The 57,671-nt window shown below is 43.6% G+C and carries 40 protein-coding genes (2 of these 40 only partly in view); all 40 read right to left on the minus strand.

The features are described 5' to 3' along the window. A protein-coding gene (gene neuB, locus V6668_RS27280) for an N-acetylneuraminate synthase (RefSeq protein ID WP_338707154.1) crosses the window boundary here: on the minus strand, positions 1–490 show its 5' portion. It extends 539 nt beyond the left edge of the window; the window shows 490 of its 1,029 coding nt (coding positions 1–490); the start codon lies at positions 488–490; the stop codon falls past the left edge of the window. Between the two features lie 50 nt (positions 491–540). Beyond that, complete coding sequence (locus tag V6668_RS27285; protein ID WP_192135044.1) at positions 541–1,242, minus strand: cytidylyltransferase domain-containing protein; 702 nt, start codon at positions 1,240–1,242, stop codon at positions 541–543. Next, on the minus strand, positions 1,239–2,258 hold the full coding sequence (locus V6668_RS27290) for a UDP-N-acetylglucosamine 4,6-dehydratase family protein (protein WP_192135042.1): 1,020 nt from the start codon (positions 2,256–2,258) through the stop codon (positions 1,239–1,241). Before V6668_RS27290 ends, V6668_RS27285 begins: the two co-directional genes overlap by 4 nt. Before the next feature lie 395 nt (positions 2,259–2,653). Continuing rightward, positions 2,654–2,926 carry a hypothetical protein gene (locus V6668_RS27295; RefSeq protein ID WP_338707155.1) on the minus strand — a complete coding sequence of 91 codons (273 nt, stop codon included), beginning with the start codon at positions 2,924–2,926 and terminating at the stop codon, positions 2,654–2,656. A gap of 156 nt (positions 2,927–3,082) precedes the next feature. Continuing rightward, positions 3,083–3,340, minus strand: a complete 258-nt coding sequence (locus tag V6668_RS27300) for an IS3 family transposase (RefSeq protein ID WP_338707156.1) — start codon at positions 3,338–3,340, stop codon at positions 3,083–3,085. An 880-nt stretch (positions 3,341–4,220) separates the two neighbouring features. Further along, positions 4,221–4,556 carry a hypothetical protein gene (locus V6668_RS27305; protein ID WP_338707157.1) on the minus strand — a complete coding sequence of 112 codons (336 nt, stop codon included), beginning with the start codon at positions 4,554–4,556 and terminating at the stop codon, positions 4,221–4,223. Beyond that, complete coding sequence (fliS, locus tag V6668_RS27310; protein ID WP_338707158.1) at positions 4,549–4,944, minus strand: flagellar export chaperone FliS; 396 nt, start codon at positions 4,942–4,944, stop codon at positions 4,549–4,551. The genes V6668_RS27305 and fliS overlap by 8 nt, the downstream gene beginning before the upstream one ends. A 29-nt stretch (positions 4,945–4,973) precedes the next feature. After that, complete coding sequence (gene fliD, locus V6668_RS27315) at positions 4,974–6,530, minus strand: flagellar filament capping protein FliD (protein ID WP_338707159.1); 1,557 nt, start codon at positions 6,528–6,530, stop codon at positions 4,974–4,976. 36 nt (positions 6,531–6,566) lie between these two features. Next, entirely contained in the window at positions 6,567–6,953 is a 387-nt protein-coding gene (locus V6668_RS27320; RefSeq protein WP_338707160.1) for a flagellar protein FlaG, read from the minus strand. Between the two features lie 1,153 nt (positions 6,954–8,106). Next, positions 8,107–9,924 (minus strand): motility associated factor glycosyltransferase family protein, encoded by a 1,818-nt coding sequence (locus V6668_RS27325; RefSeq protein WP_338707161.1) that lies wholly within the window; start codon positions 9,922–9,924, stop codon positions 8,107–8,109. A 131-nt stretch (positions 9,925–10,055) separates the two neighbouring features. Continuing rightward, positions 10,056–11,723 carry a flagellin gene (locus tag V6668_RS27330; protein WP_338707162.1) on the minus strand — a complete coding sequence of 556 codons (1,668 nt, stop codon included), beginning with the start codon at positions 11,721–11,723 and terminating at the stop codon, positions 10,056–10,058. Between the two features lie 145 nt (positions 11,724–11,868). Beyond that, the gene (gene csrA, locus V6668_RS27335) at positions 11,869–12,114 is read right to left on the minus strand and encodes a carbon storage regulator CsrA (protein WP_074096614.1); all 246 of its coding nucleotides are present in this window, start codon (positions 12,112–12,114) and stop codon (positions 11,869–11,871) included. A 1-nt stretch (position 12,115) separates the two neighbouring features. After that, complete coding sequence (gene fliW / locus V6668_RS27340) at positions 12,116–12,598, minus strand: flagellar assembly protein FliW (protein WP_338707163.1); 483 nt, start codon at positions 12,596–12,598, stop codon at positions 12,116–12,118. 51 nt (positions 12,599–12,649) lie between these two features. After that, a complete protein-coding gene (locus tag V6668_RS27345; protein ID WP_076254060.1) occupies positions 12,650–13,219 on the minus strand; it encodes a DUF6470 family protein in 570 nt (189 codons plus the stop codon). Between the two features lie 19 nt (positions 13,220–13,238). Next, entirely contained in the window at positions 13,239–14,159 is a 921-nt protein-coding gene (flgL, locus tag V6668_RS27350) for a flagellar hook-associated protein FlgL (protein ID WP_338707164.1), read from the minus strand. A gap of 23 nt (positions 14,160–14,182) precedes the next feature. Beyond that, positions 14,183–15,736, minus strand: a complete 1,554-nt coding sequence (gene flgK, locus V6668_RS27355; RefSeq protein ID WP_338707165.1) for a flagellar hook-associated protein FlgK — start codon at positions 15,734–15,736, stop codon at positions 14,183–14,185. 19 nt (positions 15,737–15,755) lie between these two features. Continuing rightward, positions 15,756–16,259: a flagellar protein FlgN gene (locus V6668_RS27360; RefSeq protein WP_338707166.1), complete on the minus strand. Its 504-nt coding sequence runs from the start codon at positions 16,257–16,259 to the stop codon at positions 15,756–15,758. Positions 16,260–16,270: 11 nt separating this feature from the next. Further along, positions 16,271–16,555 carry a flagellar biosynthesis anti-sigma factor FlgM gene (flgM, locus tag V6668_RS27365; protein ID WP_047840678.1) on the minus strand — a complete coding sequence of 95 codons (285 nt, stop codon included), beginning with the start codon at positions 16,553–16,555 and terminating at the stop codon, positions 16,271–16,273. A 174-nt stretch (positions 16,556–16,729) separates the two neighbouring features. Next, complete coding sequence (locus V6668_RS27370; protein WP_076328744.1) at positions 16,730–17,137, minus strand: TIGR03826 family flagellar region protein; 408 nt, start codon at positions 17,135–17,137, stop codon at positions 16,730–16,732. A 150-nt stretch (positions 17,138–17,287) separates the two neighbouring features. Continuing rightward, positions 17,288–22,705 carry a fibronectin type III domain-containing protein gene (locus V6668_RS27375; RefSeq protein WP_338707167.1) on the minus strand — a complete coding sequence of 1,806 codons (5,418 nt, stop codon included), beginning with the start codon at positions 22,703–22,705 and terminating at the stop codon, positions 17,288–17,290. Between the two features lie 376 nt (positions 22,706–23,081). Then, positions 23,082–23,888, minus strand: coding sequence for a ComF family protein (locus V6668_RS27380; RefSeq protein ID WP_338707168.1), 807 nt, complete (start codon positions 23,886–23,888; stop codon positions 23,082–23,084). Positions 23,889–24,038: 150 nt separating this feature from the next. Next, the gene (locus V6668_RS27385; RefSeq protein ID WP_422395232.1) at positions 24,039–25,928 is read right to left on the minus strand and encodes a helicase-related protein; all 1,890 of its coding nucleotides are present in this window, start codon (positions 25,926–25,928) and stop codon (positions 24,039–24,041) included. A gap of 457 nt (positions 25,929–26,385) precedes the next feature. Continuing rightward, a complete protein-coding gene (locus tag V6668_RS27390) occupies positions 26,386–26,790 on the minus strand; it encodes a hypothetical protein (protein ID WP_143781457.1) in 405 nt (134 codons plus the stop codon). A gap of 330 nt (positions 26,791–27,120) precedes the next feature. Continuing rightward, positions 27,121–27,843, minus strand: coding sequence for a response regulator transcription factor (locus V6668_RS27395; RefSeq protein WP_026081439.1), 723 nt, complete (start codon positions 27,841–27,843; stop codon positions 27,121–27,123). A gap of 7 nt (positions 27,844–27,850) precedes the next feature. After that, a complete protein-coding gene (locus tag V6668_RS27400; protein WP_076319204.1) occupies positions 27,851–29,011 on the minus strand; it encodes a sensor histidine kinase in 1,161 nt (386 codons plus the stop codon). Positions 29,012–29,058: 47 nt separating this feature from the next. Beyond that, the gene (locus tag V6668_RS27405) at positions 29,059–31,782 is read right to left on the minus strand and encodes a stalk domain-containing protein (protein WP_076319205.1); all 2,724 of its coding nucleotides are present in this window, start codon (positions 31,780–31,782) and stop codon (positions 29,059–29,061) included. A gap of 231 nt (positions 31,783–32,013) precedes the next feature. Beyond that, the gene (locus V6668_RS27410) at positions 32,014–33,240 is read right to left on the minus strand and encodes a stalk domain-containing protein (protein WP_076319206.1); all 1,227 of its coding nucleotides are present in this window, start codon (positions 33,238–33,240) and stop codon (positions 32,014–32,016) included. A 116-nt stretch (positions 33,241–33,356) separates the two neighbouring features. Further along, the gene (locus V6668_RS27415) at positions 33,357–37,145 is read right to left on the minus strand and encodes an S-layer homology domain-containing protein (RefSeq protein WP_338707171.1); all 3,789 of its coding nucleotides are present in this window, start codon (positions 37,143–37,145) and stop codon (positions 33,357–33,359) included. 209 nt (positions 37,146–37,354) lie between these two features. Further along, a complete protein-coding gene (gene metK / locus V6668_RS27420; protein ID WP_076319208.1) occupies positions 37,355–38,557 on the minus strand; it encodes a methionine adenosyltransferase in 1,203 nt (400 codons plus the stop codon). A gap of 255 nt (positions 38,558–38,812) precedes the next feature. Next, positions 38,813–39,085 (minus strand): alpha/beta-type small acid-soluble spore protein, encoded by a 273-nt coding sequence (locus tag V6668_RS27425; protein ID WP_017691962.1) that lies wholly within the window; start codon positions 39,083–39,085, stop codon positions 38,813–38,815. A gap of 148 nt (positions 39,086–39,233) precedes the next feature. Further along, a complete protein-coding gene (locus tag V6668_RS27430; protein ID WP_036667757.1) occupies positions 39,234–39,827 on the minus strand; it encodes a hypothetical protein in 594 nt (197 codons plus the stop codon). Between the two features lie 135 nt (positions 39,828–39,962). Then, a complete protein-coding gene (locus tag V6668_RS27435; protein WP_076319210.1) occupies positions 39,963–42,593 on the minus strand; it encodes a hypothetical protein in 2,631 nt (876 codons plus the stop codon). A 514-nt stretch (positions 42,594–43,107) separates the two neighbouring features. Continuing rightward, positions 43,108–46,644 (minus strand): S-layer homology domain-containing protein, encoded by a 3,537-nt coding sequence (locus tag V6668_RS27440; protein ID WP_076319211.1) that lies wholly within the window; start codon positions 46,642–46,644, stop codon positions 43,108–43,110. A gap of 518 nt (positions 46,645–47,162) precedes the next feature. Next, positions 47,163–47,504 (minus strand): hypothetical protein, encoded by a 342-nt coding sequence (locus tag V6668_RS27445; protein ID WP_036612519.1) that lies wholly within the window; start codon positions 47,502–47,504, stop codon positions 47,163–47,165. Positions 47,505–47,710: 206 nt separating this feature from the next. After that, positions 47,711–51,604, minus strand: coding sequence for an S-layer homology domain-containing protein (locus V6668_RS27450; protein WP_076319212.1), 3,894 nt, complete (start codon positions 51,602–51,604; stop codon positions 47,711–47,713). A gap of 164 nt (positions 51,605–51,768) precedes the next feature. Continuing rightward, on the minus strand, positions 51,769–52,896 hold the full coding sequence (locus tag V6668_RS27455) for a glycosyltransferase family 4 protein (RefSeq protein WP_036667762.1): 1,128 nt from the start codon (positions 52,894–52,896) through the stop codon (positions 51,769–51,771). A gap of 415 nt (positions 52,897–53,311) precedes the next feature. Further along, positions 53,312–54,073, minus strand: coding sequence for a WecB/TagA/CpsF family glycosyltransferase (locus tag V6668_RS27460; protein ID WP_076319213.1), 762 nt, complete (start codon positions 54,071–54,073; stop codon positions 53,312–53,314). A gap of 7 nt (positions 54,074–54,080) precedes the next feature. After that, positions 54,081–55,262 carry a polysaccharide pyruvyl transferase CsaB gene (csaB, locus tag V6668_RS27465; RefSeq protein WP_076319214.1) on the minus strand — a complete coding sequence of 394 codons (1,182 nt, stop codon included), beginning with the start codon at positions 55,260–55,262 and terminating at the stop codon, positions 54,081–54,083. Continuing rightward, positions 55,238–57,259: a DUF5693 family protein gene (locus V6668_RS27470; protein ID WP_076319215.1), complete on the minus strand. Its 2,022-nt coding sequence runs from the start codon at positions 57,257–57,259 to the stop codon at positions 55,238–55,240. Before V6668_RS27470 ends, csaB begins: the two co-directional genes overlap by 25 nt. Positions 57,260–57,476: 217 nt before the next feature. After that, positions 57,477–57,671, minus strand: partial view of a phospho-sugar mutase gene (locus V6668_RS27475; protein ID WP_047840692.1) — the 3' end only. Its footprint extends 1,527 nt past the window's final position; only the last 195 of its 1,722 coding nucleotides appear in the window; the start codon falls outside the window, past its right edge; the stop codon is at positions 57,477–57,479.

A 57,671-nucleotide genomic window follows, 5' to 3' on the forward strand; every position in this document is an offset into this window, starting at 1 on the left:
TTGATTCCCTTATCTCATTCATATCAGACATACCAGTAGAAAGTATAATTGGTCGGCCATACTGATTAAGTTGCTGGAGAAAGGGAGTATTATTTAAATCGCCAGAGCTGACTTTAAAAGCATCCACTTCAATAGAATCTAAAAATTGAGCACTTTCCTCATCAAAAGGGGTTGAAAGAAAATCAATTCCTTTCTTGTCACAGTAATTTTTGATATCTATAAATTCGGAATGACTTAACTCCAATTTTTGTAGCATCTCCAATTGGCTGCCTGAAATCCCTGTGTTTTCAGCTTGGTATTCTGCCTTTTGAGCATGCCTAGTTACTAGTTTTTTGCTGTCAAACGTTTGGAACTTAACTGCGTCTGCCCCACATATCGCAGCTTGATCCACACACTGAAGCGCACGTTCCAAAGTTCCGTTGTGATTCACCCCTACTTCTGCAATAATATACACCGAACCAGCGTTAATTTTTGATAAATATTTGCCCATTCATGTATACTTCCTCTCTATCAAATTGATACATCGTTATATGAATTATATTACACTCGATTTTGCATAAGAAATTCTGCCCACTTTAAATCCATTTCATCATCAATATCTACAGATCGTTCTTTTGGCATGACATAGCCGATATTCTTTGGACCTATCATCAAGTTTTCAATCATCAGCAGATCTCTTTTAATTATATATATTGCTCCATTTAACATGTAAAGGTCAGGCAACTCCTGCCTTCTAAGGTTTTCGACTTGATCTTTCAAATAAGGTTGAATTATTCCCTGATTCCATTCCCTTAAAAGATAGGGATGGGTATCGGCTAACGTAACACTTTGTAATGAATCCGCCTTTTGGGTTATAAATAAATTATAGGCCTCACGGATATCGTAATCATTTCGTAACGGAGAGGTAGGCTGAAGCAACATAATATATTGGAAATGAAGATTCAGTTTAAGCTCATAAAAATGAACTGCATGTTGTAAAACATCAATACTCGCTGCTTGGTCAGTAGCCAGCTCCTCCGGACGAAGAAAAGGAACATCAGCCCCAGCCAACTTCGCTATGCTCGCTATTTCATTGTTATCTGTGGATACAACTACTCCATCCATACATCTGCTTTTAAGAGCAGCTTCAATGGTATATTTGATTAACGGATTTCCGCCAAGAATTCTTATATTTTTTCGAAGCAATCCTTTCGATCCCCCCCGTGCAGGGATCACTGCCAGACATTTAGCTGTTTTATTCATAGCACAACTTTTGAGAAACCTAGACCACTAGCTTCAATAAGTTCTCTAATTTCTGCTGTATAAATTTGTTTGGCTGTTTTGGAAGAATATTCTTGATGCTCTGCTTTTCTAAAACCTTCATAGTGATATTCGTTCGCCAGGAATAGAGACGGAATAATAAACATTTGTTCATTCTCTAAAGCTCTTTCCGATTCTTCCAGGGTCATAAGCTCTTCATATAATTTTTCTCCAGGTCGAATACCCGTTTCAATCATCTCACCGGAATAACTTAGAGTTCCCGCTTGTTCATATGAATCAATCAGACACTTTGCCAGATCCGTAATTTTAAGGATTGGCATTTTGAGTACAAATACCTCACCGCCTTGAGAATATTTTGCAGCATCGATGACCAATTGAGCAGCTTGTGGAATGGACATCATAAACCGCGTCATTTCCGCGTGCGTAACCGTTAGAGGTCTACCCTCAACAATCTGATTCCTGAACAAAGGAATCACCGACCCTCTCGAACCCATTACATTTCCAAAACGAACACATGCAAATATGGTTCGTTTGCTACCCTTGTAGAAACTCGCAGCCGAGATCAGTTTTTCAGACAATAGTTTGGTCGCACCCATTGTACTTGTCGGGTTTACAACTTTATCTGTACTTATAGCAATGACCTTCTCAACATTGTGCTCAATAGCTGTTTCGATTATATTTTGTACACCTATAACATTCGTTTTGATGGCTTCCATCGGATTATACTCACAAGAAGGAACATGTTTTAAGGCAGCTGCATGAAAAATAAGATCAACATCTTCCATCGCATACCCAAGCCTTTGTTTATCCCTAATATCACCAATTAAATATCTTATATTATCAAATTCTTTAAGCTCCTGTTGTAAGTCAAATTGCTTACTTTCATCTCTACTGAAAATCCGTATTGCTTTTGGACGATAGGTCAATAAACTCCGCACAATTTCGCTACCTATTGATCCAGTTCCCCCAGTAATTAATATTATTTTGTTATTAAACATACTACATAACCTCCAGTCCATTCACATGCTATTCATCATTTTCTTTTATATTGGTACTAATTTTCCTGAGCTCGTCAATCTTACAAAGTTCCATTATTAAAGATATCTATTTATTTTAGATACATTCAGACTAATTCTTATATATTAAAATGTGGTGAACATTCAATGCCATACACATGAAGCTTTTTTTATTACACCAGCAAAGTGCCCAACTTCGGCCTACAATTCATAAGCTTAAATAATCTACTTTACTATCATATATCGGTTTATAACAAGCTTCAATGAATCCTTAGAGCAAAAAAAACAACTTAGTGTATTGTGGTCAAATCTCCATTTTGTAGACATTGAAAAAGACCTTATTCGTTCGGATATCATAAAGGTAGAGACTTTCCGTTTTAAGATGCGAGAAAGAAGCTCTCCATAGAGGCGTTGCCATAACAATTCCCTCGGCTAGACATGTTGATTTGGACGCCAACCTTTGGCAGAATGCCAGGGTAAGCATGTGACGTGTACTGATCCTCGCGTGAACGATCAGTCCGGTTACGTCTTTTTTGCTTTGCAAATGCTTTGATGAAAGTACGGAGCAATAGTTCATTGTCGCTACGTTTGCCAATTTCGCAGGCCACAATTTCGTCATTTAACAGATCCTTTATGGCTGAAAGGTACACTCAGCGCTCTCCAATCCGATACTGGGTAATGTCGTTTACACATTCTAATTTAGTTTTTTCGTAAAGGTGCCTTGCTTCAACTGGTTTTCTGCTACACGCTGAGCAGGTGCACACGAACTACTGGAGCGTCGTTTACGACGAATTCGGGGGGGGGGATTAAATACCGAACGTTTGCATGATCCGAAGCATCTCTTTGTGGCTCATCCAAATCCCATGGTCCTGCCAAAGGGACAACTGAAGCTGCCGATAGCCATATTTCCCTTCATCTCGCTGATACGTTTGAAGCACCTGTCTCTTCGCCATTACATCGGGATCTATTCGTTTACATTTTAAATAGGCATACACCTCTCTCGGGGACACGCCAAACACGTAGCAGAGTTTCTGTATATCTCCGTAGGTAGCTGCCTTTTCCATGACCTGATTTCTTTCTTTCTTGTTTGCTTCCCCCTTTCAGGTTTACCAGGCACTTTTTTAGCAACCAATTCTCCCGTTTCAGGTTTTGCACATATCGGTCTTGATCCAAGTATTCTTTCCATCGATCTCGCTGGTCCATTAGTCCGAACTCGCCTTGTTCCCGGTATTTTCGCATCCAACGCTTCATTCGCCTGGGGCCATGAATCCACAAATGGTTATTAATTCTAGTTAAGTCCACCCCTCAACAGTATTCAAACGAGTCGTCTCTTTTTAACCTTCTCCAAATACGCTTTGAACTTTTGTCCCTTAATAACGATATAAAAATGCACCCCCTAGAATTTCATCGGTTAAACCATGAGGTTTTCCCAATGTCTATTCTAAGGGGTGCAATCCATATAAACTAAATATTTTTCTCGCTCTCCTCCTATTGGATGAGTGAGACAGAGTAGAATGGTTTAATAGATCAGCTACGCATTGAAAGATTTTATGATTTTTTTCAAAATGCAGCACACAGGTCTAGCTACTCTATGCCCCACAAGGCATGGTATACGCACTTTGTTCGGCACCATATTGATAATCCAATGAGTTTGTTCACAATACGCTAACCACGAACTCGTCGTTTGGATGCTTCACAAGGCTGTCAAGCCCTTTTAAACATACTATTTAATATTGGTCATTCGACAGTGAGTCCTTATTCAATAAAATATACTATATTATCTAAATCACTACAAAACGTATTTTTTTAGTATGCAGTCCCATCTCATCCTTCTCACATATCGGTGTCTATAACGATATGCAAGATTGTCCGCACCTCTTGCATAAATAGCTTAAAATGCGAGAATAACCCTTTTAGATATCTCACATTCCTCTATAATATGCTTTAGTATCTCTTAGTGTCTACAATAATACTGTCCACTGCGTAAGACGTCTCATATGCATTCTTTTGTACTTTAGCGTGCTTGCGTTGAATGAGCCAGTCCTTGGCTTCGATCTTCAAACTGTTCATGCGCATCAGAATGGTTTGATCATTATCCATAATCCTCTTAAGCCTTGCTTGTTGAGATATTGAAGCTTCACGCTGATCCTGCTTTAAAATAGAATCAATAATGTTCTGACGCTTGTCCACAAATAGTTCCAATTCATCTGAACTCACTTCATCAATCTGAAGCATAATATCTTGCGTTAGCTGCTCTAGCTCCTTAATCAAATCATCCATGAACGGCTCCAAGCTCAGATGAGGATACCATTTTGCTTGCCTGAACCCAGGTCTCTTTCAACTCTTTCAAATAACCCAAAGCTTCCTCAGCTGGCTCAGCAACCTTCTTCGTATTAGCATCAATAAGAAGATAATTAATATATTCATACAGAGCATTAAGATTCTCTGCAATATCAGAAGATCGATCCAATGTAACTGATAACTCACTAACAATAGTTTGTGCTTTACCGAGATTCAAACTAACCTTCTGATAATCCTTGGCACCCAATCCATCAATCGCTGTCCGTACAAAACGAATAGCCCCATCATACAACATTATCAACAACTGACCCGGTGAAGAGGTCTGAACGGACGACTGACGATATTGATCATATGGAGACTTAATCATATTTACACCCTTTCAATCTTTAAGTTAACTTAGCTGGAGAAGAAACTGGATAAGCTTGAAGACTGACTTTGATACTTACTCATAGCCGTTTCCATAGCCGTGAATTGTTTGTAGTAACGATTTTCAAGAGCACTCAAGCGTTTTTCCAAGGCTGTGATCTGAGTATTATAGCCTTTAAGCGTTTTACCCATGACGCTCTCTTCCTTGAATAGACTGTTAATATCACCGCTAAATTTAGTTGTACCGGCACGTTCTGCAACTTTGCTCATTGCTGTATCCATCTCTTTATACATCTTGCCAAAAATGGAGCTATCGGCACCAGCACCCGTACCTTGTAATAAATCAGAAACCTGCTGAGGATTATCAAGGATGGCTTTTTTAAACTTATCCTCATCCAAGTATATTTTTCCATTTTCATAATACTTACCGCCTGTTATTCCAATACTACTTAGTTCTCCCATTTTCTCGCCCATAATGTTTCTCAGCGTTGAAGCTAAGTTCGTAAGGATATCATCATTCTTAAGAAGACCACTTTTGGCTTTCTCTTCCCACAACTTAATGTCACTTTCTGACATAGCGCTACGTTGTTCTGTAGTTAACGGTTGGAAACTACGATACTTCTCTTCACTAACCTTGGTGTTTAACAAATCTAGCATTTTATTATAATCTTCTATAAATGACTTAACCGTTGTAAGAGCCTTATCAGGATCATTTTGTGTATTAATTGTAAAAGGTTTATCACCATTCAGTGTAATTGCACCATTATTCTCCGTAAATGAACTTGCAGTTGTTGAAAGCAAATTCATTTGCACTCCATTGTAAGTGATCACATTACTTGTAGGTGGGGGATCTAACTTCATACCATTGATTAGAACAATAGCATCCTTCGCCGCAACTTCAGTGATCACTGCAGTAGAGTTTTGTCCAAATAGATCCATTAGCGAATTATTCCCAGCGCCTGGTGCCTCAACTTTAAGGGTGCCTTTACTGCCCAGATCTTTAGAGGCAATGGTAAACTTTCCTGTAAGTTCATCAAAACTAGCTTTTACGTTTAAGTCTGTTTTACTATTGATTTTTGCAATAATAGAAGAGACTGTGTCCTGCCCCGTAAAAGTCATTTCTACGTCATTAATTTTGACCTTGTATTCTTTTGTATTATCGCTTGTACCTATACTTGTCGTTGGTTGTCCGAATTTTATGCCATTTGCTAATTCAGCTAGCGACTGTCTTGAACTATAACCTTGGCCCTTCCCATCGGTTTCTTGAGCTTTTGCAGTAGCAAGCTGTGCAACCGAGACTTCCATTTTAATACCATTAGCTGCCGCACCTGCTTCTGCTTTAACCGCATCTGTGTTGCCTGTTACAACTGCCTTTTGTGTATTAAGCGCTGTTGACTGTCTGTATGTCTGTTGTAGCTTGGTATTACGGAACTCATACATCTTACTATTTAATTCACGATAACTGTCACGTTGCCATTCCAGTGACGTCTTTTTTTGGTTCAATTTATCTAGCGGGGCCCTTTTGGCTGTCATCATTTCCTTGACCATAAGATCGATGTCCATACCAGAAAATCCGTTAATACGCATAAATTCACTCCTCGCTCGTTAAGTTACTTTGTACCTTTATACTTTCTCGTCGATCAGGATGCCCGCTATCTCCATCATCTTGGCTACCAAATCCAGTGTCTTCTCAGGCGGTATCTCGCGAAGCACTTCTCCCGTTTCCTTGTTTAGCACCTTGACCATGATATCATGTGTCTTCTCGTGGATGCTGATGTCCAGCGTGGTCTCCGGACCTTGTAGTGCTTTCACTGCTCGGTCAATATTACGGATCAGTAGTTCTTCTCCCATAGATAGATTTAATCCCTGCTTTTCTTTACTATAGGCTTCTTTCGCTGTCCTGATGTTTGCTGTGTCGGTTCCCGCTTGAGAAGCGCCTGCCGGGTGCTGCACCTCTATAGCAGGATTACTTGCAGATGAGGCAGCAGATAAGGAAAATTGAATGTTCACCCTTGAACGACCTCCAACTATTTCGCATTTATAGTATATATCGGCGTAGTACCAGGAATTTTTTAGGGTTTGAGGCAAAGTCAAATGAAATGAAGAGAGTCTCCTTGATGACCTACTTTGGAGCTTCCCTAATCCTTACTGAAATGTGGAGTGAAATTTTTGATAAACGAACTTGGTGAATGTCAGTTTAAACAAATAGGCGAAGAATTGGGTTATATAAAAGGCATGGATGAAGGAGCTTGGACAAACGTATGGCAATACGTGGTGGTATAGCCAACCGGACATTACTGATTGTCGCTCGTGGCATATCTTCTAGAACAAAGTATTCAGATTGTTTTAGTGAATTTGCATCATGTCAGCAAGACAAAAAACTTTAGGGCAACTTACAGAGAAAAAGCGACTATAAAGATGCCATGGTCATCTCAGTCCTCGTTCGAAATGAGAAATACTCGGAAGCCACTTTAACTGGATGACTGGTCTTTTCCAGAGTATGTCGATGTCTTTAAGGACTGGGTCGGTAAAGCTTTGCTCATGACGATGAGGGAGATCCCGCTTACGGTTGCTTTTGTTCCGGGCAGTCCTACCGCTAGTGGCTAAGAATGTAGCCTTTAAGTCACTCACAAGCATTATAAGGAGCGAAGCCAAAACCCCATCGTTTTGCATTATTCACAAGTGAACAACGAAGACAACTGAGACGCCGAAGAAATCGTAGCATAACGTTCCATACGGATAACGAACCTTTAAAGGAGCACAGAATCGGCCCCCCCTTAGATGTAGAACGAAGGAATGTAAGGACATAGACCCAGGTTGACATGGGAGGGTAACAGCCAAAGAACGAAATCTGAAGATCCTTCGTGCGATCACAACCACTATCTCACAGTTATGGAACCCGACTATCCTTAACTCTGTTCCCACCTAAACTTTCAAAGAAAATGTTGGTGCAAATCACCACCTCCACCTACACCCTCTTGAATTGCGCAAGGTAAAACACTATGAATCAGCGAGAAAACAAAAGCAAGGTAAAAATCACTCCATAGTGGAAATTATAGTTAACAAATGCGTTGACGTCATTTCCCCGTTAAATGAGAGCCAATAAAACCATCAGCACCCTTTTTTCTTACTGTGCAACAAATATTCGCTCAACGAATTAACCCTATTCCCCCAAACTTTCACCCACTTCTGCTAACAAAGACGTAATTTCATTCAGGGTATACACAGCAATGTCCAAGAAACCGAGATTAATATGCTGAGCTTTAATAACATTATCAGAAATAATGACGCGCTCAATATCATATAAATTCCAAACAGAATTAATCATTGCTGGCTGTAAGCAATGGCGCAGTAACCAATTATCCAGAACGATCTTAAAAAAGTCTTCTGTCCGATCAATCTTCTTTAGCGCTTCCTTTAATTCAGCTTTGGAGAAATTTTTATTTATTTTAAGACGTCTGACCTGTTTTTGCTGTTTTTCAAATTGTAGTTTAATATCTAAAAAATATTTATACTGCTCTCTCATAGCTTGCTTCATTTGCTGTATCTCAAGAGGATAGTTATCAATTTCCTGCAATATTTCCGGTACAGGTTTTATTCTGGAATTGCAATATTTCCGTCCCACTTCTGCTAAACTCAACTGCTGAGCATAGGCAATCTTTGCTCCACCTTCTGTTGCGTTAATCACATCTAGCTTCTTAGTAGCAATTTCTATCTCAAACCAAGTACGGAAAGTATTCCAAGTTTCTGTCGTAGGAACCGTACCTCCATAGTAACCCTCAGTTTCCAACTCATCAATTTTTGAAAACATACTGCTGGTCAGTTCTTTATCATCATAAATAGTTCCTCCTGCATGTGTTTCTCCAACCGATTCTCCATATGCCAGATCTTGTCCCAACAAGATAATGGGTGATGCTCCAATATGCTCAGCAATGCCAAAGGCCACATGAGCACAAGATAGACCAATACTGATAGAACTGTCGCCATTTAGTCCAAGAACATCTTTTAGCCAGATAAATTCGCCTACATTTCCCCGCATAGGTATTATTAGTTCTCCAGGGTGCTCTTCAAAAATCTCAGGATAAAGAACAAGCGGAGCAACTAGTGTGGAATGTACAGGATAAGTCTTACCTTCGTAAAAGTACGTATATGTTTCAATTCCTCGTTCAATAGAACATATAAAGTCGGGAATGATTCCTTCATCGCAAAGACGTTGAGCAATCGTGTCCACAGCAATAATGATTACGTTATCTTTTAAATCATGCAATTGTTCAAGATTTTTATTTAAAGACGGACCAGCAGCAACAACAACAGCTGGTACATCGCGCATTTTGTTCTTAAGTAGAGACACATCCTTAGAACGAGTGAGATGCTTAAGATTCATCATATGATGCTTCAACCCAATCAAACTATCCTCTACAGAGTTGCCATATAACATCGTTTTATAGTTTACAATCTCTTTTATTACTCTTATTATTGCTAAACTTGACTGAATGTCTTGTTCACGATAAAAGTGTGTAAAATAAAATTTTATAGTTTTCATGTAAAAGATAGCATTCATCGATAGAAATTTATCTAGAAATAATGATAAGTTGCTGATCTTATCGGCAAATAAAACGGCTCCAGTTGTTGTATGAAGAAAAGAAAGATCTTTCTGATTCAATGAGTAATTAAATAGTGAACCATTAGGTTCAATAATGACTAATAAAGACTCATTCCCCATCAATTCAATAACCTTATTAATTTCCTCAACAGATTGTATGCCAACAACAAAAATAAGCTCTCTTTTTAATGGATTGGGTCGATTTGAAGCATCGAAATCACTTTTCAAAGTAAAAACTTTATTCCCATCCAAAAATAATTCTTTTCCCTCACTATCCACTTCAACAGAAGATTGTTTTAGTTCATTTTCATCTGGCGCCCCAATCCAATGGTCGGGGTTAGCCGATAGAATTTCAATATTACGATTCAATAAATTCATTATCCTTGTCCCCTTATGCAAATTTCATCTTATATCTGCAATAAAACTATAACAAGAAAGCCCCACCAAGTGGGGCTTTCTCTTTAAATGATTAGGAATGCACTTAAAATAAACTTCTGCTAAAGTTTTAATTATCTCAGCAATTGCAGTACACCTTGAGGTGCCTGATTTGCTTGAGCCAACATTGCTTGAGCTGCTTGAGCCAGGATGTTGTTTTTCGTTTGGCTCATCATTTCTTTCGCCATGTCAACGTCACGGATACGGGACTCAGCAGCTGTCAAGTTCTCGGAAGCAGTTCCCAAGTTGTTAATTGTGTGCTCCAAACGGTTTTGAACAGCACCCAGCTTAGCGCGCTCGCTGGAAACCAAGGAAGTTGCTTTGTCCAAAACTGCAATTGCTTTGGAAGCATCTTCACGAGTGGAAATGTTCAAAGCTGCTTCAGCTTTGATATCGTTAGAACCGTTAGTAACGGCATTATCTTTCGTGAAACCAGCTTGTCCAGCGTTACCTGTGATACCCAGTGCTGATGCACGGACATCGTTAATTTGCAAGGACATGGATTGACCTGTATTTGCACCAATTTGGAACTTAGTTGAGAAGCCCACACCTTGTGCACCAGCACCAACGACTTGATCAATATTACCAATAGTTGCTGCATTGCTAAGTCCTACGCCTGCTGCAGGTGTAGTGCCTAGTTTGATATCTTTTCCTGTTTCCGAGATGAATTGGATTTTGTTATCCTTCGACAAGGAAGCAGTGATCTTGCTATCCAATCCAGCTGATTGCAGAGATGCATTGAGATCTTTAATCAGGCTATCCATAGCAGCTTTAGCTACATTTGCATCAGCATTAGTAGTGTCATAGGTTTTTGGAAGAGTTCCACTGTTAAGGTTGACCGTAACTTCACTTTCAGAACCAACTGTAAATTTCAACGTTGCCCCTACTGCAAAGTTTGCTGCTCCTGCTGTAAGTGAATTACCACCCTCAATTCCAGCACGTTCTACCGTTGATGGATCACCTGTATTAGTAGCAGCCGCAGCTACACCCAGAGCTCCTGCACCAGCAAACTCTATTTTACTTGTGGAACCTGAAGACTTAGCAGTAAATTCAAGTACATTGCCCGCTCCTACTTTGATGTCTACCAATTCAGACAATTTAACTCCACCAGAAGTCACATCATCCAAAGCTGTTTTCAAAGCTTTAGCATTGTCTGCTGCTACAGCACCTGTAGAACCAACGGCTACATCTGAAAGATCAAATGTGATGTCGTCAACAGTAATCTTTGCTCCGGTGAGAGTAATCGCACCCCCGGCATTTGCTACAGAAGCTGTAATTTTAGCGCTTGTGGCTTGTGTCAACTTACCACTGTCTCCAGAACCAATACCACCGTTAAGCAATTTTTGAGTATTGAACTCAGTAGTGTTACCGATACGGTTGATCTCGGAAGTCAGTTGGTTCATTTCGTCTTGCAGAGCTTGACGATCGGAATCAGTGTTTGTTCCGTTAGCGGATTGGTTAGCAATCTCACGTTGACGTTGCAGAATGGAGTGAGTTTCGTTCAAAGCACCCTCAGCTGTTTGGATCAAAGAGATACCATCTTGAGCGTTACGGGAAGCTTGATCCAAACCACGGATTTGGCCGCGCATTTTTTCGGAAATTGCCAGACCTGCAGCATCGTCACCTGCACGGTTGATACGAAGACCGGAAGACAATTTTTCGATGTTTTTATTAGTGTTACCTGTGTTGATGGACAATTGGCGGTGAGTGTTCAACGCTGGTACGTTATGGTTGATAATCATTAGAGTATTTCCTCCCTGAAAATAAATTAGTTCCACATCCATGTGGTAAACGCCGCGACATTAAGGTCGGCCGCCCTGCCGAAGCAGCGTCTAAATTATATATCGACGGAAGGTGAGCAACTGTTTATAGCAAATTGGAATATTTTTAATCTTTTTTATTTTCTGTTTTTCTTAAACGTTCCATAAACGCTTCAATATTGGCTGCGAGAGGTGTAGCAGACTCCCGATTCGCTTCCTGAATGGACGCGTATATCTCCTGCCGAAAAATATCTATATGCTTAGGTGCAGAAATACCAATTCGCACGGTATCCCCCTCTACAGCAAGTACGGTCACCTCAATATGATCCTGAATAACAATGGATTCACCCTTTTTTCGTGATAATACCAGCATGTTAGACTCCACCCTTCACTGAGTTTGCTTCTTCGTCTTCTGACCAGATTAGATGGCGCGTTTCATAGATCGACTGATGGAGTATAACTTGCTTGCCTAGACGCTTTTCCGGATTGAGCACAACAGGTGCAAGAAGGTTCATTGTGGAATGATTCGTCTGGGAATGAATTGTGACCAGCGAGTATACAGATACTTGCTCTACAATCTCCAATTCTTCCTTATCCACTTCGCTTAACTCAAAACTATAATCCGTAACAAACGTAAATGGACTTACCAATAAGAAAGACAAATCCTTTTCTCGAACAGATTGTAAATAACTAAAAGACGTGTCTTCCCATGGGATTAGCGCGAACTCAGTCTCCTCTTCAAATCCAGGTAACCCTTTTGGAAATTGATATATATCTCTCTCCTGAACCTCTACTTCTCCCCACATGCTTGTCTGAATATGAATAATAAACGCCTCCTTGGCGATGAATTTATACAAAAAGAGCCATAGAGGGCTGCGTCCGAGACCGTCTATAGCTCACATTATAACTTATAACTCCATATCTATGGCTGGTGGAGTGTATTGTACTGATGCGTACTGTTTCACATAAATGTCCAGCTTACCTCTCTGATACTCAATCTCTGGCTTATTCACGATAACGTTCATCTCAGAGACCGCGGGATCATAGCTGATATCTGGAGGTCTTGTGTTGATACGAATATCCACATTATCAAAAGAAGCAGGGGTTCTCGTCTCAGGAAAAGGTTGCGGCTTCCAGTCGGTACCCACAATATTAGCAATCGTATTTCCCGGTTTATGAATAGCCGCTAACTGATTACCCTGCTCCACACGCGAAGCTATGTTTTGCAGAAATTTCTGTTGGATCCCCGAATAAATACGAGCGTTCATATCAATCATGTTGCCACCAGTATATGCAGAGAATGCCCTGCTTTGATCAACATTCAGCTCAATTGGATGGCTTTGTACAGTCAGTTTTGCAGGTTTGGTATGAAGTTGAACCTCCGCCTTAGGTTGACGAATGGAGTACTGTCCAGGGTCAGCATCCATGTTTAATATAGATGGAGTAGTTCGAATCTGAACAACAGGAAGAGTGTTCATAACATAACTCCTCCTTATATTATCTCAGGAAGTCCACCAGAGATGGCGAGATGATTTTGGCACCTGCTGAAAGAGAAGCATTATAGATATTTTCTTGAATTTTAGATTGTAAGGATAGCTCTGCGTAATCCGCATCTTCCACCTTGGATTGCAGATCTGTCAGGTTAATACCGAGATCCTCCAAACGACCCATCATCAGGTCAACACGGTTAGTCTTTGCGCCGATTTCAGATCGAATCGACAACATTTTACCCATTCGACTATCGATGTTGTCCAGCTGATCAGATAGCTCTTTCTGATCACCTTCCATCAAAGCTTGCATGATCGTATTCATGATGACAAAAAGATTGTCTTCTTCCGTCTCTGTTCCAAATACTTCATTACCACTCACATTAATAGGCAATTGAACACTTTCACCTACAATGAAGTTAATTTTTCCTTTATCAGTAACAACAGAAGCAGCATTCGTTGTATCCAAAGTACCATCTGGATTTGCAGGGAAATCATATGGCTTCACATCATAGGTCTCACCATTGAATACATATTTGCCGTTAAGCTTACTATTGGAAATATCAATTAACTGTTCATTAAGCTGTTTTACCTCTTCATTGATACTGTCCAGCGCGGACTGAGGATTCGTTCCTGTCGAAGCTTGTACCGTCAACTCACGTAGACGCTGCACGACATTCCCCGCCTGATTCATAACAGTATCGTTAAACTCAAGCCAGGAAACTGCACTATCTACGTTTTTCTGATACTGCTCATTGGATGAAAGTTCTGCCCGATAACGAAGGGAGTATGTGATCCCTACCGGATCATCCGAAGGTTTGTTAATTTTACGGCCTGTTGCCAGTTGAGTCTGAGTATTGTTCATCTGCTGTGCATTCCGGTTCAAGTTCAAGAGCAATTGTGAACTAAGCATGTTATTCGTGATTCTCATGGTTGTTAGGTCACTCCCTTCTATTATCTGCCTACCATGCCTGTAGAGTTAATCAATTTATCGAGAAGTTGATCATATGTGGTCATGAAACGTGCAGAAGCACTGTATGCATGTTGAAACTTGATCATGTTCGCCATTTCTTCATCCAGTGATACACCACTCACAGATTGACGACGGGTATCCACTTGCTCCACCAAGAACTCCGAGTTGGATGTCTGACGAGCTGCCTCCTGGGACTGCACCCCCAGTTGTCCCACAATCGCACTGAATTGCGCACCAATCGTGGCATTACGTAAACCGTCCGCTGATTTCATCGGCGTATCTTTCAGATTCGCAAGTAAAATGGCAAGTGTATTGTTACCTTTTATTACAGTTTCAGTGCCAGAAGCATCCGTTGTGCGGAGCGAAGTAGCAATCTTATTTGGATCAGCCAAAATCTCTGCGTTTAATGAGATATTGCCAGCTGTAATAGCTGTCCCGCCATCCGCTGCTGTAAAGAACGGTAATCCTCCCGTATTTGTCCCATCCATGCTGTATCCAAGCTGATGTAGTCCGTTCAGACCTTTGACCGTAACCTTGAGATCTGTAGCTAGTGTCCGTGCTGCACCCGTGTATGTAACACCATCCAGGATAGTATTATCCGGCAAGACAGAACCCGCAGGAAGAGTAATATCAATATCACCGTTGGCAAGCGTATTAGCTAAGTCATCCATTTGTTTCTGGTAATCACTTACCAACGTGTCTCTGGACTTAATCATGCCGTGGACTTCACCATTAGTGAGCGTGCCTGCTGTATACGCGGCATTCAGAAAAGCAGGATCTACTGCAACCTGCACTGCTCCGCCTGTAACAAGTGCTTGTCCATTCATTTGAATCTGATATCCTTGTGGAGAATCCGTAACAGTAACATTCATGATTTTAGACAGCTTGTCCGTCATCAGATCACGTTGGTCACGTAAATCGTTGGCATTGTCGCCAAGAGACTCTACTTTCACAATAGCACTGTTAAGGTTCGCAATGTTACCCAGGTAACCTTGGATCTCATTACCTTTGACCGCGATGTTGCTATCCAAATCCTGACTAAGCGAACCCAGTTGGCGGCTAATCTGGTTCATCGCATCTGTCAGCGCCAGAGTCGTTTCTTTCACGATCCGACGTGCTGTAACATCCTCAGGATTCTTACTCAGATCTGACCATGATTTGTAGAAGTTATCCATAACGGTCCGAAATCCGGTGTTTGATGGTTCATTCACAATAGCTTCAAGTTTCTCAAGCGTGTCTCGTTGAATGGACCAACTCCCGAAGTTGGTATTTTCATTGCGATACTGGTCATCCAGAAATTTCTCACGCACACGTGTAATGGAGTCAAATTCTACCCCTGTACCGAGCTGTCCTGGTGTTGTACTATGCAGAAATGCAAATGGCTCCATTGGAATGGAGGCCTGCATGTTTACCTTTTGGCGTGAGTACCCTTCCGTGTTGGCATTGGCTACGTTATGACCTGTTGTGCTAAGAGCCGTCGTCTGTGTGAACAAACTGCGTTTAGCCGTTTCGATTGAATGAAATGTAGATGTCACCTGGTTTCCCCCTAATTAATCAGGCACGCGTGTCAAACAGACCGATTCGCCCTGGATTACCGTTCTTATCAGCAGGATGCTGATATGTGGCATCCTGTTCTGGTCGAGAAGCAAAGATGTCCATAGATAAGTCAATAAACATCAGCGATTGCTCGATCAACTTTTGATTCAGTTGATTGATTTCCTTTAATTCATGCAGTGTTTCCGCCAGCTTTTTCTGGACTTCAAGCAATCGCAGTTTGTCAGCCGGATCAAAAATCAGTTTGGAGATCTCCGTAATGTTCAGGTTCAGCATGGACTTGATCCCACGCTCCTGAAGCAATTCGTGAACTGCGCTCTGCCTTTCAATCTCCAATGGCTCCTGTTGTTTCATGAAACGGGATTCTTTGTTCAGAATGGCAATGAGTTCATCCACATCGTTTTTGACAATGACCTGTCTCTTGACCTCACTGAGTGCCAGCATATCGCGGTGACTTTGTTCCATTTGCTGCAAAACTGCAATCAATCTGTCCAGTGCTGCCATTACGTGATCACCTATTCCTTATCAAAAGACTTAAAATACGGCAGCAGCTTGTCAGCAAGCTTGCTACTATCTACCTGATACGTTCCCGAACTCACCTGTTCTTTCAGTTCCTGTATCCGTTGTATGCGTCCTGCATCCTGTGTACGACTTTGTTCCTCAAGCATCTTCATCGCCTCCGGAGAAATGGATACTTCGTCCTTACGGCGGCTCTTCTTGGCATCAGCCTGCTGATTGGATTCAACGTTCCTTTGATATGAATTGATTGCTCCAATTCTACTCGGTTCATTGATTTTCATTCAAAATACACTTCCTTCCATGATTAGGAGTTTATGTTGATATACGTTTTTCTTACTTTATCTTTATGTTATCGAAATGATTAGGATAATAAAAAAAACCGATAATCTTTAATAAGTTTATCGGTACGTTTCAAAACATTTGTTATAGCAAGATCTGTATTTAAGACCTCGTTCCTATGAATCGCGTAGTTTGTCGACAGCATTGTAGGTTCGTCCGCCTATATTGCCGTTATCCTTCTGACCTACATCACGAGCTGCACTAGCTAAGTCTTTCGTCAAGCGATGACGACAAGAGTCACACATATGACCTTCACGAATCAATGTTCCGCATACTTCACAAGGATACATCATATTCGGGGCATTTTCGATGGAAATCCGTCCCTCACGGATGAACTTGGTAATGGTTTTGATCGAAACTTCTGTTGCATCAGATAGTTCCTGTATATTGGTGCCTTTGTTTTCGCGCAAATAATCTACACAGATCTGATATTCCTGTTCCATTTCTTTAATACAATTCGAGCATACATCTCGAAAATTCAACGCATATAATTTACCACAGCGAGGACAATTGCCTAGATTCATCGCTAAAACGCCCCTCTCAAACTTCCATTTCCGAATAGATAATAACTATAGATTACCTTATTTTCTCTGATGAAGCCATAGTCTATTTGCAAAACAAAAGAAGGGAGCAGGATGCACATATACGCAACCCTGCTCCCAAATTTTATATCCCTAATTCAATGTTCTAATACTTAATACAGGAGACCATGCACTTGTGTTCTGATCGTTGAATGCCCGAATGCCATATTTATGCAAACTGGACGGTAACAGGTCAGAATGAATAAACGTTGTGTCATTGACAGTCGCCACAATTTGCCCATCTGCTTCAATTTCGTAAGACGAAGCACCCATAGCCGCCTCCCATGTCAGAATAACGTTTGTTTTGTCCGAAGTTCCCTTCAGCACAGATGTAGTTAATTGAGTCATTCCCGTTATGATCTCACTCCAAGCTCCCGCACCAGAAGCATTTTTGGCACGAATCCGGAAAGTATGCTCCGTATTTGGTGCAAGTCCGCTCTTCGTATAAGCTACTCCACTCACGGCAACCACCGTACCATCAATCTCCAGATCATACCCGGTAGCTCCAGTTACAGCACTCCATCTCAGCGCAATAGCCGCTGTGGTTGCAGAGTTAATACTTAAACCGGAGACACTGGCAGGTAACGTAGTTTGCGACAATATTGCTGTCCATGCACTCACATTGGTGTCGGTCAGGGCACGAATACGATATTTATGAATGGTTCCACCAAGTACTCCATTATGGACATACAAGAGATCACTTACAGTAGCAACCACTATGCCATCTGCCTCAATCTCATATTTTGTTGCACCAACAACTTCATTCCATGTCAGCGTAACTGCGGTTTCTTCAGGTACAGCTTTCAGCGTTGTTGGTACATTTAATTGGGTCGAGGCGGTTACAATCTCACTCCAGCTACCAATGCCAGCAGCATTTTTGGCACGAATGCGGAAGGTATGCTCTGTATTGGCTAGAAGTGCTGTTTTGGTATAAGCCAAAGCGGTTACTGCGACTATTTTACCGTCAATTTCCAGATCATATCCTGTTGCTCCCGTAACTGCATTCCACTTCATAGCAATGGCTACTGTTGTTGCAGAATTCATACTCAATCCGGTCACACTGCCTGGTATAGTGCTTTGAGTCAAGACCGTAGACCAAGCGCTGCTGTTCTTATCCGTTAATGCACGCACACGATAGGTGTGCGATGTTCCTGCAAGCAAATCACTATGAACATATGAGGGATCGGTTACTGTAGAAACAATTGCTCCATCTGCCTCAATTTCATAACTGGTTGCATCTTTGATATCAAGCCAATTCAAAGTAATAGCTGTTTCCTCTGATGTTGCTTTCAGAGCAGGTGTGTTTAACTGGGTTGTAACATCTGTTACATCTCCCCAAGCCCCAGCCCCAGCAGTATTCTTGGAACGAATACGGAATGTATGATCCGTATTGGCGATAAGTCCCGTTTTGGTGTAAACCACTCCACTAACAGGTACCACCGTGCCATCAATTTCAAGGTCATATCCCGTCGCTCCTGAGACTGCGTTCCACTTCAGAGCAACAGCTGTGTTCGTTACACTTGTTACCGTTAGCCCGGTCACAGAACCAGGCAACGTATTTTGTGTCAAGACCGCAGTCCAAGCTCCAACATTGGTTTCGGTCAGAGCGCGTACGCGGTATTTATGTGCTGTTCCAGCTATCAGATTATTGTGAGTATAAGTAGGCACCTTAACAGTACCCACTAAGACTCCATCCGCTTCAATCTCATATTTGGTTGCATCTTTAACTTCAGGCCATGTCAAGGTGACCGCTTGTTCCTCAGAAGAAGCCTTTAGCACAGGTGTGTTAAGTAAAGTTGTGCCATCTACAATCTCACTCCATATACTTGCACCTGCTGTATTTTTAGAACGAATACGGAACGTGTGATCCGTATTTGTCACAAGCCCACTCTTCGTATAAGCTACTCCCGTTACTGGTACAACTGTACCATCGATCTCAAGATCATATCCTGTTGCTCCCGTTACTGCCGTCCATTTCAATGCAATGGCTACGTTCGTAGCCGAGCTAATACTTAAACCAGTAACTGAAGCAGGTATCGTACTTTGCGTCACCACTGCAGTCCAGGCACCTGTATTAGAGTCCGTCAGTGCACGTACACGATATTTATGCGCCGTTCCTGGAAGCAAACTAGTGTGCACATATTTCGGTTCGCTAATTGTACCAGTAACGACTCCATCTGCTTCAATCTCATACTTGGTTGCATCTGTTACATCTGCCCATGTCAATGTAATCGCAGTGTCTTCCGAGGAAGCTTTTAGAACAGGGGTATTTAATAATGTTGTACCACTTACCTCATCACTCCATGCTCCGGCACCTGCCGCATTTTTGGAGCGAACGCGAAACGTATGATCCGTATTAGCCGCAAGTCCGGTCTTGTTGTAGCTTAATCCAGTAGCAGCTACAACTGTGCCATCAATTTCAAGTTCATAACCTGTTGCTCCGGTTACAGCATTCCATTTCAAAGCCATTGTTGTGTTCGTTACAGAGGTAATGCCCAATCCAGTAACTGAACCTGGTAGTGTATTTTGATTTAAGACAGCAGTCCAAGCCCCGTTGTTTGTATCTGCCAGTGCTCGTACACGATACTTATGCACTGTTCCTGGCTGAAGACTTGAATGCACATATTTCGGCTCATTAACTGTTGCAACAATTGAGCCATCTGCTTCAATCTCATACTTGATCGCATCTGATACATCTGCCCATGTTACTGTAATAGCAGTCTCTTCCGAGGAAGCTTTTAAAACAGGGGTATTCAACAATGTCGTACCGTCAATGATATCACTCCATACTCCGGCACCTGCCGTATTTTTGGAGCGAACCCGGAACGTATGATTCGTATTGGCTGCAAGACCTGTCTTGTTGTATGTTAATCCACTTACAGCTACTACCGTGCCATCAATCTCCAAGTCGTAACCCGTTGCTCCAATTACGGCATTCCACTTAAGCGCGATAGCGACATTGGTTGCAGAGGTTACACTCAATCCTGTGACTGAACCCGGTAAAGTATTCTGAGTGAGAAGTGCAGTCCAAGGGCTAACGTTCATCTCCGTCAGGGCTCGTACACGATACTTATGCGTTGTTCCTGGAGTCAAACTCTCGTGCGTATAGACTGGCGCCGTAACCGTAGCTACAACAATACCATCTGCCTCCACTTCATATTTGGTTGCATCAGTAACATCTGCCCAAGTTACTGTAATTGCATCTTCTTGGGAAGATGCTTTCAGAACAGGCGTATTGAGTTGAGTCATGCCACTTACTACGTCACTCCACACACCCACACCTGCAGTATTCTTGGAACGGATACGGAACGTATGGTCCGTATTCGCTGTAAGACCACTCTTCGTATATGTTAAACCAGTAACTGGAACTACCACTCCATCAATCTCCAAGTCATATCCAGAGCTACCGGTCACTGCACTCCATTTCAAGGCAATTGTGGTGTTTGTTGTGGATGTTAAACTGAGACCTGATACTATTGCAGGCAATGTACTCTGCGTCAGGATTGCTGTCCATGCACTTGTATTGGTATCCGTCAACGCACGAATGCGATACTTATGGGCTGTTCCTGGCAGCAATGCTGTATGGCTATAACTAGGTTCTTCTACTGTTGACACTACTGCTCCATCAGCCTCAATTTCATATTTCGTTGCGTCCGCTACATCATCCCATGTCAGATTGATTGCATTTTCTTCTGATGTTGCTTTCAAGATAGGTGTGTTCAACTGCGTTATTCCGCTGATCAGATCACTCCATGCCCCTGCACCAGCGGCATTCTTTGAGCGAATACGGAAGGTATGATCTGTATTTGCTGCGAGACCATTCTTCGTGTAGGTTACTCCTGTTACAGGGACAACTGTTCCATCGATCTCGAGATCATAACCTGTGGCTCCGGTTACTGCTGTCCATTTCACAGTTACAGCTGCATTGGTCGCTGCACTGACCACCAATCCATTAACGGAATCAGGCAACGTATTCTGTGATTTTACTGCCGACCATGCGCTAACGTTATTGTCACTTATAGCTCGTACACGATACTTATGGGCCGTTCCAGATTTGAGCCCTGTGTGCGTATAGATTGAATCTGATATATCTCCAACGACAACGCCATCTGCCTCAACTTCATATGACGTTGCACCATCAACTGGTGACCAGATGAGAACAACTTCTTCTTGTGAAGGGTTGGACTGAATAACGGGTGTACTCATCTGGGTGATTCCTGTAGTTACATCACTCCAGCTTCCTGCACCACCAGCATTTTTAGGTCTGATTCTAAAAGTGTACTCTGTATTAGCTACAAGGCCAGTTTTACTATAAGTGGTGCCTGTTACAGCAACATTAGTGCCATCAATCTCCAAATCATATCCTGTAGCACCCTTTACCGCAGTCCAAGCTACCGTTAATTTATTGAATGTGGCATCAGTAACCGTCAGCCCGTTGGTACGATCAGGTACTGTTAACTGACTCACCATTTTACTCCACGCACTCTCATTGTTAGCCGAGAAGGCTTTTAGCACATAGGTATGCGTTGAATTAGCTTCAAGCCCTTCATGTACATAGGAAGTTACGTTTCCTAATTCAAATGGTGTACCACCATCAATCTGCAACTGGTAGCGATCTGCAGACTCAACCGCCATCCACTGAATCGTATTCTTGCCTTCCTCTGGCGTTACGGCCAAAACAGGTTTCTCAAGCAAGGTTGTTATTGCAACCGGCTCACTCCACTCACTAGCTCCTAGTCTGTTAATTCCACGTACTCTATAGGTGTATGTAGTATTGGGTGTAAGTGAAGAACGTGTATAATTGATTCCGTAAAAAGGCCCTTTGACTACGCCATTCTCTTCAATCTCATATTGAACAGCTTGTGGAGCAGCAGACCAATTGAGATTAATAGCTACATCACTGGCATCAGCCGCCAAATTAGCTGGAACAGCAGGATTTGTAGTAATAGGCTGTGTTGTCCCCGGCTCTTTTACAAAACTGAATGATTCTGCTTTCCGTATGTAATACGGATTCAGGTTAGATACAAAATCTACTACCGCTCCTGTATCGGCATTAATCACAAGACTTAACTGTGTAGCCTCATAGCTTTGCACATATCTTGGCGTAGTCATTCCAAATTCATCAACGGTGGAATTATTCCATACTCCAACACTGGTTCCGGATTGTCTGTATTCCATAGTCGTGTAATACTCCCATACCTCAGCAAAGTCGATGATAAAGGCATTGGTAACTTTACCGGCATAAGTAGATGTATAGGAGCCAAATGAAATCTTGGTTATGTCCTCAACTGCTCCATTAATCGATTGGCTTCTCCTAAAAGAATATCCTGATGTTGAAATCTCATATGATCTCACCCAACCCAGCTTAACTGATTTTTGATTCACCTGTAATTGGCCGTTGTTGTTGGTCAACACATATTGGTAATCATTACTTGATGAGACTATCCCACTTCCTACGGCTGCATGTGCCCGGTTCCCCCCGTACACGCCAAACTGTCCGAATACCAGCATGAATACTAGTAGACGGACAGTCCATAAGTAAAATCCATTTTTTCTTTTTCCTGCGACCACTTTTGTTCTCCCCTTCAACAGATATGTTGTGCCACTCCCTATGCTGTCACCTGTGGTGAACGGCAAAACTATCTATTCTGCGCGAGAAAATCAATTCCTCTTTTTTACATGTAAAAAATTTCTTGTTACGCTTTCATTATAATTTCATCAAACAACTATATCTTAAATGGTATATATGGAAAAAAGACACACATTAACATACCAATACTTAATAAAAGAATATATTTTCCTGTCTACTATTAATCTTAGAGTATAGATCACCCACCTAAAGTGGCTGAAGAATGCTGGGCCGTCATTTATTACTTGAATTTACTTTCTAGGATCTTGCCAGTGTCAGCGTGTAAATCTCGACCGGAATCTCCATGTGGAAGCCAGCATTTAGAATAACCCGCCCACAAGCGTCCAAGGTGCTGCCTGTTGTATAGATATCATCAATCAGCAGTAACTGTATGGGTTTGGCATGCGATATGCCCATATGTGTTGGCAGATGAGATCCCTTGTATAGCTCTTCAATTAACTTCGTGCCATCCGGGTTGATGGAAAAAGCGTTCTTCATCGTTTCAATACGCTCACCGCGTGATTTGAAGCTTTGTTTGGTGGTGTTGATCTGGCGCTGCAACAGATCCACGATGGGTAGGCGGCAGGCGGTGGCGAGCCCAGCAGCCAGCCGCTCCGCCTGATTGAAGCCACGCTCGGCAAGCCGCTCGCTGCTCACCGGGACATAGGTGACCGCGTCAGGCCGCCATTGTGGCTTCGTTTGTTGAGCATGTGTGGCGGAATGAGCCACGGGGGCTGGGGGTTCTTTTGCCAAAGCAGAATTTCGTTCTTCGCTCATCGCTTGAAAGGCTTGAATCAACAGCGCGGTTAGGAGCGGCGCGTATCTTTCATGGCCTCGAAATTTGTACATTCCAATCCATTCTCTCATAAGAGCGTTGTACTGTACGGCGCTGCGGTTGGCGATAAAAGAACGGTTTTGCATGTGTGGACGAGCACAGTCCGGGCACCCAACACCCCGACCACAACGCAGGCAACGGATGGAACGGATCCATGGAATTTGCTTCACACAACGTGGGCATATGCCTGGATAAGTTGAAGACAGAATCGCTCGAGTGCCACATGTCAAACAAGTCGCTCCCGGTGGGGCGAGCAGGTGATGGAGACGCTGGGTCAGGTGTTGCGCGTGATCGGTTATGTTGCTGAGCCAGTTGAACATAGGGGGCATACCTCCAGTCTCGGGAATGTATTGTGATATGTGGATACGAACTGGGCAAAATTATGTCTTGGATGGTGGATGCAGGTAGCCTTTGCGACGAGCGATAGCGTTCATTTTCCGAATCTGGGCAACGGCCTTCACCTGTGAACGTGTCCGACGAGATGATGCAAAAACCACTCTACCCGCCGGGTCATCCATGGAACGCCCTGCTCTACCCGCCATCTGGACCAGTGACGCTTCATCAAAGAGACCATTGTCTGCATCCAATATAAAAACATCACTGCGCGGAATGGTAACGCCACGCTCCAGAATTGTTGTCGTTACGAGCAAACGAATTGTGCGTTCACGAAAGGCTGTAACTTTGCTAGCGCGATCAGGATCCTGAGATGAAGTTCCTTCGATATGGATTCCGGGAAAGGTACGACGCATCAGGTTCACAAACGCCTCAATCTGGGCAATACGTGTCACAAAGACAAATACCTGGGCGTCACGCTTCAATGAAATTTGGATGTTAGTCCTCAAGGCAGAAGGAAGATTTCGTTTCTTAATACATTCAGCAACGGTAACCATTTTTACCAATCTTGGCACGGGCAAAGGATGACGGTGGAAACGTACTGGAACTTTGGCATGATTGAGTTTCCCCCGTGCTGCTTCCCTCTGGAGCCGAGCAGGTGGTGTGGCAGATAGATAGACAAAATTCCCGTCCGGCTTACAGGAGGATGCTGCCGCGTGAGCGAGCATGGGATCGTTGTGATAGGGAAAAGCATCCAATTCGTCGATGATAACAAGATCAAACCCCTGATAAAAACGCATCAGTTGATGTGTGGTCGCAAGCGTGAGCTGAGCATCTTTCCAGCGTTCCTCACTGCCTCCGTAAAGGGTAGCGAGTGAGGTGTCCGGAAAAGCTTTGGCCAGACGCGGGGCTAGCTCCAGCACCACATCCCTGCGCGGCGTAGCGACCAGTGCTCGTCCACCGCGGTCCAATGTATGTTGGAGCAGGGGGAAAATCATCTCCGTCTTGCCGGCCCCGGTCACGGCCCACAGCAAGAACCGCCCCGGCCCATCCCCTGCGGGCGGCCGGGCCAAAAACGCAAGCGCCGCGGCTGCTGCCGCGCTCTGCGCTGCGCTAAGCCCCCACCGGGCGAGCCCGCCGCCGGTGGGGGCCAAGGCCGTGCCACGCGGTGCTTCGCCGCGTCGTGGCACGGCCCCTTGCGGTGCGCTGCGTAGCAGCAGCGCACAAGCACGGCTGCGCCCCAGCGCGAGGCAAGCCTCGCAGTAGGCGCACGCCGTCAAGCCGCAGGCAGCGCAGGGCACGCGCTGCCTGGCTTCGCTGCCACAACGGTGGCAGCGGGGCGCGCTCTGCGCGCGTCCTAGCCACGCGTGCCGACGGCGCGTGGCAGGCCCTTCGAGGGCGGCTGTGATACTCAGCCGCCCGTGCAAGCGCGCGAGCTGCGCAGCCGCGCGCCACTCCCTTGGCGGCTGGGCGGTGTCCGCCAGCAATGCCTCCGCCTCGGCCGCCAGTAATTGGCGGCCGCTGATCCGCTCAGCCAGCAGGGCCGCGTCCCGCTCCAGCTGAGCCCACTGCACGGCGGGATACGGCTCTGGCATCCCGCCTACCAACGCACCACGCGCAGCGGCACTCCCCGCTTTGCCTGCTATACCTTTTCTGGCCTCTGTTTCCCCAGAGGCCAATTCATACACATCCAGCTTCCGTGCAAGATAACTCTGCCATTCGTGCTGGCCCCACTGATCCATACCTCGCTCCATCTCAAAATGTTCAACCAACCAGGATGCCTGACTTAACGGCAACGCCGTATCTAACAGCAACCAGCGCAGCACATGTCGCCCACTTCCTTCCTCTAGCCACCAAACCACATCCACTCGAATATCGAGTGATAACATCATGTTCCACCCTTCCCCTACACGGCACATATACAAAGCAACCTTCATTTACTCTCCTCCCCCATCGTACTTTCTCCTGAACGCAAAAAAAGCACATGCCAATCCGGCTGTTCGCCGGAGCATGTGCTTCATGTCCATATTCCATCTTCGTATGATCAATCTTACTTATCACTATACCAATTGAACCTTTACATCACAAGGTTAGTTACACAACATGATTCCATCATACAATTCTGCTAATAACCAGAATCTTTCTTTAAAATTGCGAAACTTTTTCCAATCTGAATCGTCTATACTTTTAAATTAAGAGTTCTGACTTCGAAAAGTTTATTTTAATACTCTTGAACTCGTCAAAACCCAGACAATAACCATAGATTGCATAAAAACCCATTTTTAATTTAAAAGCAGACTTGGCTACAATTACAAAAAAAGACTACAGCTTCTGCTGTAATCTTTTCACTGTAGATCTGTGCAATGTTAATCCCATTTCCGTTCACATGATGATTTATTGCTCTGACTCACGCAAATCAATCAGGCGAAACGTGTGATCGGTCTGTGCTACCCGTTCAATATCAGCAGGGACAGCAGGCAGATAAGATGTCTCCATGCCTTGCCTTTGCATAAGCTTTTCAATAATCGTAATCGTTTCCGCTTCTGTACGATCAGCAACAACGGTTAATCTGAAGCTCTTACCACGGTATAATAATTCCCGGCAAAGTTCTCTTACAATGCCTTCGATCCGCCCTGCCTGATTGGAAGGGATGAGCAGGATCTGCTCGAAACCTTCAGATTCGGGACGGGAAAGATGGCGCTGGTGCATGGCATGAACGGCCATTGCCGCCAGGAAGTATATGAGCAGAATCATAGTCAGATGAGCAACCATGGCAACTGCACCTCCTCGGAAGGTCATGCTCACCCATGGCGAACATCCCTGTATACAACAAGTATATGCTGTACTTCCTGAAGGGTTACACTCGCATTTCCTATCACTCATATTCCACGCTGATCGACACCGGACGAAGAAAGACAGGCCAGGTCATTCATTCACGCCTAAGCTTGAACATATGTTCCGCACAGCCTTACGCTTTGCTCATTTGCAGTGATAAAGTCCATTAACCCGCAGACCAATCCAACATTCTGGAAAGGGCGCGAGTGAACACCAATCTATACTTCGTCAAGGTTTAATCAACCAATGGACTGACTTACCGTAAGAATACTGCTTTACGAAAAACATAAGGTATTAGAGCGTAACCCAACCATATTTGATCGAATTGATAACAGCTTGCGTACGGTCGTCCACTTCCATCTTCTGCAGAATACTGCTGACATGGTTTTTTACTGTTTTTTCACTGATGAACAGGAATTCACCAATCATTTTATTGCTCTTACCTTCTGCCATCAAGCGAAGCACTTCAGCCTCACGACGTGTGAGCGGGTTATTGTCGCCAGCGACAAATTTAACACCGGCTTCCTTCGAAGCTCCTTCACTCATTGCCCCTGTTTCATTAAGATACGTCATACGACGCAGCTGCATGATCAGTTTGCCTGTTACTTTCGGATGTATGAACGCATGTCCTTCATGCACGGAACGAATCGCATTGATCAGAGACTCTGCCTCCATATCCTTCAGCAAGTATCCGTTAGCCCCTTTACGAAGCGTCTCAAATACATAACTTTCATCATCATGAATGGACAAGATAATTACTTTGACATCAGGGAACAGCTCACGTAATTTCTCCGTTGCCTCAACCCCGTTTTCGATCGGCATGTTGATATCCATCAATACGATATCAGGTTTATCCTGATTGCAGAATTCGAGCACTTGAATACCATCGCCGCATTCACCGATGACCTCAATGTCGTCCTCCATATTTAAAATGCGTTTCAGTCCCTCACGGAACAGCTGATGATCATCAGCCAAAAGAACTTTAATCGATGCTTTACCAGTATCACGGTTTTCCATCATCCTGCTACTCCTTTCCCTTATCCACGTTTGTCGGGATATGAATCACTATTTTGGTTCCTTGATTTTCTGCGGATTCAATCTCTATTCTTCCTTCTAACAGTTCAACCCGTTCTCTCATCCCAATCAGACCGAAGTGGGTATGATCCTTGCTTTTCTTGGCAAGAAGCTCCGGTTTGAACCCAAGCCCATTGTCCTGAACGACAATTTTGACGAGCTGAGCCTGGTATGTAATTTCCACTACAACATAAGTGGGATAAGCATGCTTTGCAGCATTCGACAGACCTTCCTGCACGAGGCGGTAGATTGCAGCCTCCATGGCTGAAGATAAACGATGTTCCTTACCTCTTGTTTCAAAAAGCGACCGGATTTTCGTTTTTACCTCAAAATCCTGCACATACTTCCGAAGCGTTGGAATCAGTCCCAGATCATCCAGTGCCATAGGACGCAGATTGAAAATAACTTTTCTCATTTCTTCAAGACTGGAACGAACCTGGCCTTTCAAATCTACTATTTCGGCCTGGACCATCTTAAAATCCTGCTTAATGAGCATTCTTTCTACAATTTCCGTCCTAAGCACTAGATTGGCGAGCATCTGGGCAGGCCCGTCATGAATTTCACGAGCAATACGTTTCCGCTCTTCTTCCTGGGCCAAAATTATTTTCAAACCAATCATTTGTCGATTTTTGGCATTTTCAATGATCCGGGTCACTTGACCTAGTTCACCTGACAGGTATTCGAGTACAACACCCATCTGCGAACCGATGGTCTCGGCACGCTCCACAGAAGCTTCCACATTTTTGGCACGCTTCTGTAGGTCATCCCGACGGGCCTTCAGATACATTTCCTTCTCACGATAAATCATCAGATCCAGCTGCAGCTGTGTTGCTTTCTCATATGCCTGCTTGATATCATGCTCGGAATAACGGACAAAGTCGCGGCTAACCTCAGTCAGCCGGATCCGGGAACGGCGGTAGTTCAGCTCCAACTGATCTACTTTCTCGATCGTTTCCGCCGTCTCCTTCAACACCGACTTCAACTCCTCGTTGAGTGTTTTCAGCTCATCGCGAGTCGAGTCCATGATTTCGAACATTTGATATTTGCTGTTTTCCATGACTTGTATGGCGTTTTTAATGACGCGGTCTATGGCATCGGCTTGTAAATCCACGTTTGTTCGACTCCATTTCTATCGTTTCCGGTATATATCATACCATATCACGATGAGATGGTAACGGTCTTCGTTTTCTGTTCCCATTTTACAGTGAGACCAAGTTGCTCGGAAACGAGTCTGAGCGGGACTAAAGTCCTACCACCCGTTACGTATGGTGCAACAGTTGCGCTCTGTCTTTTACCATTCAGAATGAATTCTTTCTGCCCTACAACCAGATCAATCAGCTTGCCACCACGTAATACCGTGATCCGCTGATTTTTGCTATCCCAGCTTGCCTGACCACCAAAAGCGTCCAAAACATGTTTGATTGGCACATACGTTGTACCATTTTTCAGGACCGGTGCTGCATCAATCACTTTTTTCGTTCCGTTCACCGTCATCGATTTCTGTCCAAGCACAAGCGAAGCTGTACCCGTAGGCAATCCGACTTCACTGGACTTGGAAGGCATCGTGAATGCGATATTGTCAAAAGCAACCGTACCTGATTTCGCACGCTCATCCTGACCTTCTTCCACGTTCACCACATAGACCCGCTTCAGCTTCGCCGGATAGGCGATGTTCAGTCCGTTTAGGTCCACGCTCAGCTTCTTCCACCCGTTCCAGTCAATCGCCTTGGCGAGATCGGCATATACCGTTTTGCCATTGGCATCTGTGAATTCGGCACGTAACCAGTTCAGGCTCTTATCTCCCATAACATCCATCGACATCGACGTAGCCGCTGCAGATACCTCTCTGCCAGTAGAACCATTCAGTTGTGCATAAGCGTACATTTTGCCTGTTCCAGCAGTCATATCATAACCGAGTTGCAGTACATTGGAGCCGGCTTTTTCACCAGTTCCTGCTGTGACTGTTGCCGTACCAGTTACACCCGCTGCGTTCGTTGTGAAGTTAATCGGATAATTCACGTTTTCGAAGTTCTCCCAGATCGTTTCACTTGCAGAAGCCGAGAGTACTACGACTGTGCTGTAACCATCATAACGACCAATCGCATATCCTACTTGTGCACCAGAATTAACGGAAGATACCGTTAATTGGTCAGCAGTAACTTTACCTTTGAACCCGATAAATTCCCATGTCAGCGAGTCTGCCGGAACCGTCACACTTTGTCCGCTCTTCGTTGTTGCCGTTACAGGAATGGACATCGTTGTGCCTGCTTGGAGCGAACCGAGACCCGATCCTGCTGTCAGGGAAGCCAATTCACTTCCACCCAATACCGATACTTTAATCGAGGATGAAGCTCCATTGCTCGTTGCCGTCAGCGTTGCTGTGCCTGGCTTCACGCCTTTGATTGTACCGTTGCTGACACTCACGATGCTGTTGTTGCTGGACTTCCAGGACATGCTGATATCGCCTGTTGCGATCGGGTTGTAGTAGGTGTCATATCCTTTGGCTGTGTACTTGCCCTCTTGACCCACCAGCAACGTTTGGCTACCACTCACGGCAAAGCCCTTCAGTTTACCTACAGGAGCCGTAGAGAACACACCTAGCGTGTTTACAACCTGACGTTGCTCGGTGCCATACTCTGTGTTGAACGTCAGACCAGCGGTTTGCTCACCCAACGGACGTGTTACCATGGTTGTGGAGCCGCCTCCATCCAGGTTCATGCCTTTCCAGACACCCACACTGGTCATAAAGGATTGCAGTTCCGTCAGCGACATCCCGCTGCTGTTACTGTTTTTCTCCGCTGCGATGATGTAGACATACCGACCATCCTGGGAGTATCCTACTGCCGTTCTGGCACGAATGCCACCAATGCCGGAAGATGCGATATCACGGGAAAAGGAAGCTGCCTTTCCACCGTTCACCAAAATGGTATGACCGCCAATCATCATCTCCAGGTTACTAGGATCAACCGATTGCCCGGTTGTTTTGGCTTTTAGCTTGTAATCCGCATCCAAGGTTTGCCCAACGGATAGATGGCTCATGATCCATGTCGCCGCTGTTCCATGCGCACGCAAAATGTACCCATCCTTCGGCACCGTCATGTTTAACGCTTTTTTATCCGAGATTTGGGTAATTACTCCGTTCTGCACGAGAACCTCTGTTGGCGTTGTGGAAGGATCATTTGGTCGTTTGCTCGATGTCCATGCCGGTGTATAAATATACATCGAGTTGGCATGACTATACTTCACCGCACCCGACTCTACCGTATAATCCTCTTTATTTATCCCACGCAAAGCAAAAGTTGAACCATCCTGTGCCTTCACTGTTCCGTCAAAGGAATACTCGTCGATCATCGGTTTACCATCCTTGGTCACCGTCAGGGCATACATGCCTGACAGCTCAGAAGGTGTGGAGACCAGCACGCCATCGGAGACCTGTCCACCAATGGGTGCGAGCTCGCCGGATACATTGAAGTAATCGCCATTTACAGCAGCTACTGCACCGTTTTCCTTGGCCATGGCACCTGTGCTCTGTTTACTGTTCAGATTACCGCCCTTGCCTGTCATTACATCCAGCTTCACATACGGGTTCTGCAGATCCACCTGGACTACATCCGCCAGTACGTTGACCTTGGAACCGGAACGTGTTGTTGTATATCTGTATTTCATGAGCTTCGCACCCGAAGTCAGAATTTCTTCACTCAACTTGCTTGTATTTGTAGATGCTGCTGCGGCCACCGATTTCCACGAAGTGCCTGACCACATCTGCCCGCCTGCGCTCATCACCGGTGCAATCCAGATTACACCCGCCAGCGTCACAATTGCCCATTTCTTCACCTTACTGCCCTTAACGTCTTCCAGCTGTTTCTCATGTTTCCCCAGCATGTCTGAAACGTCTCTCCCATCTTGTATATCAATCTTAGACATCACGAACACTGCCAAGTAGGCAGCCGATAGCGAGATCTCTAGTATACTCTTCTATTAATAGACTGCTTTTTGTGGAAAAAGTTACGCCCCCAGCTAACTTTGAGGGGATTCTTGGCAAAAAGAAACCCATGTATGCAATTAGCTACTCATACATGGGAATTTATCTGTATACTGATATTCGTTATATTTTCAATTTAACTCTGGGAAATGAATTTCGGGTAACATTCGATTGGGGTCCTCTTCGTTCTCACTAATGTCATGATCATAACTATAATTCCAGTGCCCATTGGCGTAATCGAGGTAGATCAGCGCTTCATATATAGAATGGTTCTGCTCTATGTTCTCTGAGATGTAGCTCCATTCCAAGGTTGCATGAACAACAGCTTGGTTCTCCCCAAGAAACACGACTCGTTCATTAGACATATGATACGTAGTGTCTCCATACTCAAAGGAAGCTCTTGTAATGTGCTCCCATGTTCTCCATTCATCAACTGCATTTGCGTTCATTCGTTCAATATCAAATGGCGAAGTATATTTATACGTTAAATCAAAGTCTTTCTGATTAAACGCTCTATAATATTGCCTGAGGTCAGATAGGACATTTTGTTGCTTCTCATTAAAATTCTCTTTTATCGTATGTACAGATTTATCGATATCTTCTGGAAGCGTAGTATTGCTGGAAAGATATCGATCCTGAAGTATTTTCCACTGATTGTTCTCCTTTATAATTCGAAACACGACTTCATGTTGGTCGTTTATTACCTGACTATTATGAATATAAGTAACGTACAATAATGCCTGATTCGCAGATTCGTATGTAATGCTTGTTATATCAACATTGTAGATTCGATCAGGGATTTCGCTCACTTGGGGTGCAATCTTACTATCCGTCAGATAGGATCTCTGCATATGATCTGAAGCAAGGAGCTTTACAGTGAAAGCTCTATCATATGTTGTTATCAAATCAAGTATCTCTTTCTCTTGACCATACCCATACTGCACCATCCACGCCGTATTCGACTTTTTATCATACTTAACCGCATGCTTGGTTAACCAGGCGGCATAACGGATAGGTAAAAAGAATTTTCCATCAATCTGAATACCTGGCCTTTGTAATTCGTAGTAATCTCCCGATCCACTAATGTAACCATCGTCCGGTAGAAAGATAAATTTTGATTTCCCGATCTTAACTGAAATCTCTCGATCTACCACTGAGTAATCCGCTTGGTACCCCATTAGTTGAATAAACTCTCGAAACGGAACATACACCGTTCCTGATTTTGTCATCAGTTTAATATTTGTTGGCTTTTCATTTACGTACAGTTGTATGGATTCTTTATTATCTTGAGCATACGCCAGTGATGGTATAGATATTAACCCCAGAACGAGGACAAAAACTAGCATTTTTTTAAGCAAATTTACACCCTCTATCCATGAAATTTATGACTTTATAATATAAAGAAGCGAAACCAACCAGTTGAACTTATTCCCCTGATCGATTTCGCTTCACTAAGATAAAGAGCTAATTACTATTACAGATATCCTAACTTATCCAGGACACGTTTCAACATGACTGCTGCCTGTGCACGAGTTGCATTTCCCTGAGGTTCAAATGTTCTGGCTGTCATGCCTTGAATGATTCCCTCTTGCACCGCTTTGGCAACAGAATCCTTGGACTGAATTTTGTTGCTGTCCTTGAACTTGGATAGAGTGGCAGTAGCCGAAGATTGAAGAGAGACTGTTTTCCCACCGTAGTTCATCGCACGTACCATCATAAGCGCCATCTGCTCACGCGTAATGGGGCGATCCGGCTTAAACGTGCCATCGGTATTCCCCGTAATGATCCCCGCTTCAGCGGCAGCCCCGATATAGGCACTTGTCATACTTCCACTGCGAACGTCCCTGAAACGACTCGCTGCAGTTGGTTCTCCATTTAAACCCAGACCTCTGGCGACCAATTCAGCGAATTCTGCACGTGATATATTCTCATTTGGTCGATAGTAAGAACCATTTGGTGCATTAATAATCCATTTGGCAGAGAGTTCCTTAATAACTGCACTAGCCCAGTGTGATGTGGTGTCCGGATAATTAACAATATGGTTGACCGGAACTACCGATTGATTCCCATTCAGTTGTCCTTGAACAACTACACTTCCTGGTGTATTTTTAAACGAGCTAGGTACGTTTGATAACATGAAGGTAACCGGATCAATATAAGTGAATCCAGATGTTACTGTAGAAACACCTACTGGTAATTGCATGGATAACTGACTTTTCACTTTCTGCTCCACACGTTGATCGGTCGTACCATTACTGGCAAACAGGTACACATCCGTATAATTCGCAAGTTTCTGCGCTCCTGCACCTGCAATCAAGCCTTCCATCGTCCCCGATGAAGACACAGGTACCGTCTCTAACTGAACGTATAAGGATGGAACTGCTGCTCCTGTCGTAGCACTTGTGTTTGACGTTCCTACACTCCGACTCATAGCCGCCATATCTAAATTAGACAGTGGCACCGTCCAGAGAAGATCGCCATATTTCACACCAATAGTGCCTGTGCGATAACTTGCAGCAATCTGAGTCAGTGCATTGAATGGGAATCCAACATACGCAGCCGATTCACTGTCCGGAATCTCGAATACCACCGGCTGAGTCAATTTCCCGTTTGCTCCAGCGTATTCAAAGGACTGAATCAACTTGGTTGCATCCACGTTGAATTGACGAGTCGGGCGATTATAGTGGGACATCGCAGATACAGCAGAAGCCGTAGTGTTATTCATCACAAGTAAAGACTGACCATAGTTCGATGCATCCAATTCCGACAACCAGGAAGGACGGTTTCCCGACTGATTATTGTTGGAAGTATTATTCGTCTGTTGCAACGTAAGTGGACCAAATGCTGTTATCGTGACATTCGACGCATCCCGTAACGGCACTGCCCCAGGTACATAACTCACCGTTCCCGTCTGAGTATCTGTTGATGTTACTGCTGAAGTATCCACTTTCAACGTCACCACAGAGCCAGAAGCTGAAGCAGACAATACAGTTGTGGTTGAATTACCAATCACTACACTGAACTGAGATACTGTTAGTGCAGCCTGGGACTGGATTGAATCACGGAAATTAATCTGAACCGTGTCTCCCTGAAGCGTAGCCGAAAGAATTTTTCCATTTCCATATGTGTACGTTACTGGAGTCAAATTGAGATATCCTGCTGGGTTATTGTTCAGATCCGTTAATCGCAATGCTCCAGGTACGTATGATAACGATATATTTTGTGTATCCTTCACCGCTGAAGCCAGCGTTAACGTGACCAGATCATTTTCGATCTCAGAATCATTAACGAAGACTGGCTTACCATCGACCAGAACAGAATATTGGCTGTTGAGAGGTTTATTCGTCGTTTTCAGTGGTTCATTGTAACGCATCCATAACTTGTTACCACTCACCTCAGCACTCTTAAACTCAGGTGGTTTGGTATCAATTGAATTGCGGACATAGAAGCCGCTGAATCCAGCAAGAGCCTGTCCACGTGTATCTTTTACAGGCCATGAACCTGGCGTGTATGCGACCCGCACGACTTCACCATCCGTAATGGATCGACTAAGATTCAACGTCACCACAGAGCTGCCATTGATCGATATGCTATTGATGCCTACAGCATATTGATCCGCAGTTACACTGAATTGTCTTGCTGCATCACTTGAAGTGATATATACCGTCTCAGGGTAGTACAACGTAATTGTACTGTAATACACGTTACCTTCTCGTGGCTTGGACATGACAGAATCTAAACCATTCTCCACATCTCTTGCGCCAAAAGCAGCCGCAGCATTGGAAGATTGATCTGTAAGACGATTACCTGTAGTACCTGGTGTATATGAAATCCGCACAACTTGTCCTACCGCTACACCCGTATCCAAGACAACATATACACTGTCACCTGAGATATAAGTGGAGCTGACATTCCTCTTTTCACCATTTACAGTTACAGCATAAGTACTACTCAGCGAATTAGTGCTGTACAGCCACTCATCATACGTCAGGCGAATGGTGTTATTGCTATGCATCTTAGCATTCTTCAACACAGGTGCAGTTGTATCTGCACTTAATGTTTTAAAGGCCCATGATGTAGACCCATTAAGACCTGTAAATGTATTTCCTGCTTTATCACGAAACGTATTGGCTGGAATGTCTACCACATAATTCGTGTTGCTATCCAATGCGTTCGTAGGTGTAATCAGCAATTGTCTATTGTTTGCACTATTAATGACTGTCTTAGATGCAACGGTTGCTCCATTTGATTTTTTGAGCGTTACATTCTGAATGTAATTCGGATCAAGTTCTTTGTTGAACGTAACTGTTAAATTTCCCGTTAATGGTGCATTGGTAGTACCGTTTGCGGGAGATACAGTAGATACCATAAGGGACGTCGGATCGGATATGACATTGAATCCCCAAACATTCCCACTAATTGCACTGATATCATTCTCATTTCTATCCCTCAAAAAACCTTCTGGCATTACGATGTAATATGTAGTGTTGTTGTTCCAGTTATTCGTGGGAACGATCGTAATCGTATTTGTTCCAAAACCTGTAATTCGAGGTGTTCCTGCGTTTACTGGAATCTGCTCAAATACAGTACCACCAACTCTTCCCTGATAAATAATGAGATTCCCTCTACCTGCGGTTACCGGCTTATCGAAAGTCATCACTACCTTAGTTGAAGGAGATACCATTGCTGCGTTATCAGGAATTCTACTCACAAGGGAAGTTGAGCCTAGTCCCAGAGTGCTGAAGGTCCACTCTTTGTTAGTCAGTCCCGGAAATGGAGTATTGTCCGCGTAAACAAATGATTTATTATCTATCTCTACGTAGTATGTTGCTCCCGGTAGAACCTTGTCCTTGCCTAGTGTAATAGTCACTCGTAGGCCACTATCTAGCGCAGGCGTACTGTCTCCCGCATCCGGTGTCGTTGGGTCTGTAATCGGTGGTGTGGGATCAATTACAACTTGGTCACTGGATACCAGCACCGAATCCATCGTTGTATTATCATCCAAACGCTTAATCAAGATTGAACTTTGTGTACCCGGTGCCTTCTGAACAGGTTTATCAAAATCAATAACGAATGGTACTGAACTATCCACATTCGTTCCTTTCACGGCAGGAACAGTGTTCGTTATTCCATTTGCACTTAATTCATTGGCCGCATATGCTCCCTGCTCGACTCCACTCCAACCCGTAAGCCAACCTTGAACCGTCAGCATAACAATTAAGATTCCGAGCATGCCTTTTCTTGCAATTCTCTTCAATTCCACTGATCTTCCCCCTTATCTGCATTTCTTCTCCTGTCTGATGTACAGACCTCATTATGTATTTCGGTTAGAGAAGGGATTTCATTTAGTTATTTGGGGATTTATACCATAATTTTTCCTTTGTCCATGACAAGCAGTGAAATCGATGGAAGCACAAAAAAGCCCTTAATTCCTTTAACGGAATCAAGGGCTTCATTACTATTACATCTAACTTACAGACCTGCTTGAGTTTTCAAAAGGTCTACTTTGTCCACTTGCTCCCAAGGTACATCCAGGTCTGTACGGCCGAAGTGACCGTAAGCAGCGGTTTGTTTGTAGATTGGGCGACGCAGATCCAGCATACGAATGATGCCAGCCGGACGAAGATCAAAGTTGTTACGCACAAGCTCAACCAATTTCTCTTCGCTGACTTTGCCAGTTCCGTATGTATCCACGTTGATCGATACCGGGTTGGCTACACCAATCGCGTAAGCGAGCTGGATTTCCACTTTGTCTGCAAGACCTGCAGCAACAAGGTTTTTCGCTACGTAACGAGCTGCATATGCTGCTGAGCGGTCTACTTTTGTCGGATCTTTACCGGAGAACGCACCACCGCCGTGACGTGCATAACCGCCGTAGGTATCTACGATGATTTTACGTCCAGTAAGGCCTGCATCTCCCTGAGGTCCGCCAATAACGAAACGTCCTGTTGGGTTGATGAAATATTTAGTCTGCTCATCCAGCAATCCAGCTGGAACAACAGGCAAGATTACATGTTCTTTGATATCTTTTTGGATCTGCTCCAGCGTAGTCTCTTCAGCGTGCTGAGTAGACACAACGATTGTATCCACACGTACCGGTTTGTCACCGTCGTATTCAATCGTTACTTGCGTTTTACCATCCGGACGAAGATATTCCAATGTACCGTTCTTACGCACTTCCGCCAGACGACGCGCAATACGGTGGGACAGAGCGATTGGCAAAGGCATGAGTTCAGGTGTTTCGTTCGTTGCAAAACCGAACATCAGACCTTGGTCACCTGCACCAATGTTTTCTGTCTCACGAGCCATTTGTTCCGGGTCACGGTTCTCAAACGCTGCGTTAACGCCTTGGGCAATATCAGCAGACTGCTCATTCAGAGAAGTCAGAACTGCACAAGTGTTATAATCAAAACCGAACTGGGCATTGGTGTACCCAATTTCCTTAATTGTATTACGAACGATGGACGGAATGTCCACGTATTCAGACGCTGAACTGATTTCACCGATGACAAGCACTAAGCCTGTGGCTACGGAAACTTCGCAAGCTACGCGAGCATTAGGATCGTTCGCCAGGAACGCGTCCAATACGGCGTCTGAGATCTGATCGCAGATTTTATCCGGATGTCCTTCAGTTACAGACTCCGATGTAAATAGATGCCGGCCTTTAACAGACATGAAGTTTCAACCTCCCATAACTAGTAGTATGGCGATTGCCCGAACAAAACATGACAGCGATTCGTTCACTGTACCCTCGAAGCTTTCCAAAATGGAATAAGGACGCAGAGTCCGCAGTACCGAAGATAAGGATTTTTCAGGTAATTGCCTCAAACGAAAATCAACCTTTCCCTAGTGGAAAAGGTTGCATACCTCAAGTGCCATCTTAACGTATTTGTCAAGACGTGTCAAACGAAATGGGGTAAGGAAAATGCCCTATAAGTGCTGTTCTGCCTGGCGAATTAGCCTTTTGGTGATCTCTCCACCAACCGATCCATTCTCGCGGGAAGTCAGATGTCCCCACCCTTTGTATTGCCCATAGGAGTGATCACTCACTTCACCCAGTTCAGATCCAAATTCTGTATCCGCACCAGCTAAACCTCTGCCACCATAACCTACATTGAGACCAAACTCTGCAGCAATCTCATACTTCATCTGATCCAGCATTTGACGACTTTCGGGTACCACTTTGCGATTGCTTCTAGCCATGATTCCTGCACCTCCATTAATTGATTGTCAACAGTTATAGAGTGAGCAGGAACAAGGCTGGCTAGCCGTATTAATGTTTGTTAGAACTGGGTAATCTGAGCAAATGAAATGTATAACTAATGAATAATTCCTTTAACAGCTACAAATCCTATTTCAGAGTATATCCACCACGAACCATTACAGTTAAGCTATATTTGTTTCCTTCCAATACCGTGATCCCCCGTCCATCCCTTGGAAAAGAGAGCAGGTGATTGGTCGGCGCTGCCTGTCCATTCGTCAGATCAATCCCGTCCGTCAGATCAGCTACGCCATTCGTACCTTCACTGACGATCACAGCTTTGCCGCTACGTACAATGAACTCTGCGCCAGACTTGCCGATCAGCTGTTGACCCGGCTTTACGGTTACGATCTCAACGGCTTCAGAAGCGCCCGAGACCAGTGGAGGAAGGGATGTGTCTCCACCTGTGCTACCGGAGTTCCCGGTTCCTGTAGAGCCAGTGTTGTTACCATTTCCTGCATTGCTGTCTGTTCCCGTATTGGTACTTCCTCCTCCAGTCGGGATCTTACCGCCCAAAGCCTGTTGAATCTGCTGATCTACATAACTCTTTGTTACAACCGGATCATCTGCTGTTCCTGGCTGGCTTGTACCTGCACCGATTGCTGTATTACTGTATACCGACCCAACCCACACGCCAACACCAATGGCGAGCGCAGCGAGGGATACTTTCATATAAGGTTTCATGTGAATCATTTTCCTCCTCTGGTAATCTATTAACTTTAACTATAGAGAAAAAATAGACATGCGACAAGCAAAACCTCGCTTCCGTAGATGTGGAAGCGAGGTCTTAGCTTTAAAATATCTTAATTTTCGTACAAATTACCGATTATTATTGGGATTATTAGAACCCTCTTCCGGGAACTCCGGGATGATCGGTTCTTCTTTAGGCAGTTTGGATACATCGTAACTATAACCTTGTTCTGCAAGACGAATTCGTTGACCTTCGAAAACATCATACAAGGCTACGCGATATGAGCCACCACGTATTTTATCAAATACCGTATCATCAATACTCCAGTTGAGCGTCTGATTAATACCTGTCTTCAGATCAGTTCCTGGTGTGAGCTCTTTATCAAACACTTTTCCTGACCCATCAGTTATAGACAGAATCAGCTTGTGTCCGTACTCTCCACTATCCACAGCTTCCTCCTGTGTTAAGGAGTAGATCATCTCAATCTGTACTGCCGTTCCACCTGTAAGGTAAGCTTTAATATTGCTACCCGAGAATTTGAACGGATACAAGTCGATATCATTCAGAGAAGATAGAACAGATAATGATTTCGGCTGTACTTCAAATGACATGGCATTAACATAAGCCGTTGCCTCACCTTCACCGGTGACAAACTTGTTATCAGCAACCCCTTCACCTACAATCAGACGCATATCAGATAATGTTTTTACACTCTTCGGCACTTTGGCCCAGAACGTAACAATACTCTTCTGACCTGGTCCCGGTACACGGTTTGCCTGCTTAGCTGTTGCTTTGTAATATTGACCATCTGCTGTTTTGTAGTATCCTACCAACTTCGCAAGGCCACTCTGACGCAGAGACTTATTCGTCATCTCGAATTCGGTGTATACAATATCGGACGAAGATCCCGGATATACATATGTTCTGCGTATGCCCAGCTCTGTTTCTTTATCTGCAGTTCCTTGAGTATAGGTTTTCCCTTCGCCTACATAAGAGAGGGGCTGAATTAAACCGGACGTACTAAGAGTAATCCAATCGTTCTTTTCTTCCTCACTTACTTTCTCCTGCAAAGTTAATTCCAGACGGCTCATATTGAGTTCAGATGGAATCTTCGTCAGGAGATAAGCTTCGGTGACCATACCAGAACCTAGTAACTTGCCGCCTTCTGCACGAATCAGCTTCGTATCTCCATCAATGCGTGCGGAATCGATTGTGAACATCGCTTCCAGTTCTGGCAATTGAACTGTTTTGGCCGATGCATTACGGATGGTGACCTTGGCAGCAATAATATCACTGTCTGTCCATGGAAGCCGTTGCAAGGAGCCAACAGATACCCCGAATGTACCTTTACTATTCTTAATTACCGTTTCTGTCGTAAGTCCATCTCCACTTGTTACAGATTCAGGAATAGCATAGATGCCAACCGGATAGGAGAACTCAAAACCACTTGTACCTCCACCAGACGTTTCCCCTTCTTTGCTCTCATCTTTGGTTGTAGGTGTCATCGCATATAATTTGATTTTGCTGGTATCCCCATTCCCTTGAATCGTAGAGTTCAGTTTGATCGTTTTAGTCGCACCTGGCTTCAACTTCAGATCATCTAGTGCCTTCGTCTCGATCGGATAGGAAGTACCATCTTCTGTACGGATCTCTAATGCGTATTTGGGAACCTTAACTTCTTTTTTCCCTTGGTTCTTAATGACCCACTGCATCGTTAGATCGAACTCTTCATCCTCGCCACGGACACGAGCAGATTCCAGAAGAGTCGATACAGGTTGTCCATCAATCGAGATAATGTTCGGTTGATTCGCTACTACGTTTACATTCGTTTGGCTAGCTTCAGGAAGCTGTAATGCAGCCACTGGCAGAGCAGTCTTCTCTTCACCTTGTTCTTCCACAAGAAGTAATTCGGACTTTTCCAGTTTCAATGCTGTAGGCAATGAAGCCATTAAATTTAACGTTTTGTTGGCCTGTGCCTGAATGCTGACACCTGTACTATCCTTATCCGGGGTCAACGGATAATTCGTACCACCTGGTGTACGTAGAATCCACTTGATGTTTGGATTATCCAACAGCTTGTAACTGATATTATTCAGGTTTACGCCGACTTTGACGTATTGCTTCTTATTCTCACCCGGATACACTTTAATACCAGAGACTTTAACCTTGACGGCTGAGTCACTCAGACGAACCGTCTTCGTTTTCCCTACAGGTGTAGTGATGCTATATGATGCAGGAACATTGAATTTCCCCAGCGTGCTTTCATAATTTGGTTTACTGAAATCCCACTTTACAATCAGGAAGTTCAGATCACTTAATTTCACTTCACGTCCAACCTTCATAACATATGTGAGATCCACCGTGGAACCAGGTGATACTGTCTTCTTCTCTTGATCCTTGGCGATCAGTTTCGGAGAGAAGCTTGTTCCACCTTTTGTTTTCACTTTGCTCCAATAATCGAGCATCATCATCGGTGTGCTGTCATTATTTTTATACGTTAGTGTATACGTCACCGTATTCCCGTCATCTTGAGACAAGATATTGACGTCGGTTAATTTCACGGTACTCCGCGCAGTTACTTTAACCGAAGGTACCTTAGCCAGTGTATGTACGACTTTGTTCGTGGTTGTTGTCTGTTGTTTCTTTGTTGTTGCGCTGTTATTTGTAGCTGGTGTACTTGCTGCAGCTACTAAGCCTCCACTTGAACTGATGAATAACATACTAGTTATCAAAGTCGTTATGACCTTTTTATGATTCACTTCCAAACCTCCCATAAGTTGCTTGTTGCTATATAGTATAAACGTTTAGCAGGGAGAGAAAGTTACGATGTTGTTGGTTTTTGCAGTGAGAATATGGTGGGTCTCTAATCTACTATTGATTGATCATTCTTAGTTGTCGTGTAAAACTCTGACTGCATTGCTGGTATTCCATTAGAACGGATAAAAAGTGCATCTTTTACTTGTACCGCTTATTCAGCTGTTATTTGAAAAATCGTTGTGAGTCTAGTTTCTATATTTGAAATAAATATTAAAGGAGTTCAAAAATTTATACAAATAGTAGAGAACCCATTACTCAAATAAGAGTTTAATCGAATGATTTAGGGAATTACTTATATAAGAATAGAAAAAGTTATGATAAATGGACAGTTATTGTTTACTTATTGACTCCTTTCAATATAATTTAATTGCTTTGATTATAGAAAAGTTTTAAAGTTAAATTTTTAAAATAAAAAATGCACCAGGAGAGAATTCTCTCCTGGTGCACTATTCAAAATTAGTTTGTAACTGTTTTAGTAACAGTATCGAATTGACCTTTTGTATCTGTTGCTTTCACAGATACTTGTTTGCCAACAACAACATCTTTGTTTACATTAATTGTTAATGTTTTCTTATCAGTACCAAGCTTAGCAACATCAGCCGCATATGCTTTTCCATTAATAGTAACATTTTCAACTTTTGCAATGTCTTTAGCAAATACTACAACTACATTACCTGCTGAATCAACGCCACCAGCTAATTTGAAATCACCAGTATCAACAAGATCAGCAGCAACTGCAGTACCAGCAAGCTCTACATCATATTCAAACTCTACATCTTCAAGAGCATCAATAACTTGTTGATTAGTTACAGTGTTATCTTTAACGAAGATATTAGATCCACTAACAACTACTGGATTTGTTTGAGTAGGACGAAGTACAATTTTGAATTCTGTATCATTTGCTGCAGTTCCTACAGTTTTAGCTGAAATTGTCAAGCCACCTACTGTATCTTTAGCAACTTCACCGGCAGTAGTTACAGCGTAAGTAGCTGTGTTGATAGCTACAGGTGCTTCATTCTCCCAGTTGTTTGTAGATGTAGTATACGTGTCGGACTCAGCAGCAACTTTTTCAGCATCGCTGAATGCACGGATGTAATTAGGATCTTTTTTGATTTTGATTGAATACTCATCGTTGTAGTTTGTATTCAAGAATTTCACGATAACTGTTTTACCAGTAGTATCAGTAGCATCAATTGCAGTAGTATAGTCTACTTTAGCAACCAACGGACTAGCAGCGTTTTCTCCAATTCTTGTAACGATCAAATCACTTGCAATATCAGCTACAATAGGAGCATCTTTGTAATCAGTTGCCAGTTTCACAGTGAATGGAATTTTCACAGATTGGTCAACTTGTGGAAGAGGTGCACTATTGCTTACTGCAACTTTTGGAGCAACAGCATTAGTAGTATTAGTGCTGAATTCAGTTGCGAGCACGTTCTCAGAGTAAGACTGAGCACGGTTAGCAAGTACTGTTACAGAAGTTCCTGTGGAGAACTCAGTAGTTGTTTTCAATGTAACTTTAGTTCCATCAATTGAAACTGAAGAAGGAATTGAGTTACCTACTCTGAAGTCAGAAGTAGTTGCATTTGCAACAACTTTATTGAACTCAACTTCGAAAGTTTTAGTATCTTTTTGTGTAACAGTTTTCACAGCAAGAGGGTTAACCACTGTTGCGAAATCTTGGATAGCTACATTTTGGCCAGTTCTAGACTGCAGTCCTGCAACAGTAATGCTGGATACAGAACCAGTTGATCCGAACGTAACTCTTGTTCCATCAATGAATTCAGGGAACAACAATGTAACTGATTTACCACCATTCACAGCATTTACTCTAACATCAGCTGGCAACGAACGTTGTTCAGTAACATTAGAACCTTCTTTAGTGAATTTGATGTAGTAGTTGTTAGCATTGTTCAATCTTGCAAGGTCCATATCTCTGTCAAAGTTCAGTGTTACTTTGCGGCTACTATTGTTAGCATCTACTTCACCTTTAAGTACAGGTGCATTGTAGTCACTAGCAATGAAAGTGCCATTGTATTCAACTACAGTATTTGCAAGAGCAGTAGTATCTTTAACTCCAGCTACTTTAATTGAGTATGTGCCGTATTCAAGGTTGTTGTAGAATTCCAGGTTGAAGATTTTACCATCAACATTTTCAATGGATTTTACTGGAATTGTGTCGTTACCTTTTTTAATTGTGAAGAATTCTCTGTCAGTTGATTTGATTTCCACAGCTTTATCAAAACGAACTGTCAGTTTGTTAGAAACACGGCTTCCGTATGCAACTTCAACTACTTGTGGACGAACCAAGTCAACAGTTGCGTTGATTTTGTGTTCTTTCACAGCATTAGCATTACCGGAGTAGTCTTTTACTTCTACAAACAAAGTGGACTCATATCCAGGCAAACGATTAGCGGAAGTAAATTGAACTTCGTAAACGTTAGAAGCAACCTGAGTTACTGTACCAGTTTTGTTAGTAGAACCGGATTTCCAGTAGAAGCTGTCGTTAGTTACGGAATCTGGATCAATTTCTTCGTCGAAAGTAACTGTTACTTTTTCCAATGTTGCAGAAACTTCAGTCACTTTAGGACCTTCAGTATCAGCTGCTACAGTGAAATCAGTTGTTGCAGACAGAGATTTCAAACCAGCAAAGTCTTCAACCAAAGAAGTAGTCAGTTTGTGTGCACCTTCAGAAATAGTTCCTGTGTAGTCACGCAAGATTACTTCACGTTGGTTAGCTCCCAAAGTTACAGCACCCACATAAGCTTTGTCATCCAATTGGAAGTTGCTGCTTGTCGGAGCTACGATTGGCTCAGAGAAAGTTACTTTGATAACTTTAGTTCCCAGAGCTTTTACTTCAGTTACTGTAGGCAAAGTGTTGTCAGCAGATGTGAAGGAAACTTCACCTTGTGGCAATACAGTACCAGTAGAAGATTTCACGTTTTTAACAACTACTTTGTAAGTAGTACCTTGCGTGAGTTTGCTGGATTCGTTCAACAACAGGCGTGCTGTTTTACCGTCAGCCAACAAAGTGATGGATTTGATTCCTTTAGAATTGCTGTCCACTGTGTAGTTGTTTTTGTCAGTTGCAGTAGCTTTGTCTACTTTACCGTCAAAAGCAACGTCTACTTCTTTCAGGTTAGTGGAAGTAGCGGATTGTACTTTAGTTGCAGCTTCTACAACATAAGTAACTTTTTCAGTGAAAGATTTTTCTTTGTAAGTAAATTTCACTTCAGTTTCTTTGTTAGCTTCAAGAGCTTTATCCAAAGTAACTTTTACAGTTTCGCCGTCGCTGATTTTGAATTCAACAACTTTTCCACCTTCAGTTACTGTGTAAGAAGATACTTTCAAGCTTTGCGCTTGGTCAATTGAGTAAGCAGCGCCTACAAGCAATTCACGGGAAGCGTTAGCTGTGAAGTTAGTGTTTGCATCAACCAAACCAGCGTTGATTGCTGCTTGCACATAACCTTTAGCCCAAGCTGGAGCAGTGTTGTTTGTTTCAGCTGGGATTTCAAGATCCAATGCACGAGTCAGGATTGTAGCCATCTCGGACACAGTCACTTTACCGTTGAAGTCGAAGATTTTCTTCTCAACGTTTTTACCTTCCATGATACCAGCAGCAGTTACTGCTTCGATGTAAGGTACAGCCCAGTTTTTAGCTGTGTAGTTTTTGTCAGTGTAAGAAAGAGTTCCAGTGATCTCTTTCAGACCCAGCAATTTAGTGATAACTTTTGCAAACTCAGCGCGAGTCATGTCTTTGTCAAGACCTGCTGTACCATCCGGATAACCGTTGAAGATACCTTTTGCTTTCAATGCATCAAACTGTTGTTGCGGGGAAACTGCTGTGTCACCGAATGCTACAGATGCAAACATTGAGAATGCCATTGCTGTAGACAATGCTACGGATAAAATTTTCTTCATAACCTTTTTTTCTCCTCCTTGGGCGTTCATAACATTTGAATTTTCTTTAATAGGGTCGCTCGTATTCCTCATATATTGTTGCACCCCCTTTCCAGAGTTGTGAGCAAGTTAATATAAATGATGTCTGTGAGCATATCACAGAAACTTGTAAACTAGTTAATAAAGCAGAATCACACGTAAATAGAGTAGTTTCCTAATCCTACCTTACGTATTATACAATGGGTCTCTCGTGCCGTAAAGCAATTTTTTCTAAAAAATAGACAAGATTCTTCACGAGGTCATTCTTGGTAACAGGCCCAATGTTTTCGACTCTACACTTTAAACGCAGTAGATTTCAAAAAGTTGCGGATTGCACAAAAAAAGTTTTGATTTTTTTTATGTATAGGTCCAGTGCGGGTATTGAAGCCATTCAAAACCTTTTCAAACCGTTGATACAGCAGTGAATCTGGAATGGTGATCTCTGGTTTGTCTGTGCTACCAACGTTTATTTATACCCGCAACTTCAACCTATGAAGCGACAAAATTCACAAAAAATAAAATAAAAAAGCACCCCTATTGGGATGCTTTTCCTGCAGTTCTGGAAATATAAGTTATTTAATCTTCATCGCGAGTTCAATAATTTGAGCACGCATATTTGGATCACTGTTCAATCTCAGATACATATCGTCAATTGGTTGTCTGTTCTCACGGTACGTTTTCTCATGCTTCATCGTCGTGTGAGACCATTCAATCAACTCATTCTCAGCCAGAACCAGATTGTTATACGCATCATGGAAGCCAGTGGACTGTACAAGCCCTTCCATAACTTCCTGAGAGATCTCCTGAGTCTTGCGTGTATCTTCCAACTTTTTCTCCAGAATGACTGCCTGCTTCTCAAACTGTGTCTTTGCCTTCATGTAGCCCAGCTGGGCTTTCGAATAAATCGGTTTCATTAGCTAACTTCACCCTCTAGATCATTGTGTATTTACCGTTATTGTATCTTAAACTCTAGCAAATTACAAAAATAGTTATTGGTAATAATTCTGTTTCTTCTATTATAAAAGTACTCTATGTCAATTCATTGACAGCCATGAAAAGGACCTGCCCCTTTAGAGTAAGGGACAGGTCCTTCCTAAATTGCATCGAAGTTTCAAATGAATTAACTCAAGGTTTTAGGGAATACTTTTGTGCTCTTTTTAAGCAATTCAACTGCAATTTTACCCGCTTCTGCACGTGTCAGATTTCCTTTCGGGTTGAATGCAAACTGTTGCTTGCTCTGACCTGCTACTGTGACTGGAGATCCCTCCATAATTTTAGCCTTCGTAACCGCTTGTATCGCTGGTCTTGAATAAGCTTCCATGCTTCCTGAGTCAATAAAGGATTTGGCCAATGCACTAGTTAACTTACTATCATTGCTTGCTAACTTTAACTCAAGAGCTCTTGCGATCATTACAGCTGCTTGCTCACGTGTAAGAGGTTGATCTGGACCAAAGTTTCCGTCCGTAAGTCCTGATACAATACCTGCTCTTGCTGCCGTTTCAATACTTGCATAGTCCCACGTAAATGAACTTGTCCCTGCGCCTACATCTGTAAATGTAGGTTTATTATCCGAAGTAATCGGCAAGTTCAATCCTTTCACGAGAATGGTAGCAAATTCGCCACGGGATGCACGATCATCTGTTCCGAATTGTTCGAAACGAATCGGTTGCATGAAACCTTTGGCATACAGTGCATTCAGAATATTTCTAGCCCATCCATGATTCGTGATGTCGTTGTAACTTCTTCTTAATTTCATGACTTTATAATATCCGAACTGATCAAATGGCACAGTAACTGTGTGTTTCTTGGAATCCACTTCTCCACCAATTCGTTTCCACTCGCGTCCTGGTGTGTAATAGAAGACGGAAATAGTCGTTCCAGCATCATCTACTACATTTGAATCATAGGTCAGTGTCAATGTTCCACGCTGTGAAGGCTTGATTGTACGCTCCGCTGGTACCTTAACATCTCCGTATAGAGCGTCAGGTGTATACGGTCCGATACCATTCGTCGGCGCTTTATACGTTGTTGAATCTCTTGAACCATATTCGCCCAGACCACCGCTGACCCAATAAATATCAGAAATTGGACTGAAGTTCAATGTATCTCCTACAATGGCAGAAAATCTTCTGAAGTATTCTTCTTGTACATCGAAGTTGACTGGGTCACCCTCACCTCTCTCTGCACCTACGCCCATGACAGTACCATAATCATTGCGACGCTCTACAATACCATTATTGGGATCTGCGATACCAAAGAGAAGTTTATTGTCTGGATAAAATTTCTTGATTCCGCGAATATCAGTACTTTCCATAACTGTACCTTTCGGGAAACTCAATTCCAGCTTTTTATTAAAGGCTGAATACTTATTAGCTACTTTCGGAGCCATGTATTGGGAATCTATACCTGGACTTGTTGTGTAGAATACATCAATAGTGTCGGTGGTTGTTACACCATCACGGTTAATGGTTAGTTTAATTTTATTAGATTTGTCCGGCTTCAACCCTACATAATCCAGGACAAAGCGATCTGTCTCTACACCTTGCAGCTTCTGTGCAGGTTCTTTATCAATGATAACCCCTGTTGCACCTTCTGCTTCGATGTCAAAATGAACAAAGTTCTTATTTACAACTACACGATCACCTGAAGTCGGTTTAGGTGATAAAATACGGTATCCAGTTACTTCTTTAACAATTTCAAGTTTCTGACTGGTCTTCGCTCCCGTCCGATTGAAGAGGTCTAGTGTATAAATATACGTTCCTGGTGTATCCATTTTGAGATTACGCAGACGAATAACAAAGTCCTGTTGGCGACCTGCTCTGTCAACTGTAACAGTACCATTATCCAGTGCATACTGAGGATCAATCTTTGCATTGTCCCAACTTGCCGTGTTTCCATCTGGAATATCCTGATCGAATATCTTCTGAGTCCCCATGCTCAAACTCATCCGTGTCGCACCTGCTCCGCGAATGACAATATCAAAGTTCTTCAAGCTGGTGGTGATTTTATTATCAGCATACACAAACTCTGGTGACATATTGAACGCATCTTTGACCCATTGTGCATCCTGGTCTAATGGTTCAATAAATTCTGGTCGACCTTTCGTAATTGCAGGTTGGAAGTTTCGAATGTTCGAAATATTATTATCATTAATATAGATTCGAAGTTCCTTAGATACCTCTTTAAGTTGTCCGTTCTCATCCTTAGTTGTTCCTGTCAGCACAATTCGGTTCTCACCGAAAAATAACAAGCCATCGGGTTCTCCAATAGGAATGATCACGTTATTAATTGTTCCATCTGCCCCCAGGTTCAACTTGCGTGGGAAATCCGTATTTCCGCTACCCTCAGTAGAATATGCTTTTGTACCGTTGGCAAAAATTTCAGCTACAAAATATGGACTGCTAAGCGTATCAAATCCAATGTACTGACCCAGGATTGAAACTCCTGTGGCATTGTCTTTCAAATCATGAGTTTGACCATCAGTAAGATTTTCTACAGAGATAAAGCTCTTTGAAGCGAATGAAATCGTTGCATTCCGACCTGTGGTCGATCCGGAATACTTAAATTGAACAACTTGATTTCCCGTTTTGAACCCTTTAATCTCGTAAATATTTTTTGTAGTATCTGTTGCACTAAGCGGACCTACATGGTTCACGATAATTGTGCTTGTTCCTCTAGGCAGATAATCCGCAACCAAAGTTTTTGGATCACTCGGTGCTCTGCTAGTCTCCACTAAAATATAAAAGTTCGATCCACTCACACTGGCACCATCAAGAGGTATTCCATCTGGAACAGTACCAGACCCATTGTAGTCTCTAAGATACTTCAATCCTGTAATTACAACTGCATCTTGTACATATTCAAAATTCATACTTGTTGTAACTTTTTTAGCCCCATAGTCTACCGATAGACTATGATTCTGTAATCGGTCAGGAGCTCCGTTGAATGTGATCGGGTTAATATCAAAGGAAATTAGGACATAAGCCGGTGTGTTTTGTCCCACGCTAGGGATATGTTCCACATTTACATTACTTACACCCGTGTTCCCATTTCCATCGACATCAATGACCGGAACTTCAGTAACATCAGCTCCCGGAAGCAATAACTGTGCTTTCACATTGGCACTAGCAGGAGTGCCTCCATAGGTTGGTCTAGCTGATGAAAGCATACTCTGCGGCAGCCCGTTTGCACCTTCAATTAAATCCAACTGAGTGAATGGTTTTGTTTCATCATAATATAACAAAGAATAATTAAATACTTTCTTATCGACGCCACTCTCAATCGTCATTCTTAGGGTATTCTCACCTGATTTTAGTGTCAGTACCGGAGAGAAGAATGTACCATCCTGCAATAGTGATGTAGGCAGCTCCGAGCCACCATTCAACGATATCGTTACTTTGGATGAGTTCTGCGCAACACCTTGAATTGTAACTTCGCCGGTGTTAACCACAACCTGAGATCCCTCATTCAAGTTGAGGTTATCCGCTCCACCAAGGACTTGCAACTTCTCAATGTATGGGACGGAATCGTATAAAATATAAAAACTCTCAGAGCGTTCACTTGGTCCTTGGGAACCTGTAAACGTAATTTTATTCATCCCTGGGAACAGTGTAATGGTTGATCTAAACCGATTATCCGGTCGATTAGGATCAACAGTTACTACCCCTGGTGCAACACGTGTACTATCAGGAGTCCAAGTGTCACCTTTGAGATTCATCAGCTGAACATTCACACCGAGTGTTGAACCTGTAACATTCGTGAATGTTCCTGTTAAAACCTGTTCCTTTCCTGTAACAACAAAAGCTGATGTACGAGACAACACATCCGCATTGGCACTGTTTCCGCTCAACTTCAGTCCTACTGTATCTTTCAATTGGACATTCCCAGCATTGTCAGGAGTAAAGTAACTTGTCTGTCCCGCCGCCGATGCAACTGGTGCATAGCCAGCAGGAATCAGAGTTACTACCAGCGCTATCAGCATTAGCCAAACAATTGACTTTTTCATACGCAGCATTAAATATCATCTCTCCTCTTTTAAGTCAGTTACCTTTATATATCGGCAAAAAGATCCAATTATTTAGTAAAAATCTCAAAATAAACAAAAAACCTTATCCACGAGGGATAAGGTTGGGTCTGGAATAATATTCAAGAATAGCTGTAACCATTACATTTATCTATTTATGATTTCGAACGGGTCTCGGGATTTAACTTGACGCGCATGCGCATCAGGAAGTTAATAACCGGTCTTCTCGTTTTGCTAACAAGTCCGATGACTTCTGCTCCCACCTGGAGGAAGAACATCATGATACAGATGACCACAAATGTTACCCAGTTCGCTTCAAACATGGCAGCGGAAGATTGGATAATCGCCAGAACTCCGAAGAATGCGGCAATTCCGTATATGATCAGTACCGTCTGACGGTGACTGAATCCAAGTTCACGTAAGCAGTGATGCAGGTGACCTTTATCCGGTGCGAAAATCGGTTTCCGTTGTACCGCACGACGGATAATCGCGAAGAAGGTATCCGAGAGCGGCACACCGATAATAATCAGCGGTGTAATAAAGGACACGATAGCAATTTGTTTGAATCCCAGCATGGACAGCATCGCCAGAGAGAAACCAAGGAATAGTGATCCGGTATCCCCCATGAAGATCTTGGCAGGATGGAAGTTAAAGAATAGGAATCCGATAATACTACCCAGCAATACAAGACACATCAAGGCAATCATCATGTTACCCATCAGGAAGGACATTACGGCAATAGTACCAATTGCAATACCAGATACACCGGCTGCCAGACCATCCAGACCATCAATCAGGTTAATCGCATTCGTTACACCAACGATCCAGAAGATCGTCAGGGGAATGGATACCCAAGCTTCGAGTGAAGAGTAGGAATCCTGAAACGGAATGTTAACGAAATCTACCCGGATATTAAATCCAAATACAACGACAGAAGCAGCAACGATCTGACCAAGCAGCTTCACTTTGGCCGATAGTTCAAACCGATCATCGAGTGCGCCGATCAGCACGATAATTGTTCCACCAATCAGAAACGCGCTGACAAAACTCATATCCCGAGTCGTGAACCATGCCGATACAAACGGAAGCAATGCAGCAACTGTAATAATAAAGGCCAGGAATATCCCCAGACCACCAAGACGTGGCATGATCCGTGTGTGTACTTTACGTGCATTCGGCGTATCCATTGCGCCAATGCGGACTGCGAACTTTTTGACAAGTGGTGTCAGGGCAAGAGCCAGTCCCATTGACACGATAAATCCAATGATAAAGATCGCTACCATTTGAACATTCGACCCCCAATTATAATACCTGTACGAAATTATAAATCCCCTGATCTCTTTTTATATATAAAATTATTTGTTAGTCACTTTTGATGAAAAATGCAATTTGCACCAGAACGGAGAGGGCAGAAATAACCTGTAGAAGCGAAGCGTTCGCCTACAAGCTTTCTGAAAGAAAGCTACATCGTAAGCATATGCTATCGCGGGATTTCAACCTTGTAAAGGTGGATAAAAGAAATCCAGAGATAACAGCGATCAAAAGGTTATTCTGACATCGAAGTGGCCGTATGCAACAACTTCCGTTTTTCATGGAGTGGCACACATGTAATCCGGAATGAATTATACGCTCATCACACCCGAAAAGCCATCCTCAATTTCTAGCAAAAACACGCATTTATCTCGCAATTACCTGTTTTTAACGGACTTTCGTCACGTTTTCTTTGTCACGCATCACCTTAACAGCGAATTTCGGAAGCGCAAGCATACGGCCAGCCCGGCTTGGTTCACGCAACAAGCGATAGAACCACTCCAGTCTTAACTTTTGGAACAGCATAGGCGCACGTTTGGTTTTGCCCGAAATCACATCAAAGCTGCCGCCAACGCCCATGGTTACAGGAACCTGTAGTGCATCTTTGTGTTTGTGAATCCACGGTTCTTGGGTGTCCGCCCCACGTGCTACAAACAACAGATCAGGTGCCGCTTCCCGAATAGAAGCGATGACCTGTTCATCCTCAGCCGGACCAAAATAACCGTCGCGATAACCCACAATTCGAATCGCCGGATATTGCTGTTGTAACCGAACTGCCGTTTCTTGAATCACCTCAGGGGTGGAACCAAGCAGATATACGCCCCATCGATAGTTTTCTCCAACACGCAGCAATTCATGTAAAAGCTCAAAACCCGGCACTCGCTCAGCTACAGGATCTCCACAATAGTTTGCAGCCCATACGACACCTGTTCCATCAGGAACAATCAATTCCGCAGCTTGCATGACTTCCATGATTGCGGGATTTTCCAATGCGGCCATAACCATAATTGGATTGGCTGTAATGACCTGATGTGGTGTCTGCTTGGATAGCACAGCTTCCTGGAGAACCTTTACCGTTTCTTTCATCGTCAGTTTGGAAAAAGGAATGCCGTAGATCGAAACGGTAGGTATTGATCCGGTCTGACTCATCTTTATCTCATCCTTTGCGGCCTAAATAGTTAATAATCTGCTGTGCAGGCACTCTGGCTTCCTGCTTCAGTTGGGTGATGCTTACTTCATGTTCCTTCAACCACTGTGAACGTTGATCCAGCAGTCCAACAACAGTCTTAGCGAGTTTGTTCCCATCGAGTGTATCCGTATTGCCTGCTGGTTCACTGTCCAGACGAAGCAGGAATTGATCAATTTTCGGATCATACGAGATACCCACCGGAGGCACATATTGCGAAGCCGCATAGATCAGACTGTGCAGACGCATACCGATGACGAGATCACACTTGCTGACTTCCTCCAGCATAAGCTGAGGGTCGGTCAGATCTTCTGTGATGCTAATCTCGCTGCCTTTGCTGGTCACATCACCTAACATTTCCATAAGGAATCGTGATGCCTGTTCATCCACTGGCAGATGAAATGGTAGAAAACGCAAGTGCACGGCTCTTTTGGAGCACAGCTTTTTCAATCCGGCGGCAATAGCCGTAAGTTCCTTCCGGTCTGACTCCCAGAAACGTACCGATACGCCGATCACAGGAAGCTTGGTATGTCCTCCAGTTGAAGGTTCCACTCGATTAGCTTGAGTAGCAGCATTTGCTGAGACAGCACCTTCGCCCCTCTCAACTTTTGTTTCAGGTAATGGCAAACCCATTACGGGGTCGGGTACAACATGGATCTGATTCCACTGTAACCCGAGCCCACGCAGGTAGTCTGCAGATTGTTCATCCCGAACGGATACATAGGTGCAGGCCTTGAAGACTGATTTGATCATTGGATTAAAAATTTTACGATTCACAGGACCAATCCCCTGTGCATAGATAAACGTTGGTTTTTTCAGCCACTGGGCCAGCTTGATTACACCCAGATAATAAGGAATGGATTTCAGTCCAGTTGCATCCTGCAATAGACTTCCTCCGCCACTGATTAACCCGTCGCTCTCCTTGAGTGCTTCACGGACTTCCTTCAATTTCATGCGATGCACGGAGCGCACACCGTACATGGCGGTTGTTGACTCGGGATCACCCGAGAGAACAATCGGTTCAATTGTTATGTTCGACCTTTGGCTTTCCTCTTCCAGCGCTGTCAAAATCGACTTTAGCACCGCTTCGTCTCCGCTATTGCGGAATCCGTAATACCCCGAGATGACTAACTTTTGAGAAGTGGTGACCATTTTTTCCAACATCCTTCCGCTACTTGCCACACACCCACAGCAATGATACCGAAGATTAAGCCAAGTCCCAATCCCATCACTCCACGAATGAGTGACAATACAGCCGGCGTATGGATATGCGCGAACGTATCCACCATGGACAACTGTCCAATCGCTGCAATAATGAGCACAAAGATGACTTTACGATATTTTAAAGCGGCGAACACGCCAACGATAAATAGCGGGTGTCCCAGCATAAATTCTTTGAATCTCGGACGTACACCGAACGTATCTTCCAACGTGGTACGAAGGAACATCTCCAATGGTGTTACTGAACCCGAGTTGCCTGTACGGCTCAAGTAATAGTACCCAACAATGGCAGCAACAAGCGCCAAAACAACCATTAACACATTAATTGGCATACGAAGCATTTCTTTAATTTTCTTAATAGAGAATGAACCCGAGCCACGATAAAACACAATATAGATCGCTACCAGTGCCATAGGTGCAAAGTGCAACAGACTCACGCCGCGGAACTGGTTAATGACCAGACTGTACGTAATGCTGTTAAGCAACGCGATGACAAAAGGTACCGCCAGGAATGACAGAATCGAAGTTCTTACATATAAAACTAATGTCTGTTTCAAACGACGACCCGCAGATGCGTCGGGTTGACGCTGTTGCTGATAGTTCACTGTTCGAACAGCCAGCACCATCGCTATGGTCGGCGCGGCTATGGCCACAAGCAAGGCAATTCCTTGCTCCAGCAGCGTTGGCTTCAAAAGGAACAACCCTGCACTGCCCACCAAAGCGACCACAAATGCGATCAAAGTCAGTAGTGGGATAAAATAAGAAACCATAAGTGCAATCATGGCAATTGCACCAACAAGAGCAACCAGCTTGGCATAACGCTGAATCGAAGAATCCTTAACTGTAAATGCTTCAGCTTGTCCTAGCTCGAATCCATGCTTCGCCATGCGTTCTACCGCATGACCCGGCTCGCCCAGACTATTGATCAGATTCTCAATTGGATCTGTAATCATAGCCTTTGCTGTATTCCGGCTTGGCGATGCATTCATATAGAGCATACGAATGTTGCGATCCTTGGTTGCCAGAACAAAACGGTCAGCAATCGTATCTACGTCCAGATTGGCATCCCCATCACTAAGCGAGTACAGACGCGTAACGTTGTAATCCGTTTTATAAGCGAGGGTCTGGAATCCAGACTGCGGTTTCTTCAAGTTCTCAATTGCTGCAAGACCAATATTGTGTTTGTTCAGCAACTGTGCGAATTGGTCGAGACTTTTCATCTCTGCATTATCATTGTACCCTTTCACAGCATCACCATCAAACAAGATGCGCGTTACGCCATTCTGTTCGAAGAAGGTAAGCAAGCGCTCCATCGATTCCTGGCTGTATGGCACACTGTCCGAGATCCGCGGCAAAATGTAGAAACCTTTATCACGCAGCATCTTCACGGCAACCGGATCGGGCTGCAAAGGCTGCATGTTGGCATTCTCCGGAGGAGTCTGCAATATTAAGCCGCTACGACCTTCATATTCCCATGGTACTACCGGAATCTGCCGATCAGCGAACGTTTGTTCAATAATAGGGGTGTACGTCTGTGCGTTTTCCTCCGATGTAAATAACACATACGTGTAATTTTCATTAGAAGGAATCACATTTTTGGTCAAGTTCGCGAGATCTTGGCCATTGTACACCATTAGTCGGCGTGTCTTTCTCAGCTCGTCCAATGTACTTTCGAACACAGCCATCGTTGTTACGCCTGCGTCTTTTAGACGAGTCAATTGTTCATTCATGAAATCTTGCGGATGTGCCTGATACGCTGAGATATCCAGCAGTCCTCGATAGTTAAAGACAAGCTCCACCTTTTTGGCAGAAGATTCTGTCTGCACCCGATCACTGATGACAGGGATGGACGCGACCAGACCGATAATAACGACGAGCCACAACCACTTCCGAGAAGCGTTATTCCAATAAAGCCATTTTTGACGCACTACATGTACCTCCTCAAGTGTTGGAACCAAATGCACGTTCAGCTCAAGTAATTCGTTCATTTAACATTCATACAATAGGTTACAAACAGCTTGTGTCAACAAGCCCTCTTATATGCTAGAACCATCTACACTTTTATTTCAAAGAAAAACCCCTCCGCCAACCAACCTTACGGTGCGGAGAGGCCTTCTCATGTTCTTGCTCATTGTTGCATTCGTATTATTGTGCGTCTACACGCGACATCACTGTAGTCACCAGACGCTCGATCCAGCTTTCCGCATCTTCCAAATTCTCTCCACGCACGGCGAAGTATACTTTGATCTTCGGTTCTGTTCCTGAAGGGCGCAAGCAGAACCATGAACCGTCTGCCAAAATGAACTTCAGTACGTCCGCCTTCGGAAGACCGTCCAGACC

Source organism: Paenibacillus amylolyticus (assembly GCF_036894225.1).
In the GTDB taxonomy this organism is placed as follows: domain Bacteria; phylum Bacillota; class Bacilli; order Paenibacillales; family Paenibacillaceae; genus Paenibacillus; species Paenibacillus amylolyticus.

Coding starts and splice junctions, on each gene's coding strand:
- V6668_RS27395 (WP_026081439.1), bottom strand. CDS start 27,843: ATGGAAAACCGTGATACTGGTAAAGCATCGATTAAAGTTCTTTTGGCT.
- V6668_RS27370 (WP_076328744.1), bottom strand. CDS start 17,137: ATGAATCTAGGCAATTGTCCTCGCTGTGGTAAATTATATGCGTTGAAT.
- V6668_RS27330 (WP_338707162.1), bottom strand. CDS start 11,723: ATGATTATCAACCATAACGTACCAGCGTTGAACACTCACCGCCAATTG.
- V6668_RS27290 (WP_192135042.1), bottom strand. CDS start 2,258: ATGTTTAATAACAAAATAATATTAATTACTGGGGGAACTGGATCAATA.
- V6668_RS27450 (WP_076319212.1), bottom strand. CDS start 51,604: ATGCTGCGTATGAAAAAGTCAATTGTTTGGCTAATGCTGATAGCGCTG.
- V6668_RS27425 (WP_017691962.1), bottom strand. CDS start 39,085: ATGGCTAGAAGCAATCGCAAAGTGGTACCCGAAAGTCGTCAAATGCTG.
- V6668_RS27445 (WP_036612519.1), bottom strand. CDS start 47,504: ATGAAACCGATTTATTCGAAAGCCCAGCTGGGCTACATGAAGGCAAAG.
- V6668_RS27390 (WP_143781457.1), bottom strand. CDS start 26,790: ATGACCTTCCGAGGAGGTGCAGTTGCCATGGTTGCTCATCTGACTATG.
- V6668_RS27305 (WP_338707157.1), bottom strand. CDS start 4,556: ATGGATGATTTGATTAAGGAGCTAGAGCAGCTAACGCAAGATATTATG.
- V6668_RS27440 (WP_076319211.1), bottom strand. CDS start 46,644: ATGAGGAATACGAGCGACCCTATTAAAGAAAATTCAAATGTTATGAAC.
- V6668_RS27345 (WP_076254060.1), bottom strand. CDS start 13,219: ATGAACACTCTTCCTGTTGTTCAGATTCGAACTACTCCATCTATATTA.
- fliD (WP_338707159.1), bottom strand. CDS start 6,530: ATGCGTATTAACGGATTTTCTGGTATGGACATCGATCTTATGGTCAAG.
- V6668_RS27385 (WP_422395232.1), bottom strand. CDS start 25,928: ATGAAGGTTGCTTTGTATATGTGCCGTGTAGGGGAAGGGTGGAACATG.
- flgM (WP_047840678.1), bottom strand. CDS start 16,555: ATGAAAATCAATGAACCGAGTAGAATTGGAGCAATCAATTCATATCAA.
- V6668_RS27430 (WP_036667757.1), bottom strand. CDS start 39,827: ATGAAACCTTATATGAAAGTATCCCTCGCTGCGCTCGCCATTGGTGTT.
- V6668_RS27325 (WP_338707161.1), bottom strand. CDS start 9,924: ATGAATTTATTGAATCGTAATATTGAAATTCTATCGGCTAACCCCGAC.
- flgL (WP_338707164.1), bottom strand. CDS start 14,159: ATGAGAATCACGAATAACATGCTTAGTTCACAATTGCTCTTGAACTTG.
- fliS (WP_338707158.1), bottom strand. CDS start 4,944: ATGATTAAGTCTCCATATGATCAATATCGTCAGTCGTCCGTTCAGACC.
- V6668_RS27405 (WP_076319205.1), bottom strand. CDS start 31,782: ATGCTGGGGAAACATGAGAAACAGCTGGAAGACGTTAAGGGCAGTAAG.
- V6668_RS27460 (WP_076319213.1), bottom strand. CDS start 54,073: ATGAGTCAGACCGGATCAATACCTACCGTTTCGATCTACGGCATTCCT.
- csrA (WP_074096614.1), bottom strand. CDS start 12,114: ATGCTGGTATTATCACGAAAAAAGGGTGAATCCATTGTTATTCAGGAT.
- V6668_RS27360 (WP_338707166.1), bottom strand. CDS start 16,259: ATGGCAGCACTGGACAGATTGATTGCAGTTTTGCAGCAAATGGAACAA.
- V6668_RS27285 (WP_192135044.1), bottom strand. CDS start 1,242: ATGAATAAAACAGCTAAATGTCTGGCAGTGATCCCTGCACGGGGGGGA.
- V6668_RS27300 (WP_338707156.1), bottom strand. CDS start 3,340: ATGGAAAAGGCAGCTACCTACGGAGATATACAGAAACTCTGCTACGTG.
- V6668_RS27375 (WP_338707167.1), bottom strand. CDS start 22,705: ATGCTGGTATTCGGACAGTTTGGCGTGTACGGGGGGAACCGGGCACAT.
- metK (WP_076319208.1), bottom strand. CDS start 38,557: ATGTCTGTTAAAGGCCGGCATCTATTTACATCGGAGTCTGTAACTGAA.
- csaB (WP_076319214.1), bottom strand. CDS start 55,262: ATGGTCACCACTTCTCAAAAGTTAGTCATCTCGGGGTATTACGGATTC.
- V6668_RS27455 (WP_036667762.1), bottom strand. CDS start 52,896: ATGGTAGCGATCTTTATCATTGGATTTATCGTGTCAATGGGACTGGCT.